The organism is Reichenbachiella sp., assembly GCF_039969095.1.
In the GTDB taxonomy this organism is placed as follows: domain Bacteria; phylum Bacteroidota; class Bacteroidia; order Cytophagales; family Cyclobacteriaceae; genus Reichenbachiella.
The window spans coordinates 1-57,671 of sequence record NZ_JBDVOL010000017.1 but is presented as its reverse complement, the minus strand read 5'-3'; the positions used below and the strand labels follow the sequence as shown (position 1 = coordinate 57,671).

At 37.6% G+C, this 57,671-nt stretch carries 55 protein-coding genes (1 of these 55 running past the window's edge); 40 read left to right on the top strand and 15 right to left on the bottom strand.

The annotated features are described in order from the left end of the window. Together ABJH98_RS18405 and ABJH98_RS18400 are read left to right on the top strand one after the other, a co-directional pair. On the top strand, positions 1-214 hold the final stretch of the coding sequence (locus ABJH98_RS18405) for a hypothetical protein (protein ID WP_348309245.1). Its footprint begins 374 nt before the window's first position; the window shows 214 of its 588 coding nt (coding positions 375-588); its start codon lies off the left edge, out of view; the stop codon is at positions 212-214. Positions 215-296: 82 nt separating this feature from the next. Beyond that, positions 297-1,154 (top strand): bestrophin family protein, encoded by an 858-nt coding sequence (locus tag ABJH98_RS18400; RefSeq protein ID WP_348309244.1) that lies wholly within the window; start codon positions 297-299, stop codon positions 1,152-1,154. A 6-nt stretch (positions 1,155-1,160) separates the two neighbouring features. Here ABJH98_RS18400 and ABJH98_RS18395 read toward each other — a convergent pair whose 3' ends face one another. Next, positions 1,161-2,144 carry a glycosyltransferase gene (locus tag ABJH98_RS18395; protein WP_348309243.1) on the bottom strand — a complete coding sequence of 328 codons (984 nt, stop codon included), beginning with the start codon at positions 2,142-2,144 and terminating at the stop codon, positions 1,161-1,163. Positions 2,145-2,214: 70 nt separating this feature from the next. After that, positions 2,215-2,898: a hypothetical protein gene (locus tag ABJH98_RS18390; RefSeq protein WP_348309242.1), complete on the bottom strand. Its 684-nt coding sequence runs from the start codon at positions 2,896-2,898 to the stop codon at positions 2,215-2,217. Between the two features lie 126 nt (positions 2,899-3,024). On the opposite strand from ABJH98_RS18390, the gene ABJH98_RS18385 reads away from it, so the two are divergent. Together ABJH98_RS18385 and ABJH98_RS18380 are read left to right on the top strand one after the other, a co-directional pair. Beyond that, positions 3,025-3,576, top strand: coding sequence for a hypothetical protein (locus tag ABJH98_RS18385; RefSeq protein ID WP_348309241.1), 552 nt, complete (start codon positions 3,025-3,027; stop codon positions 3,574-3,576). A 106-nt stretch (positions 3,577-3,682) separates the two neighbouring features. Beyond that, entirely contained in the window at positions 3,683-4,102 is a 420-nt protein-coding gene (locus ABJH98_RS18380) for a hypothetical protein (protein WP_348309240.1), read from the top strand. A gap of 2 nt (positions 4,103-4,104) precedes the next feature. On the opposite strand, the gene ABJH98_RS18375 is transcribed toward ABJH98_RS18380, so the two are convergent. After that, positions 4,105-4,470, bottom strand: a complete 366-nt coding sequence (locus ABJH98_RS18375) for a VOC family protein (RefSeq protein ID WP_348309239.1) — start codon at positions 4,468-4,470, stop codon at positions 4,105-4,107. A 147-nt stretch (positions 4,471-4,617) separates the two neighbouring features. Here ABJH98_RS18375 and ABJH98_RS18370 point away from each other — a divergent pair, with 147 nt between their 5' ends. Continuing rightward, positions 4,618-5,352 carry a DUF6503 family protein gene (locus ABJH98_RS18370; protein WP_348309238.1) on the top strand — a complete coding sequence of 245 codons (735 nt, stop codon included), beginning with the start codon at positions 4,618-4,620 and terminating at the stop codon, positions 5,350-5,352. A gap of 71 nt (positions 5,353-5,423) precedes the next feature. Here ABJH98_RS18370 and lipA read toward each other — a convergent pair whose 3' ends face one another. Both lipA and ABJH98_RS18360 read right to left on the bottom strand, forming a co-directional pair. Beyond that, the gene (gene lipA, locus ABJH98_RS18365) at positions 5,424-6,311 is read right to left on the bottom strand and encodes a lipoyl synthase (RefSeq protein WP_348309237.1); all 888 of its coding nucleotides are present in this window, start codon (positions 6,309-6,311) and stop codon (positions 5,424-5,426) included. Positions 6,312-6,410: 99 nt separating this feature from the next. Further along, the gene (locus tag ABJH98_RS18360) at positions 6,411-7,151 is read right to left on the bottom strand and encodes a hypothetical protein (RefSeq protein ID WP_348309236.1); all 741 of its coding nucleotides are present in this window, start codon (positions 7,149-7,151) and stop codon (positions 6,411-6,413) included. 131 nt (positions 7,152-7,282) lie between these two features. Here ABJH98_RS18360 and ABJH98_RS18355 point away from each other — a divergent pair, with 131 nt between their 5' ends. Beyond that, on the top strand, positions 7,283-7,690 hold the full coding sequence (locus ABJH98_RS18355; RefSeq protein WP_348309235.1) for an OsmC family protein: 408 nt from the start codon (positions 7,283-7,285) through the stop codon (positions 7,688-7,690). Between the two features lie 53 nt (positions 7,691-7,743). Further along, a complete protein-coding gene (gene cysS, locus ABJH98_RS18350) occupies positions 7,744-9,234 on the top strand; it encodes a cysteine--tRNA ligase (protein ID WP_348309234.1) in 1,491 nt (496 codons plus the stop codon). Positions 9,235-9,240: 6 nt separating this feature from the next. Here cysS and ABJH98_RS18345 read toward each other — a convergent pair whose 3' ends face one another. Continuing rightward, positions 9,241-11,172 carry a cation:proton antiporter gene (locus ABJH98_RS18345; RefSeq protein ID WP_348309233.1) on the bottom strand — a complete coding sequence of 644 codons (1,932 nt, stop codon included), beginning with the start codon at positions 11,170-11,172 and terminating at the stop codon, positions 9,241-9,243. Positions 11,173-11,267: 95 nt separating this feature from the next. On the opposite strand from ABJH98_RS18345, the gene ABJH98_RS18340 reads away from it, so the two are divergent. The 5 genes from ABJH98_RS18340 to ABJH98_RS18320 all read left to right on the top strand — a co-directional run bounded on the left by ABJH98_RS18340 (position 11,268) and on the right by ABJH98_RS18320 (position 17,501). Beyond that, on the top strand, positions 11,268-12,176 hold the full coding sequence (locus tag ABJH98_RS18340) for a TIGR01777 family oxidoreductase (protein WP_348309232.1): 909 nt from the start codon (positions 11,268-11,270) through the stop codon (positions 12,174-12,176). 81 nt (positions 12,177-12,257) lie between these two features. Continuing rightward, positions 12,258-12,998, top strand: a complete 741-nt coding sequence (locus ABJH98_RS18335; protein ID WP_348309231.1) for a TIGR00730 family Rossman fold protein — start codon at positions 12,258-12,260, stop codon at positions 12,996-12,998. A 123-nt stretch (positions 12,999-13,121) separates the two neighbouring features. After that, positions 13,122-15,995, top strand: coding sequence for an excinuclease ABC subunit UvrA (gene uvrA, locus ABJH98_RS18330; protein ID WP_348309230.1), 2,874 nt, complete (start codon positions 13,122-13,124; stop codon positions 15,993-15,995). 37 nt (positions 15,996-16,032) lie between these two features. Beyond that, positions 16,033-16,782: a hypothetical protein gene (locus ABJH98_RS18325; protein WP_348309229.1), complete on the top strand. Its 750-nt coding sequence runs from the start codon at positions 16,033-16,035 to the stop codon at positions 16,780-16,782. An 8-nt stretch (positions 16,783-16,790) separates the two neighbouring features. Then, entirely contained in the window at positions 16,791-17,501 is a 711-nt protein-coding gene (locus ABJH98_RS18320; RefSeq protein ID WP_348309228.1) for a rhomboid family intramembrane serine protease, read from the top strand. Here ABJH98_RS18320 and ABJH98_RS18315 read toward each other — a convergent pair. Then, positions 17,498-19,165, bottom strand: a complete 1,668-nt coding sequence (locus ABJH98_RS18315) for a 1-acyl-sn-glycerol-3-phosphate acyltransferase (protein ID WP_348309227.1) — start codon at positions 19,163-19,165, stop codon at positions 17,498-17,500. The genes ABJH98_RS18320 and ABJH98_RS18315 overlap by 4 nt on opposite strands. A gap of 276 nt (positions 19,166-19,441) precedes the next feature. Between ABJH98_RS18315 and ABJH98_RS18310 the strand changes: the two genes are divergently transcribed. The 3 genes from ABJH98_RS18310 to ABJH98_RS18300 all read left to right on the top strand — a co-directional run bounded on the left by ABJH98_RS18310 (position 19,442) and on the right by ABJH98_RS18300 (position 22,641). Beyond that, positions 19,442-20,779 (top strand): NAD(P)/FAD-dependent oxidoreductase, encoded by a 1,338-nt coding sequence (locus ABJH98_RS18310; protein WP_348309226.1) that lies wholly within the window; start codon positions 19,442-19,444, stop codon positions 20,777-20,779. A 98-nt stretch (positions 20,780-20,877) separates the two neighbouring features. Continuing rightward, positions 20,878-21,915, top strand: coding sequence for a histidine kinase (locus tag ABJH98_RS18305; RefSeq protein ID WP_348309225.1), 1,038 nt, complete (start codon positions 20,878-20,880; stop codon positions 21,913-21,915). Between the two features lie 3 nt (positions 21,916-21,918). Further along, a complete protein-coding gene (locus ABJH98_RS18300) occupies positions 21,919-22,641 on the top strand; it encodes a LytTR family transcriptional regulator DNA-binding domain-containing protein (protein WP_348309224.1) in 723 nt (240 codons plus the stop codon). Here the strand turns inward: ABJH98_RS18300 and ABJH98_RS18295 are convergent. After that, positions 22,638-23,006, bottom strand: a complete 369-nt coding sequence (locus ABJH98_RS18295) for a hypothetical protein (RefSeq protein WP_348309223.1) — start codon at positions 23,004-23,006, stop codon at positions 22,638-22,640. The genes ABJH98_RS18300 and ABJH98_RS18295 overlap by 4 nt on opposite strands. Before the next feature lie 107 nt (positions 23,007-23,113). Further along, the gene (gene hemW, locus ABJH98_RS18290; RefSeq protein WP_348309222.1) at positions 23,114-24,238 is read right to left on the bottom strand and encodes a radical SAM family heme chaperone HemW; all 1,125 of its coding nucleotides are present in this window, start codon (positions 24,236-24,238) and stop codon (positions 23,114-23,116) included. Between the two features lie 26 nt (positions 24,239-24,264). On the opposite strand from hemW, the gene ABJH98_RS18285 reads away from it, so the two are divergent. From ABJH98_RS18285 to gldN, 9 genes are all read left to right on the top strand, one after another. Then, positions 24,265-25,956, top strand: coding sequence for a ShlB/FhaC/HecB family hemolysin secretion/activation protein (locus ABJH98_RS18285; protein ID WP_348309221.1), 1,692 nt, complete (start codon positions 24,265-24,267; stop codon positions 25,954-25,956). Positions 25,957-26,003: 47 nt separating this feature from the next. Further along, positions 26,004-27,029, top strand: coding sequence for an MraY family glycosyltransferase (locus ABJH98_RS18280; RefSeq protein ID WP_348309220.1), 1,026 nt, complete (start codon positions 26,004-26,006; stop codon positions 27,027-27,029). Next, the gene (locus ABJH98_RS18275; RefSeq protein WP_348309219.1) at positions 27,022-28,143 is read left to right on the top strand and encodes a DUF4271 domain-containing protein; all 1,122 of its coding nucleotides are present in this window, start codon (positions 27,022-27,024) and stop codon (positions 28,141-28,143) included. Before ABJH98_RS18280 ends, ABJH98_RS18275 begins: the two co-directional genes overlap by 8 nt. 32 nt (positions 28,144-28,175) lie before the next feature. Next, the gene (locus ABJH98_RS18270; RefSeq protein WP_348309218.1) at positions 28,176-28,961 is read left to right on the top strand and encodes a uroporphyrinogen-III synthase; all 786 of its coding nucleotides are present in this window, start codon (positions 28,176-28,178) and stop codon (positions 28,959-28,961) included. A gap of 100 nt (positions 28,962-29,061) precedes the next feature. Next, on the top strand, positions 29,062-30,030 hold the full coding sequence (locus ABJH98_RS18265; protein ID WP_348309217.1) for a type IX secretion system membrane protein PorP/SprF: 969 nt from the start codon (positions 29,062-29,064) through the stop codon (positions 30,028-30,030). A gap of 186 nt (positions 30,031-30,216) precedes the next feature. Then, complete coding sequence (locus ABJH98_RS18260; RefSeq protein WP_348309216.1) at positions 30,217-31,272, top strand: SUMF1/EgtB/PvdO family nonheme iron enzyme; 1,056 nt, start codon at positions 30,217-30,219, stop codon at positions 31,270-31,272. 40 nt (positions 31,273-31,312) lie between these two features. Continuing rightward, complete coding sequence (gldL, locus tag ABJH98_RS18255; protein ID WP_348309215.1) at positions 31,313-32,146, top strand: gliding motility protein GldL; 834 nt, start codon at positions 31,313-31,315, stop codon at positions 32,144-32,146. A gap of 36 nt (positions 32,147-32,182) precedes the next feature. After that, complete coding sequence (gldM, locus tag ABJH98_RS18250) at positions 32,183-33,766, top strand: gliding motility protein GldM (RefSeq protein WP_348309214.1); 1,584 nt, start codon at positions 32,183-32,185, stop codon at positions 33,764-33,766. Positions 33,767-33,777: 11 nt separating this feature from the next. Then, positions 33,778-34,644 carry a gliding motility protein GldN gene (gene gldN, locus ABJH98_RS18245; protein WP_348309213.1) on the top strand — a complete coding sequence of 289 codons (867 nt, stop codon included), beginning with the start codon at positions 33,778-33,780 and terminating at the stop codon, positions 34,642-34,644. 34 nt (positions 34,645-34,678) lie between these two features. Here the strand turns inward: gldN and uvrC are convergent, their stop codons facing one another. The 3 genes from uvrC to ABJH98_RS18230 are packed head-to-tail and all read right to left on the bottom strand — an operon-like array spanning position 34,679 to position 41,265. After that, complete coding sequence (gene uvrC / locus ABJH98_RS18240; RefSeq protein ID WP_348309212.1) at positions 34,679-36,478, bottom strand: excinuclease ABC subunit UvrC; 1,800 nt, start codon at positions 36,476-36,478, stop codon at positions 34,679-34,681. A gap of 12 nt (positions 36,479-36,490) precedes the next feature. Next, the gene (locus tag ABJH98_RS18235) at positions 36,491-38,758 is read right to left on the bottom strand and encodes a transglycosylase domain-containing protein (RefSeq protein ID WP_348309211.1); all 2,268 of its coding nucleotides are present in this window, start codon (positions 38,756-38,758) and stop codon (positions 36,491-36,493) included. After that, positions 38,755-41,265 carry a methyltransferase gene (locus ABJH98_RS18230; protein ID WP_348309210.1) on the bottom strand — a complete coding sequence of 837 codons (2,511 nt, stop codon included), beginning with the start codon at positions 41,263-41,265 and terminating at the stop codon, positions 38,755-38,757. The genes ABJH98_RS18235 and ABJH98_RS18230 overlap by 4 nt, the downstream gene beginning before the upstream one ends. Positions 41,266-41,448: 183 nt before the next feature. Here ABJH98_RS18230 and ABJH98_RS18225 point away from each other — a divergent pair, with 183 nt between their 5' ends. The 16 genes from ABJH98_RS18225 to ABJH98_RS18150 all read left to right on the top strand — a co-directional run bounded on the left by ABJH98_RS18225 (position 41,449) and on the right by ABJH98_RS18150 (position 53,356). Next, the gene (locus ABJH98_RS18225) at positions 41,449-42,315 is read left to right on the top strand and encodes a M23 family metallopeptidase (protein ID WP_348309209.1); all 867 of its coding nucleotides are present in this window, start codon (positions 41,449-41,451) and stop codon (positions 42,313-42,315) included. Between the two features lie 15 nt (positions 42,316-42,330). Further along, positions 42,331-42,753 carry a polymer-forming cytoskeletal protein gene (locus ABJH98_RS18220; protein ID WP_348309208.1) on the top strand — a complete coding sequence of 141 codons (423 nt, stop codon included), beginning with the start codon at positions 42,331-42,333 and terminating at the stop codon, positions 42,751-42,753. 202 nt (positions 42,754-42,955) lie between these two features. Continuing rightward, positions 42,956-43,345 (top strand): hypothetical protein, encoded by a 390-nt coding sequence (locus ABJH98_RS18215; protein ID WP_348309207.1) that lies wholly within the window; start codon positions 42,956-42,958, stop codon positions 43,343-43,345. 14 nt (positions 43,346-43,359) lie between these two features. Beyond that, positions 43,360-44,445, top strand: coding sequence for a F0F1 ATP synthase subunit A (gene atpB, locus ABJH98_RS18210; RefSeq protein ID WP_348309206.1), 1,086 nt, complete (start codon positions 43,360-43,362; stop codon positions 44,443-44,445). A 36-nt stretch (positions 44,446-44,481) separates the two neighbouring features. After that, positions 44,482-44,688: an ATP synthase F0 subunit C gene (gene atpE, locus ABJH98_RS18205; protein ID WP_084373165.1), complete on the top strand. Its 207-nt coding sequence runs from the start codon at positions 44,482-44,484 to the stop codon at positions 44,686-44,688. A 68-nt stretch (positions 44,689-44,756) separates the two neighbouring features. Beyond that, positions 44,757-45,251, top strand: a complete 495-nt coding sequence (gene atpF / locus ABJH98_RS18200) for a F0F1 ATP synthase subunit B (RefSeq protein ID WP_348309205.1) — start codon at positions 44,757-44,759, stop codon at positions 45,249-45,251. A gap of 1 nt (position 45,252) precedes the next feature. After that, a complete protein-coding gene (gene atpH, locus ABJH98_RS18195; RefSeq protein ID WP_348309204.1) occupies positions 45,253-45,810 on the top strand; it encodes an ATP synthase F1 subunit delta in 558 nt (185 codons plus the stop codon). Positions 45,811-45,866: 56 nt separating this feature from the next. Continuing rightward, positions 45,867-47,447 carry a F0F1 ATP synthase subunit alpha gene (atpA, locus tag ABJH98_RS18190; protein WP_348309203.1) on the top strand — a complete coding sequence of 527 codons (1,581 nt, stop codon included), beginning with the start codon at positions 45,867-45,869 and terminating at the stop codon, positions 47,445-47,447. Positions 47,448-47,456: 9 nt separating this feature from the next. Then, the gene (gene atpG, locus ABJH98_RS18185; protein WP_348309202.1) at positions 47,457-48,356 is read left to right on the top strand and encodes an ATP synthase F1 subunit gamma; all 900 of its coding nucleotides are present in this window, start codon (positions 47,457-47,459) and stop codon (positions 48,354-48,356) included. 67 nt (positions 48,357-48,423) lie between these two features. After that, positions 48,424-49,254, top strand: a complete 831-nt coding sequence (locus tag ABJH98_RS18180) for a hypothetical protein (protein WP_348309201.1) — start codon at positions 48,424-48,426, stop codon at positions 49,252-49,254. Then, positions 49,251-49,901, top strand: coding sequence for a methyltransferase domain-containing protein (locus ABJH98_RS18175; RefSeq protein ID WP_348309200.1), 651 nt, complete (start codon positions 49,251-49,253; stop codon positions 49,899-49,901). The genes ABJH98_RS18180 and ABJH98_RS18175 overlap by 4 nt, the downstream gene beginning before the upstream one ends. Before the next feature lie 2 nt (positions 49,902-49,903). Then, on the top strand, positions 49,904-50,500 hold the full coding sequence (locus ABJH98_RS18170; RefSeq protein ID WP_348309199.1) for an RNA polymerase sigma factor: 597 nt from the start codon (positions 49,904-49,906) through the stop codon (positions 50,498-50,500). After that, entirely contained in the window at positions 50,487-50,999 is a 513-nt protein-coding gene (locus tag ABJH98_RS18165) for a hypothetical protein (protein WP_348309198.1), read from the top strand. The genes ABJH98_RS18170 and ABJH98_RS18165 overlap by 14 nt, the downstream gene beginning before the upstream one ends. After that, positions 50,996-52,147 carry a hypothetical protein gene (locus ABJH98_RS18160; protein ID WP_348309197.1) on the top strand — a complete coding sequence of 384 codons (1,152 nt, stop codon included), beginning with the start codon at positions 50,996-50,998 and terminating at the stop codon, positions 52,145-52,147. Before ABJH98_RS18165 ends, ABJH98_RS18160 begins: the two co-directional genes overlap by 4 nt. A gap of 17 nt (positions 52,148-52,164) precedes the next feature. Continuing rightward, a complete protein-coding gene (locus ABJH98_RS18155) occupies positions 52,165-52,692 on the top strand; it encodes a hypothetical protein (protein ID WP_348309196.1) in 528 nt (175 codons plus the stop codon). Between the two features lie 10 nt (positions 52,693-52,702). After that, on the top strand, positions 52,703-53,356 hold the full coding sequence (locus ABJH98_RS18150; protein WP_348309195.1) for a hypothetical protein: 654 nt from the start codon (positions 52,703-52,705) through the stop codon (positions 53,354-53,356). A 3-nt stretch (positions 53,357-53,359) separates the two neighbouring features. Here ABJH98_RS18150 and ABJH98_RS18145 read toward each other — a convergent pair whose 3' ends face one another. The 3 genes from ABJH98_RS18145 to recJ are packed head-to-tail and all read right to left on the bottom strand — an operon-like array spanning position 53,360 to position 57,364. Then, on the bottom strand, positions 53,360-54,844 hold the full coding sequence (locus ABJH98_RS18145) for a GH3 auxin-responsive promoter family protein (protein ID WP_348309194.1): 1,485 nt from the start codon (positions 54,842-54,844) through the stop codon (positions 53,360-53,362). 37 nt (positions 54,845-54,881) lie between these two features. Then, complete coding sequence (gene lptB, locus ABJH98_RS18140; protein WP_348309193.1) at positions 54,882-55,613, bottom strand: LPS export ABC transporter ATP-binding protein; 732 nt, start codon at positions 55,611-55,613, stop codon at positions 54,882-54,884. Positions 55,614-55,672: 59 nt separating this feature from the next. After that, the gene (gene recJ / locus ABJH98_RS18135; RefSeq protein WP_348309192.1) at positions 55,673-57,364 is read right to left on the bottom strand and encodes a single-stranded-DNA-specific exonuclease RecJ; all 1,692 of its coding nucleotides are present in this window, start codon (positions 57,362-57,364) and stop codon (positions 55,673-55,675) included. Between the last annotated feature and the right edge of the window lie 307 nt (positions 57,365-57,671).

The window sequence follows — 57,671 nt, the reverse complement described above, 5'->3', positions numbered from 1 at the left end:
GATTCTAAAAACAAGCACAGCAGAAGATTTGGAGAGTTACAAGATCGTATTCATTAGCTCAAGGGGACAGTCAGAATATCCATTCTGGAACCAGCTCAATGGTCCACTTGCCGATGCCATTTGGCATGTGGGTCAAGTAGTTTCATTCAGACGAGCTTCGGGCAATCCTTTTAATTCTAATGTAAGTGTGCTCAGGGGTAGATTGAAGGACTAGTGTTACTCAGTAAAAATACGGATTTTGCCTTGATACGACCCAGTGGCTGAGGTAATTAGGCTTTTTTTCCTAGTTTTGACGCATGGTAGAATATAACCCCAAGAGTTGGCTGAACTTACTTTTTCACAGCTATAGTAGATACGTTTTCAAAAGGCTGTTGCCGGCGCTAATGTATGTCACTGTTTACACCTCATTCATTACCTATGTTTTCTATGAGTTGGATATTGATTTTATAAGTACTACATCGGTTCACAGTATCCTTGGTATTGTACTAGGTTTCTTCTTAGTCTTCAGAACTAATGGAGCTTATGACAGATGGTGGGAAGGACGAAAAGTTTGGGGAGAGTTGGTAAACAATACCAGAAATTTGGCCATAAAATTCTCTATTATGGTGCCAAAAAACCATGCTGAGCGACAATATATTACAGAATGTATTGCGGCTTATCCAAAGGCGTTGGCAGAACACTTGAGAGAGGGCGTCCCTGCAGAAATGGGCAAGCAAATGATCGAGAAGTTGAAGATGGAAAGTCTCGACCATATACCTAACGCCATAGCCAAAAGGTTGATTGGAATTACAAACCTGCTGAAAAAAGATAAAACAATAGATCAGGAGCAATATAGAGTATTGGATGAGCAGCTTGTCGCATTGACAGACATAATGGGTAAGTGTGAGCGAATTAGAAACACCCCAATTCCATATTCTTATAGCATGTTCATGAAGAAGTTTATCTTCACATTCATTGCCACATTGCCATTCGCATTTGTGACGGTTTACCACTATTGGACGATCCTAATCGTCGTTTTGATTCTTTATATATTGATGAGTATCGAGTTGTTGGCCGAAGAGATCGAAGATCCATTCGGGTCAGATATCAATGACTTGCCAACAGATATTCTTGCAGGAAAAATCGAGAAGAACGTCAAAGAAATCATGGATTAAGTTCCATCAGGCAAAAAACCAGTAGTCAATGACTGGTTTTTTGCCCCATTTTTTTAAATGAGCTTTGATTTCAATTTGTCCATCTGGGGAAGCCACCACTATCATAATCTGTGGTTGCTCTAGAGTTTGAATATCTTCAAAATGGGCAAGCTTTATTCCATACACATCCTTTCCGATCTTGTTGGTATTGTCACAGACCCAGTGAAATTGATCTTCGTGTTGAAGAAGTAATTTAGCCATGTCCTTACCATTTCTTCCAGCACCCCATAAGACCAGAGGTCTACTTTGATCTCGATCTAACTTGTAGAAGTTCTTGATTTTCAGGTCAAAATATCTATTGTCTTTGTATTCTTCCCAAGTACGAGAAATACGGTTGGATCGATCACGCCAGTGATGTAAGACTTTGTCCATTCCTGCGATCTTCAAACCATGCTTATAGAATCTAAAAGTGAGGTCATAGTCCTCTGGATAAATTTCAGAATCAAAAGCACCCACAGTATCAAAATCTTCCTTATGCGCCAACCAACTGTGAGAAGGAATTACACACTCTTTGTAAATTTCCTCGTAATGGGCACTTCTTTTAGCCACGTCATTGAGCCATCGTTCGTAGCGTAGAAAACCATCACCAACTTCACCTTCATCCACAAAATGCTTAGTGCCTCCAGCTATTACAGTCCCTTTCCCGTGTTTTTGCCATTCATTTACGAGAACTTCCAGTTTATCAGCAGGCATCTTATCATCCGAGTCCATACGGTTGATGAGCGTTCCTTTCACGTGTTTATAGCCTTCTTGTAAGGTAGGTATTAGTTTAGGTCGAGTACTGTGAAACACTCTAATTCTATCGTCTTTTTTGGCATAAGATTCTAAAATTTCAGGCGTTCGATCACTAGAATGATCATTGACCGCAATGAGTTCCCAATGGGTATAAGTCTGAGCTAAAATCGAATCCAAACAAGCGGGCAAATAAGGTTCCGTGTCCTTAGTGGCCATAATGATTGATACGAGCGGTCGAGTATTTTCATTCATTCGACAAACCTCATGAATTCAATTAGAAAGAACATTATTTATGGTCGAAATTTCGAGGAACAACATGTCCATTTTCTGTTTTCAATTCATAGTTTTTGCCCATTTCTGTATAGTCCAATTCAAAATCATTAAGAACACCAGAGATGTTTGTGGGTAGCCAGTGCCTACCCTCTTTTACTACTATGATTGCTCCATTGTGATCCCCTACCCAACAAAAATTTTCATTCCATGTTTGGTGATTGATCGGTTGAATACCATATTGAGTCATCAGTTCATGACTGGATGCTAAAGGTTGACTGACAGGATGTCCTATTTCATTCACACAAATAATGTTTTCAATTTCAAAGGTTTTTTTAGCTGGGTAATGCAGAAGAGGCCGTTCAATAAATTCTGCAATATTCCCATCGGGGTCAAAAAAATAAATGGATCTTCCAGTATCAAAATGAATGATCTTCTCTTCACGAAAAGGAAGAAGATTTATGTCCCTGGATTCTACATACTGAATGGCTGACTCTAAACTACCAGTTGGTATCAAAAATGCAAAGTGATAAAGGGTGGGAGCACTTATTTGTTTGCTGAAAATTAATTCTGTAGCTCCTGCACCAAGAATTATTTGAGATGAATTATTGATTGAAACAGAAAAGCCTAGGGTCTTTTCATAAAAAACCAGTTGTTTTTCGAAATTTTTTAGTCCGATTTTAAGTTTGTTGAATAGCATGGGAACTCTGTTTGTGGACGTATTGAATCTAATCAGCTTATTGTAAGAGTAGTTTCATCTAATAATTTAATGTGATTTCTGGATAATTCTTATATTTGAGATTCATCAATTTCAAACCATTTCTCCATGCAAGTTCGCGGATCAGTAATCAAAAGTATAGACAGTTTTGTTTCGGATGTTCATTCAGCAAAGTATGAAGAGTGGAAAAACAACTTGTCTTCTGCCTCAAGTCTCCTTTTATCTTCGGTTTCCACATCCAGTTGGTATCCAGTCGAACCAGGTGTAATCGCACCTACTCAAGTGTTGTGCGATATGTTTTATACAGATAAGAAAAAAGGAGCGTGGGAGTCAGGTCGTTACAGCGCAAAAGTGGGTTTGACTGGAATATATAAGGTTTTTGTCCTAATTAGTTCCCCTACTTTTTTATTAAAACGTGCGACTCGTGTGATAGCGACTTTTTATGACCCAACAGATCTTACCGTTGCAGATACCACGGACAATTCGATGGTGATTCAGTTTACTGAGCTTCCGATTAAAAACGAATTAATTGAGTATCGAATAGCAGGATGGATGGAAATGGCTCTCGAAATCTGTGGCTGCAAAAATCTCAAGGTTGATATTACAAAGTCGATGGCACAAGGCAGTAGTATATTTGAGACAACTATTAATTGGGATTAATATTAAGAATCAATAATACAGAAGGACAAAAAATTGTCATTCAAACATCTACCATAATTTGGTTAAATCAGGCTAACTTGACTTGCAAATCAAAGAACCAATCACCATGGACAAATTAATATTGAAATTTACCGCAGCAATACTCATGCTCACTTTAGTCTTATTTTCATCATGTAAGGATGACGACGATGTTGAAATAAATCAGGCCAATCTTACAGGAGGTACTTGGGTCTATGATCATGCAGATGCAGGCGATGATTTTGCAAATGCATTTATTGATGCTTTTCTTGAGGGGTCTGAATATGAATTTAAATCAGACAAGACTTATGCTAGTATTCAATTAGGTTTTGAAAATGAAGGTAGTTGGTCATTCAGTGATGATAAAATTACCCTTGATGCTGGAGAAGATTATGAAGAAATATGGACGCTCATAGAATTATCTTCAAAAACGCTACACTACGAATCCACAACGATAGATGATGAATCGGGAGATGAGAGTACGGTAGCGTATGTTTACAAACGATAAACCTATAGTTTGAAATCAGGATTGTAAATCAGACCAATAATATTTCCCCAAGGGTCTTTTACTGTAGCTACTTCAAGTGCACCGCCTACATTGGTAGGCGGCTCATGTGGTGTGGCGCCTAAGTCCAAAAAATGTTGGTATCTGCCTGCGATATCATCCACACCCCAGTAGTTGATAACATTTTCTGTTTTATCCGTAGTTGGGTTTGGTTCGGGCTGTAAGCCTAGTTCATAGCCAGCCACGTTGAATCCTACATAACCTTCCTCTTCGAAATAAGGGGCTATTTCAAATGCTTTTGCATACCAGGCTGTAGCCTTTTTTATATCTCCTACTTTATATATTGCGGTTCGTAATCCTAAAATTGCCATGATTATACTTCTTTAAATTGCATCTCAAATGTAAACTTATTTTTCCCTTTTTGAGAAACCATTTTGAGTAATATTAAGTCTTTGAATTGCAATTTGTCTAAACCCAAATGTGGCTGCGTCGTTTGTCACCTTATAGATGATACACTTATGAAAAATATATTTTTTTTAGCTATTTCAGTATTCTTTTTAACGGCTTGTAGCCCAAATAAGGATCCTCAAAAGATTATCGACAACTCTATACAAGCACACGCTGGGAATTTATTTGAAGGAAGAACTATAACCTTTGACTTTAGAGATAAGCATTATTTGATCCAGCGAAAGTCTGAAGGTTATACTTACATTCGTTCTTTCGATGATGACAGCCTTGGACAAGTCAAAGATGTACTGACAAATAGTACAGAGCTCGAACGTTTTGTTAATGATACGCTAATTGATATTAGCCAGGAGTGGAAATATAAATATGCCAATTCCGTTAACTCCGTCTTGTATTTTTTTCAATTACCCTACGGTCTGAACGATGCCGCCGTAAAGAAGAAATATTTAGGTCAGAAGGTGATAAATGGGCAGTTGTATGAAAAGGTACAAGTTACTTTCAAACAAGAAAATGGAGGTAAGGACTTTGAAGACGTTTTTGTATACTGGATAAATTCAAAAACGAAAATGCTCGATTTTCTGGGGTACTCTTATCTAACAGATGGAGGAGGAATCAGGTTTCGCCAAGCCATTAACAGAAGAACAATTAATGGCATGACTTTTCAAGATTATATCAATTTCAAACCCAAAAGTGATAAAACGCAAGTCGAATTCCTAGATCAGGCTTTTATAGAGGCCTCTCTGGTCGAACTATCACTTATTGAAAATGAAAACATTATGGTGAAGTAGGTGATGAATTAATTGGTCAATGAATCAATTACTTATGGTGCATTTGATTCATTAACTCCTTAAATCATAATTTAGATAGGCACGTTCACATGTCTCTCAGCATGATACGAAGATCTAACGAGAGGTCCAGACTCTACATATTTTAATCCGCGTCTTAAGCCTTCTTCTTTGAATTTTTCGAATTGATCTGGGTGAATAAATTCGGCTACTTCGATGTGCATTTTAGTCGGCTGCAAGTATTGGCCTAAAGTCAATATATCTAAGCCATTCTCAACCAAATCATCCATGGCTTTATGTACTTGATCTACAGTCTCACCTAACCCAAGCATAATGCCTGACTTGGTTCGCTGACCATATTCTTTGGTCAACTTGATTTGTTCTAAACTTCTGGCATATTTGGCTTGCGGCCTTACTCTTCTATATAGACTTTCTACGGTCTCCATATTGTGAGACACTACTTCTTGCCCGCCATCAATCATTCGATACAGTGCTTCCCATTTTCCTTTTACATCAGGAATCAAAATTTCAATGGTTGTTTCTGGTGAGGCTTTTTTGGTCTCTATTACAGTTTGATACCATATTTCGGCACCACGATCTTTGAGTTCGTCACGGTTTACTGACGTAATGACTGCATGTTTCACACCCATAGTTTTGATGGCATCAGCAACACGTTTTGGCTCTTCAGTATCGTATTCTGGAGGCCTTCCTGTGGCAACAGCGCAAAAAGTACAACTACGCGTACAAACGTTTCCAAGAATCATGAATGTAGCAGTCCCAGCTCCCCAACATTCCCCCATGTTTGGGCAATTGCCACTTTCACAGATCGTATGCAGCTTATTCTCATCTACGATCTTTCTCACATTTGCATAGCTTTGGCCTACTGGCAGTTTCACTCTCAACCAATCTGGTTTCGTGCGCTTTCTGGCTTGCTTTCCGTCGATTACTGGTAATTCTATCATCAAACTTGAAATTTGTACAAAGAAACAAACAAGTAGATTAACTGTAGATGTTTATGAAAGGTTTTTTCTATGAGGATATAGTTGATTACTTATCCAGAATTATTTTCTATGCCCATAAAACAGCGTGATGAACGCAGATAAGAAGACTGCATTATTATCTTCTTGAGGCATGAGTTCTACGGCACCCGCATAAGCTTCAACCAGAGTTCCTATTTCAAATCCTGTCACATTGCTTTTGAAAGCCCCCATTTCAAATGTCATGGAAGCTTTTAAGTTGAGCCCTGGTTTAATGGTTGATTGGCCAAGCCCTTGAAACAAATGCCCAGTGCCAGTGATGGATTGGTAAGAATACAAAGTTGGAGTTTTACCTGGCCCAACAGTTTTGGGGTCATATCCAAATGGTACAGCAGTACGGCTATCTCCTACTTTTACATAATATGGAGCTACGATGCCAATCGTAGGCCCGGCTGCTATCGACGCATTGATTTGGACGCCTTGTTGTGGTGCTTTTTTGAATAGGATAAAATCTCGGCCGTATTGAGCACGAATGGCATACAAATAGTTAGATTTTCCATAAATGAATGGATTTCCTGCTGCGGAATTTCTTCGATGCTCTTTTGGGTGTTTCACATTCATCAATTCAAACCCAATAGTTCGAAACTGTGTTTCACTAAGTGCACTTGAAAATTTCATAACAAACCCACCGATCAAACCGCCATTTGTATTTTTATTAATACCCCAAATAAATTCTTTGGTATAGTCATAATGACCAGACGATTGGGCTACTGCGCTAGCAGTAAAAAAAGCCATGAACGATATAAGTATGAGTTTCCTCCGCATATTCTCAATAAATCTAACAACTAAGTACACTTATTACATTATTCAGACAAAATAAAATTCTGATAACTTTTGATTTGAGCCGTAGGTACTTAAGCTTTGCAAAGTAACGTTATTTCAAAATTTAAAGTTTAATGGGCACCTTAAAAAACCAATATTTAGGGAATCTTCGTACGGAAGGGACACATTCACCTTCAGGCAATAAGATCATTACTGACGCACCAGTAGATAATATGGGGAAAGGAGAAGCTTTTTCGCCAACCGATCTGATGTCATTTTCGTTAAGTGCATGTATGATGACCATAATGGGTCAGGTTGCCGATAGAGAAAATATCGCGATGGAAGGCCTAACCACTGATATTACCAAAGTGATGTCTGCCAGCCCAAGAAAAGTGTCTGAAATACATGTCAATTTTATTTGGCCTGAAATTGATTTGACTGACAAGCAAAAGAAAATGCTGATCAATGCAGCCAAAACCTGTCCCGTTGCTCTAAGTATTCATCCGGATATAAAATTAGAAGTAACTTTTAACTTGAATTAATTTACTTTTTTGGATTTAGCTCGTATAAACCTTTTTTCATAAACCCATCGTCAATGCTCAAAGACCTTCGAATCAATAATTCTCTAACTGGGAAAAAGGAATTATTTGAACCTATCCATGCCCCTCATGTAGGAATGTACGTCTGTGGGCCTACGGTGTATAGCGATGTGCATCTTGGTAATGTTCGAACATTTTTAAGTTTTGATGTCATTTTTAGATATCTGATGCACTTAGGATATAAGGTCAGATATGTTCGAAATATTACAGATGTTGGGCATTTGGTTAACGATGGAGATGAAGGAGAAGATAAAATTGGTAAAAAGGCAAAACTAGAAAATCTTGAGCCTATGGAAGTGGTGCAACGCTATACGCAAGACTTCCACCAGGTGATGGCCATGTTCAACACCTTGCCTCCGAGTATTGAGCCTTCTGCGACTGGTCATATTTTGGAACAGATCGAAATGATATCGCTGTTGATAGAAAAAGGGCTGGCTTATGAGGTAGAAGGATCTGTTTATTTTGATGTAAATGCCTATCAAAAAGACCATGACTATGGAAAACTTTCAGGTCGAAAAATAGAAGAATTATTGTCCAATACACGAGATCTGGATGGGCAAGACGAAAAAAGAAATTCAGTTGACTTCGCTCTTTGGAAAAACGCATCACCAGAGCATATCATGAGATGGAATTCACCTTGGGGTGCAGGTTTTCCTGGCTGGCATCTGGAATGCACCGTGATGGGTAAAAAATATTTAGGAAAGACCTTCGATATCCATGGTGGAGGAATGGATCTAAAATTCCCACATCACGAATGTGAATTGGCTCAATCTGTAGGTGCGCATGGCACTGACCCTGTGAAATATTGGATTCATACCAATATGCTAACTGTGAATGGTCAGAAGATGAGCAAGTCTTTAGGCAATTCTTTTTTACCAAGAGAACTATTTACTGGGGATCATCCGTTGCTGGACAAGGCGTATAGCCCTATGACCACAAAATTTTTTATGCTACAGTCGCATTACGCGAGCACGCTGGATTTCTCCAACGAAGCTCTGGGTGCAGCGCAGAAAGGCTATCGCAAATTGATGAATGGTTTGAAGACACTACGAGGTATGTCTTCGGAGGGTATTTCAGTAAGCGAACCCAACGAAAAAGCCATTCAGCAAATCAATAGTCTGTGCGACAATTGTTATCGCGCGATGAATGATGACTTCAACACCGCCTTGACCATTGGACATTTATTTAACCTATTGAAGAAGATTAATTCTATTCATACGGGAGTGCTTTCCATCGGCGAAATAGGGATTGATACATTCAACCGAATGAAGTCCACTTTCGAAACTTTTGTTTTGGATGTTTTAGGGCTTAAAGAAGAAAGTAATGTGGACTTCGATGGATTGATTGATGTATTAATCAAAGTCTACAAAGAAGCCAAAGAAGCCAAGGACTATGACAAAGTAGACGAAATTCGAAATGGCTTGAAAGCACAGGGTGTGGTTCTCAAGGATATGAAGACTGGCATCGACTGGGCGTATGAGGAGTAAAGTTGATTAATAATCAAATCTCCTCGTCAAATCATCCAAACTCTTCTTGGATCCCACAAAAGTCACCAAATCCTTTAGGCGTAATCTTGTATAACCGTGTGAGATAATCATCTGTCCGCCACGTTTGATCGACAAAATAATGACGTCTGCAGGCAGGCGTAAATCCCTCAACGGCACACCATGCAAATCCGGATTCATCACTTCCAAGTCTCTGGAATCCTGCCCAGGTTCCATGCCCAATAAAAGAGAAGTGGCCTGTGGAGATCTTACATAATGATCCATCAAACTAACCATGGCCATAGAAGGGTCAACAATTCGAACACCCAAATTCAAAAACTGATCATAGTAGCTTCTATCTGTGAGTCGAACAATAATATCTGGTGTACCAAAATGATGATAGGCCAACTCACATACTTCTAGATTTTCTTTATCGGCCAGCATACATATAATAGCTTCTGTTTTTGCTGCACCCATTTCTTTAATCTGTGGAAGGTTGATCTTATCCATGTAGTGGATTTTGATCCCCTCGGGCTCATCGATACTGCCTTTTTTCAAAAGCGTTGCTATTTGTACTTGCCAATTATTGGTCATTAATTGCTTGGCTAGTGCAACGGACTGACTTTCGAATCCAAATATGATAGCATCTCTAATCCCGTCGGTCTGGAATTTGGCTTTAGTTTTATCTTCACCGACCTTTCTAAGCGCATATTTAAACAGAGGAGGCCCTACAATCTGATTAAGAACAATTATACCAATCATTATAGTAGCGAATTCTGAACCCCACGCTGGAAACTGATTAGAAACTAACGCAGTCAAACCAAGTGCAACACCAGCTTGAGTGACATAAGGCATCCACCCTACATTCACAAAGCGCATAGGATCTTTAGCAATGAAACCTCCAGCATATGAGCCGCCAATAATGGTAATTAGTCGAATGGCGAAAAAGAACAGGGCTATAGGCCAAATACTGAAAAGAATATGAATATTGAGAGAGGCACCTGTCAGCGTGAAAAATGCTGCATAAATCATAGGCCCTGTTTTGTCTAGAATGGACAAAAATTCTGGCTTATATCTGGAATAATTCGTGATATACAAACTCGCAATGATACAGGTGATCAAAGGCTCTAATCTGATGTGGTGATCAGGAATGATATCAAGATCTGCTAGTACGTGATTAAGGAAATAAACCCCCCAACCTAGCAAAATGATAATTACCGCTTTTGAATCTGATTTAATTCTCCAAGCCAATAGTAAGTTGAGCACACGCCCGAGCAAATAACCAATACCAGCAGAAATGAGCATTTCTAAAACAGGTAGTAAAACACTTATATACTTAAATTCATTGCCTGATACGAGTGAAATACTCAACGTAAAACACATAGCGAATAGGATGATCACCAGAAAATCTTTGAGAACGGTCACCCCCATCACTGTTTGCGTAAATGGCCCTTTGGCTCTTAGCTCATTGATGACTGCTATCGCCGACGCTGGTGATCTAGCCACAAACACTGTCCCTGCCAAAAGTGAAACTGCCAGACGAGTATTGAAATTCATGTCTTCCATGAATGAGATATGATCTGCCAAAAAGAAAACGGTAAGGCTACCTATCCCAAAAGAGAAAAATAGCTGTCCTAAAGTATTCCACTTGATGCTATTGATTTTGGAAATGAGTTCACGAAAGTACAATTCCGCCCCAGCTGCAAAGGCTATAAATGCCAAAGCTAATTCATTAATGAAGTTTAGTTCTGAGATAGATTCCGAAGGAATAAGATTTAATACAAAAGGGCCACAGAGAATCCCAGTAATCAAAAAACCTGTGATTATAGGTAAGTTGGCCTTCTGAAAAAATGAGGCTATTCTATTGGCCGCAAGGGAAACTACTCCAAATCCAGCGATCAGAATAATCGTAAGTTTAATACTTTCAAAATTGAGATCCATCTACAAGCGCATAATTTGGATTAAATTCTAAAATAGTCAATATCTTTAAAAAGGGTTCAAATTATGGACAGCTTTTAAGAACTAAAATTTTTAATATGAACATTCTAATCACTGGAGGTACAGGTTTATTGGGACAGCGACTTGTAGACTTTTTATCAAATCTGGGAATGTCTCCGAGATTATTAAGTAGACAAATGGACTTGAATGCCGTAGTTCCTAAGTTTGAATGGGATATTAAGAAAATGAGTATCGATTCTGAGGCCTTAGAAAATGTTGAAGTAGTCATTCATTTAGCTGGAGCCAATGTAGCTGAAGGAAGGTGGACAGACCAGAGAAAAAAGGAAATTATAGCGAGTAGAATAGCATCTACGAAGCTTCTATATGATACAATTGAAAAATTGGCCGAAAAGCCAAAAAGCTTAATTTGCGCCTCAGCTACTGGTTTTTATGGAATTCAAGATTTTAATCATGAATCCATTGAGGAGGATAACCCCGGGACTGATTTTTTAGCTCAGGTTTGTGAGCAATGGGAGTCCGAGGCAAATCAGTTTACCAAATTGGGAATGAGAGTAGTAAAAGTGAGAACAGGAGTTGTTTTAGATGAATCGGGCGGGGCACTTCAAAAAATGGCAACGCCTATTAAAATATTTGCAGGAGCCGCACTTGGGACAGGAAAACAAATTGTGCCTTGGATTCATTGGAAAGATTGGTGCGGTGCAGTGGGACATTTAGTTCAAAATAAAGACCTGTCTGGAGCTTTCAATTTAGTCGCTCCTCAACCCGTAACTAATGCTGAATTGACTCGTTTGATAGCGAAAGTCATTCGCAGACCTTTGTTTTTACCTAATGTTCCTTCATTTGTGCTCAAAATTTTGCTCGGCGAAATGTCATCTATTGTCCTGAATGGAAACAAGGTGTCAAGTGAAAAACTTCAAACATCTGGGTATCAATTTGAGTATGAATCGGTAGAGCAATCACTTTCTGAATTGTTAGGTCGACATTGAGGCTTTACTCAATTATCTCTAACTTTGCCGGCTTGGCATTTTTGAGTGCCAAGAAAATAACAACCTACAAACAACAACAATATGGATAACAGCAACATGGGAGACGGAAGTAAGAAAAAAGCACACGTTGAAAAAATTAAAAAAGCATTTAAGGACAAAAACTGGAACGAAATAAAAAGTGCGGATTCTTGGGTGATCTTCAAAGTGATGTCCGAGTTCGTAGAAGGCTTTGAGAAACTCGCCAAAATAGGCCCTTGTGTTTCTATCTTCGGATCTGCTAGGACGCAGCCTGAGCACAAATACTATAAAATGGCAGAAGAGATATCAGCCAAATTAGTCCGGCATGGTTACGGTGTAATTACTGGAGGTGGACCGGGTATCATGGAAGCTGGTAATAAAGGGGCTCATAGCGAAAAAGGAAAATCTGTTGGTTTGAACATTGATTTGCCATTCGAGCAAAACAACAATATCTACATAGATCAGGACAAGCTCATCAACTTCGATTATTTCTTCGTTAGAAAAGTCATGTTTGTTAGATATTCTCAGGGATTTATAGTGATGCCTGGGGGTTTTGGTACGCTCGACGAAATGTTTGAAGCACTTACGTTGATACAAACTCATAAAATTGAGAAATTCCCAATTGTCATGGTTGGCAAAGATTATTGGGGTGGATTGGTCGATTGGCTCAAAAATGTATTGCTGAAGGAGAAAAATATAAGTGAGGCAGATCTTGATCTTTTCCATGTCGTGGAAACTGAGGAAGAGGCTGTTGATGTAATTGACGACTTCTATAATCAATTCAAATTATCGCCGAACTTTTAATCAAGGCATGTTAAAAAAGCATCAGTACTATCAGCTCAAAAGACTGAATCCCTGGATTAGAACTTACGACATGCGAGTAAAATCAGGCCAAAAATTTGAAATTAAAATACCTGCAAGAGAATAATGGCGAAAGCAGTAGAAACAGAAGAATTAGAACCTAGTGTTTTAGATTCTTTAGAAGGAGAACATACGGATTATATAGAAGTTTATGGTGCCCGTGAGCACAATCTGAAAGACATTGATGTAAAGTTCAAGCGGAATCAGTTGGTAGTGATCACTGGCATTAGTGGAAGCGGTAAATCTTCATTAGCCTTTGATACCATTTATGCTGAGGGTCAACGTCGCTATATGGAAAGTTTTTCGGCCTATGCACGAAGTTTCATGGGCGATATGGAACGTCCGGATGTTGACAAAATCAATGGTCTTTCTCCTGTCATTTCGATCGAGCAAAAGACCACCAGTAGAAATCCGAGATCAACAGTAGGAACAGTTACAGAAGTGTATGATTTTATGCGATTGCTGTTTGCAAGAGCAGGTATAGCCTTTTCCTATGTGACTGGTGAGAAAATGGAGAAACAGACCGAAGAGCAGATTTTCTTTCATGTGTTGTCTTTTTTTGATAATCAAAAAATATCAATTCTGGCTCCAGTAGTCAAGGGTCGGAAAGGCCATTATCGTGAGCTCTTTGTTCAAATCGCCAAAATGGGATATACCAAAGTCCGTATTGATGGGGAGTTGCAAGATTTGGTACCTAAGATGCAAGTGGATCGATATAAAACTCACGATATCGAAATAGTGATTGATCGAGTGCAGATTCGTGAAAAAGATAAAATCAGAATCAATGCTTCTTTAAAAACGGCTATCCAGCAAGGCAAAGGAGTGATGATGATATTGGATGAACAGGGCGAAATGCACCACTTCTCCAAACATCTGATGGATGCTAAATCAGGTCTGGCTTATGATGACCCCGCTCCAAATAATTTTTCATTCAACTCTCCCTATGGAGCCTGCCAGACTTGTAATGGGTTGGGTGTTATTGAAAAAATTGAGAAAGAAAACATCATTCCTGATGATACATTGAGCATCAGTCGTGGAGCAATATTGCCTTTAGGAGAATTCAGGGACATCTGGATTTTTAAGAAAATAGAAGCCATTCTAAAAAAACACAAATACAGTTTAACAACACCAGTTAAGGATATCAAGCCAGCGGTTTTGGATGTATTGCTGTATGGAGATGACGAACCCGTAGCTGTCAGCTCTAAAAAATATCCAGGAACGGACTGGAATACTCAGTTTGAGGGCATTGCCAATTTCTTAGAAAAGCAAAAGGATAGTGGAACAGAAAAAATCCAGAAATGGATCAAAGACTTTACCACTACTTCTACTTGTCCGGATTGCGAAGGTGCCCGATTGAGAAAGGAATCTTTACATTTTAAAATTGCGGATAAAAATATCTCTCAATTGGCAAAACTGAATATCTATGATTTGACCGAATGGTTCAAAGATTTGGAAAGCCGATTGACAGATAGACAAAACATTATTGCCACGGAGATTCTAAAAGAAATTCGGAAGCGATTGGGGTTTCTGTTGGATGTAGGACTTAATTATTTGGAACTAGACCGACCTCTTAGAACATTATCTGGTGGAGAAGCGCAGCGAATAAGGTTAGCCACGCAGATTGGTACTCAACTCGTAGGTGTATTATATATCCTCGACGAACCGAGTATCGGATTACATCAGCGCGACAATGTAAAGCTGATCAAAGCATTAAAAGACTTGAGAGACCTGGGTAATACAGTTATCGTGGTAGAACATGATAAGGATATGATGCTCGATTCTGACTATATCATAGATATTGGCCCGGGAGCTGGCCGACATGGTGGACAGATAGTGGCAGAAGGTGCACCAACTGAATTTATTAAAAACCCAACAACAACTTCTGGTTATCTGAATGGCAAACTGAGTATAGAAGTGCCTACCAAAAGAAGAGATGGGAATGGCGAAAATATTGTGTTGAAAGGTGCTACGGGTCACAATCTCAAGAATGTGAATTTGACGTTGCCGTTGGGTAAAATGATTTGTGTGACTGGAGTCTCTGGAAGTGGAAAATCTTCGTTGATACATGAGACTTTTGTGCCGATTCTTAACAAGAAATTTTATAGATCTAGAAAAGATCCTTTGCCATACAAAAGTATTGAAGGAGTAGATCATGTAGATAAAATCATAGAAGTAGATCAATCTCCCATAGGACGTACACCAAGGTCCAATCCAGCCACCTACACAGGAGTTTTCACTGATATTAGAGCTCTTTTCTCGCAATTGCCTGAGGCAAAAATTAGGGGCTATAAGCCTGGAAGATTTTCTTTTAATGTCAAAGGTGGAAGGTGTGAGACATGTGAAGGAGCAGGAATGAAACTGGTGGAAATGGATTTCTTGCCAGATGTATACGTGCCATGCGAAACTTGTAAAGACAAACGATATAATCGTGAGACACTAGAAGTCAGATTCAAAGGAAAGTCGATTGCAGATGTGTTGGACATGACGGTAGAGCAGGCGGTTGAATTTTTCGAACATCAGCCTAAAATTGTTCGAAAGATCAAAACATTGAATGATGTGGGCTTAGGATACATTACGCTTGGACAACACGCGACTACGCTATCTGGCGGAGAAGCACAACGGGTTAAATTGGCTACAGAGCTCTCCAAAAAAGACACTGGAAAAACATTTTACGTCTTGGATGAACCTACCACAGGATTACACTTCCAGGATATACAGCATTTGCTGAATGTGTTGAATATTCTAGTAGAGAAAGGCAACACGGTGATGATTATAGAACATAATCTTGATGTCATTAAAATTTCGGATCATATCATTGACCTAGGGCCAGAAGGTGGAAATGGAGGAGGACAAATCATCGCCGAAGGGACTCCAGAGAAAGTCGTTGCTAAGAATGTGGGGTATACAGCTAAGTTTCTTGCAGAGGAATTATCATCTTGAAATATTTAACTTATTTTGGCGGCTTTGAAAAGTAGAGATGGAAAATAGCAAACAAGCACCAAAAAAAAAGCATACCAACGAACAGCTCATACCCTATCAGTGGTTTTGGACAAACGTATATGGAGAGCGAATGGGCTTTGTGGAATGGGTGAAGTCGAGAAAATTCACGATACTTTACTTGCTTGTTATTTGGTCTATGTTTTTGATTTTAGGCAGAGCGACTACTAAAATGTGGAGGTGTGACCAAACATGGCAATTTGCATTAGCGTGTGACAATGCTATTTGGATGATCAAAATGGTAACCGCACCTATAGATTATATATTGAGTTGGTTCACTGCGCCCTTTTTTCACAATGGTTTAGATCATATTTTATTTGTGACCATTTTTGGTTTTTTAATGCCTGTACAGTCGTTTGAAATGCAACATGGTACAAAATCTACAGTAGCCATTTTTTTAATCTCCTATGCAGTTGTAGGGATTTTTTTTGGAACACTTTTTAATTTAGGAATCTACTATTGGCCAGATGAAGTGTTTTTTCAATATGGATTTGAACGCAGTTGGATGGGAGGATCAGTTGGATTCTATGCAATTATAGGAGCACTAGCTTGCTACAGTAAAAAACCATGGGTTTTACTTGGTATTATCGTTTGCTTCGAGCTTATAAATCTAACTGTGGTTGGAATTTCCATTCATATCTCTATGATACACACGGTCTCTTGTTTGAGCGGACTATTATCAGCTTATTTTCTTCGAAAAACTAAGCTTAGGCATAATTTCAAATATTGAAAGAATTGATGAAAAAGCGAACAAGGACAAGAGATCAGCTCATTCCATTTCAATGGTTTTGGACGGATGAATTTGGCGAAAAAATGGGCTTCAGGGAATGGTTTAAATCACGGAAGTTCACTATTTCTTATTTGATAACTATCTGGACTATTGTGTCTGTTCTTGATTTTGCTTCAACGCTAGATTGTACTAGTACTTGGCAATTAGCTTTTGCCTGTGATCATGCGATCTGGATGGGTAAGATGATTACAGACCCATTAAATTATGTACTTAGTTGGTTTACCGCACCCTTTTTTCACAATAGCATAGATCATATTCTTTTCGTGACTGTTATTGGAATGATGATGCCTGTTCAGTCTTTTGAGGTTCAATATGGCTCAAAAGCAACGGCTATTGTATTCATAGTGTCTTACATCTGGATAGGTGTTTTTTGTGGTATATTCTTTAATCTGGGAGTTGAAATATGGCCAGAAATGGATTTTATGTCCTTTACCTTCAAAAGAAATTGGATGGGGGGGTCAGTTGGGTTTTATGGCCTAATTGGGGCACTTGTCTATTGTAGCCGAAAGCCTTGGATACTATTTTCAATAACTTTTTGTTTCGAACTACTTAATTTATTTGTCATAAAAATTGATCCTCAAATTACTTTTGCCCATGCCAATGGCCTTTTTATAGGTTACTGTTGTGTTTGGTTAATGAAAAAACAAAAACTTATTTAGTCTTTATAGTTATTAAAACAGCTATTTAGCTTGTTGTGATAGTAATACAATAAGGAACTATTGCTAACTTTTATTTTACCTATGCCCTCTAGTTTTAATGGTGGATGATAGTGATAGAACCCTAAATTCTGGATTCCAGTTTTTATAATATCAATGTTCGTATTCGAATCAACCAAACTTTCATCGAGTAAAATTTCACCTATTTTCACTATCTCGTTTAATTGAAAGTCAATCTCATTCTGTAATTGAGTAACGGAGATGGTCGCTTTCTCTTCAGATAGGTTTAATATTTCAGAAAGACTTTCCATTGGGTTTTGCTTTTCAAGTAATTTAAATGCTGCAAAAGCCACCAAATGACTAGCCAATATGATAGTGTTTTGGAAGAAAGATTGTATGATTTTTTGAGTCAATAAAATTGCTGATTCTTGTTTGTACTTATTGAATTGTTTTTCATCAGCTAGCAATAATTTATCAACGTCAATTTGAATTCCGTTGTTATCTAAACTATCCCCTTTGGTATTTACTTCATTACCAAATACATCTATAGCATTTCCAATATTGATTATAATGCTAGATTTTTTTGTGAAAAAATCATTAATGAGTTTATAGGTTTTTTTTGTATTTGAAAACCGAGTAGGTTTTTTGATTTCAATTTTTTTGGATTTAAGAAAGTCGTCAATGAGTTCTGGAGCATCCAATACAAAATTGTAATTCAATGCGACGGGAATGACAAATATTTTATCGTTGACAATGCTATTTGTTGAGAGAAATTTTTTGCGTTGTGCCTCAATTGTAGCCTTAATTAGACCCAATTTTAATTCCTGTTCGACCTCACCACTTCTTGACCTTGTTCCTCCTGGGAAGAACAAACTGTGACAGTCTTTTTGTAAAGCAAGGCTTGAAAAAGATTTGAGACATTCAAGGTAGATGCGATTTTTTTTTCTTCGGTCTACTTTGTAAATGCCAACTGTATCTTTGAAATAAGTGAATATTTTATTGTTGAATAAGTTTAGGCCTGCACCATACAAAAAAGGAGGAAGCCCTATACGATGTAAGGCCCAGACAAAAAGTGATGAATCTAAATGACTGAGGTGTGTTGGAACTAAAACAATGGTACCAATTTTGGTTAGCTGCCTAAGTTGTTCAACTGAACCCTTTATTTGAATTTTCCGATTGATTGAAAATTTATTTTGAAGAAGGCTCAATAAGCGATAAATCCCAAAGGAATTTAATAGCACTGAAAGGACTGACGTCATAATGATTCGTGCTACGTGGTATCTAAATAGAATAAAATTTGTTGATATTTCGTTGACATATTTTTCGATTATTTTTCTTAATAGTGCTTCATTGATGGCATTCTTTTCGAATTCATTTTTTTCTACTGAAGGCTTTAAAGTATTTTGGATTTCCTCCCAAAAAGAAACTTCAAAATCGGGATCAATGGCCCATTTATTAGTTTTTGCTCGATGATATTCTTTATCTACAGAAGATTTTAATATGTGAGCAATGTTACTTGGGTCAGGGTTGACTGTTAAATTTGAATAAGCTTCATTTACTACCAGACTAATTAAATGGGATTTGCTTCTAGTTATTTTAACTAAGGGCCAATTTTTAATGTCCCTTATTACAGATTTGTATCGAATGTTTACGTAGTTTCGGTTCATGTTAAGCTTATTGATGGCTCATCATTTAAAGCAGATCGCAAACATAGTTAAAACATAAACTTTTAGTGTGTGATAAAATGGAGTTTGATTTTAAGTCTTGTTTTAACTAGGTTTTCTATGATCAATGCTAATTCCTAACCAATTTATTGTTAGTCATAGTAACTACGAATTAATACCTAAACTTCTGTGATTTATACCCTGCTAATTAGTTTTAAAATACTCAACTTCGCTGTTTTAATATCGTAAAAAAATACCGTACACAAACCGTAAAAAATTATGGTAGGCGAAAATGAGGAGATCAAAATTCCTCAGTCAGAATTACCCAGAGTTGTAGTAGTAGGTGGGGGCTTTGGAGGCCTCAGATTCCTCAAGAAACTAGACTCCTCAAAATTTCAGGTTGTACTACTCGACCGATATAATTATCACACTTTCCAGCCACTGCTCTATCAGGTAGCCACTGCCGGATTGGAGCCAGATTCCATTGCTGGACCACTAAGAAAGAGCTTTCAGAATAGAAAGAATTTCTATTTTAGAATGGCGACTGTTAACCGCATAGATGAAAAAAATCAACTGGTGGAAACCAACATTGGCCATTTGAAATATGACCGATTGGTTCTGGCTTGTGGTTCACTGACTAATTTCTTTGGAAACGATGAATTCGAGCACAAGAGTTTTCCACTCAAGCAGGTACCACATGCCCTAAACCTTAGAAGTCAGATCCTTCAAAATTTTGAAAAAGCTGTCCTGATGACTGATGAAAATGAGATGCAGCGACTCATGAACTATGTCATTGTAGGTGGAGGGCCTACAGGCGTAGAAGTAGCTGGCGCATTAGGAGAGCTAAAGCAGCATGTGCTGCCCAAAGATTTTCCTGAATTGAATTTGAATAAAATGCAGATCTATTTGGTAGAAGGCCAAGAAAGATTGCTGGGTGCCATGTCAGAATATTCTGGGAAAAGAGCCTTTGATTATCTAAAGAAATTTGATGTCAATATCTATGTAGGTAAGATCGTAAAAGCCTTTGATGGCGAGACTGTAACGCTCAATGATGGGATGCAAATACCTACTGAGACCCTGGTGTGGGCAGCGGGTGTAAAAGGCAATGCCATCTCAGGTTTGACTCTTGACATAACACCAGATAAAAGATTCAAAGTGGATGAATACAGTCGGGTAGTTGGCTTTGAAAACATATATGCCATAGGAGATGTAGCAAGCATGGCTAACGATAAATTTCCAAAAGGACACCCTATGCTCGCCCCAGTGGCGATCCAGCAGGGCCAGTTGCTGGCCAGAAACCTCAACGGATTGAAAAAGGACCAACCATGGAAGTCATTTTCTTATACAGACAAAGGGACCATGGCTACCGTGGGACGAAATAAGGCCGTCACAGAACTCTTTGGCAAATTTAAGTTCGGTGGGTTTATGGCATGGCTCACCTGGATGTTTGTGCATTTGATCCTGATCGTAGAATTCAGAAACAAAATCGTCATTTTCGGTAATTGGCTGTGGAATTACTTCACCTATGACAGAGGAACAAGATTAATTATCCGCCCATTTGTAAAAGCAAAGGTCAAAAAAAAGGAGAAAGAGGATAAAAAGGCTTTGGTGGCTTGATTTTAAGAGTGAATGAGTTACTTCCCAATCGCCCTCTCATTTCACCACTAATAAAATCTTAGTGGTGCAATCCATGGGTTTCTATAAATTTGGCGAGTATGCAAATGACTAAGCAACGTGCCTACTGGCTGTGCCAAATTATAGGGTGGTCCTCATGGGGATTGCTCAATTTCGCTGCCCTTTTGATGCAAAGCAATAAGGTTGCTTTTACTGATGTGTTTGGAGCTGTGTTTCAGCTGGCTTTTTATATTGGTTCTTCTCATTTTCTAAGGCACTTAATCAAAAAGAAGCAATGGTTTACATTCTCTTCCATTAGACTTATTCCTAGAATTTTAGTCTCGAACTTTTTACTAGGGTTGCTCAACTATTTTTCCTTGATTTTGGTGTCCTTTCTCATGGGGACACTGGTAGTTTCAGTCGAGCTTAGATCTGCTCATATTTTACTAGGAATCTTGGGTCCAGCGGCGATGTATTTTCTTTGGTCTTTGGTTTACTTCACTTATCATTATTTTGAGGAATACAATCGTTCCTTGCAATATCAGGCAGTAATCAGAGACACAGAGTTGAATAATCTCAGAGCTCAGCTCAACCCTCATTTCATTTTTAATGCTTTGAATAGCATCAGGGCATTGGTGGATGAAAATCCCAAAAAATCGAAATCGGCCATTACGCAATTGTCAAACATCCTTAGAACATCGCTGCAGGTAGATAAACAAAAGTTGGTTTTGCTTCAGGATGAGATAGCTACAGTGGAAGATTATTTGAGTTTAGAATCGATTCGATACGAGGAGCGATTGAAAGTAGAGTGGGAAGTAAGTAAGCGCACGCATAAAATTAAAATTCCGCCCATGATGATTCAAACTCTGGTTGAAAATGGCATTAAGCATGGCATTTCGAAGTTGAAATCGGGTGGAACCATAAGTGTGATGGCTAGAATAGAAGGAGATTTTCTGGTTGTTCAAATTAGAAATTCAGGCGTATATTTAGATAACAAACCAATGGCTAAAAGGGGGTACGGGCTGAATAACACCAAAAAGAGGATTCAACTGATTTACGGAGATATGGCTCGATTTAGTATTAAAAATGAAAGTGAAAATACGGTATTAACAGAATTGGTTTTACCCAAAGGATATTAGATTATGAAGGCGATAATAATTGATGATGAAAGGCTAGCTAGAAAAGAGCTCACTAATTTATTGGCTGAGTTTCAAGAGATTGAAATCGTAGATGAAGCTGTCAATGCGGATGATGCGGTTGAAAAAATACAGCAACATGATCCCGATTTGATTTTTTTGGATATTCAAATGCCAGATAAAACGGGGTTTGAATTATTAGAGATGCTCGAAAAAACGCCATTAGTCGTTTTCACAACCGCTTATGATCAATTTGCCATCAAAGCATTTGAATTTAACGCATTGGATTATTTGCTGAAGCCGATAGATACCAAAAGGCTTGCAGATGTTGTAAAAAAAGTTTTGGATCAAAAAGCCAAACCATCTCCTGTTGTTGAAGAATCATCTGATAAATTGAAATCCTCAGATCAGGTATTCGTAAAGGATGGAGAAAAATGCTGGTTTGTGAAATTGGAGAAAATCAGATTATTTGAGTCAGATGGCAATTATATCAAAGTCTATTTTGACGGTTTCCGTCCGATGATTCATAAGTCTCTCAATGCCTTAGACGAAAAACTAGATGATAAGTCTTTCTTTAGAGCCAGTAGAAAGCATATTATAAATCTGGGTTGGGTAGAATCTATTGAGCCTTGGTTCAACGGAGGGCTTATGGTCCAATTGAAAGACGGAGAAAAAGTGGAAGTAAGTAGAAGACAGGCGTCTAAATTCAAAGAGCGAATGAGTCTCTAGCCCTCTCTCACGCGATCCATGAGTTCGCTTTGAATGTCCCAATCTTTGGCCAGATTTATCATCGCAGTGGCCTCCATTTCGGTCATATAACCTTTTTTGTGGTTATCCTGCCAAACAGCGATGAGGTGATCCAATTTTTTTTCTTTGGGTAAGACACCTATCACTTTGTTTAAAAACTCACGTGCACGTTCAAAGGCCGATAAAAAATCTTCGGCAATAAAAGCATTCGCCCAATCCAATTCCCTATGTGCATCAAATTGATTGGCACTTTCTTCAAGCAAAGCCTTTTCATCCTCATCTAAACCGTGATAATGGAAAATCAACGATTTCAGTAACATCAATGCGCGTTTTTCTTGTCTTGTCATGCGATAAGCCTGCTCTGTTTTTTAAACTGTACCTTTTTTGAAATTCAAAAAATTCCATCAACAATCCATGAAAAAACACAATTGTCAATTATAAATGATGAATATAATCAGATTATCAGTTTTTCAGTAATGAAATCAGCAAGTAATTTCCCTTTTGGAGTCAGTCTAAGAAAATCTCCAACAATTACTAGCATTTCTAAATTAGTAAATTGGGCAATTTCATTTTTTCGAAGAGCTAATAAATCGTAATTAAGTTTTTCTTTTAACTCGACATAATTGAGTCCATCAATCAATCGAATCTTTGTAAGAATGGCCTCGTTTATGTGGTCTTCTGCAGATAATTTTTCAACAGAAGCGGGTAATATATTGGACTGAAGTTGCTTGATATACTTGATGTTGTGAGCAACATTGAATTGCCGCTCTTTGCCATTATACGAATGAGCAGCTGGGCCAAGCCCAAGATATTTTTTTCCATGCCAATAGGACGAATTGTGTTTTGATTCGTATCCGGGAAGGCAAAAATTGGAAATTTCATATTGTGTATATCCATCTTGAGCTAATGTAGCCATTATCACTTCCAAATGCGCTGCAGCAATCTCTTCGTTTAGCGGAGTTAGTTTATTTTGCTTTTCCCACTTCCCAAAGACAGTATCTTCTTCGATGGTTAGTCCATAGATGGAGATGTGTTGCGTTTTATACTTTAACGTTTGATGAAGATCGATTTTTAAATCTTCCACGGATTGATCGGGTGCTCCAAAAATGAGATCAATGGATATGTTTTGAAAACCTAAACTTTGAGCTTCTTGAATCGCTGAAGAAGCCATTTCAGCGTTATGCGCTCGATTGAAATATCTGAGAATGTCGTCATTGAAAGACTGAATGCCAATGCTAAGTCTATTGATTCCTGCAGATTTTAATTCTCTTAATTTGGACACAGAAAGATCGTCGGGGTTGGCTTCCAGCGTAATCTCGGGGCTTGAATCAGTGGAGTAATTTTTATGAATGAGATTGAGTATAGAGGTGAGTTCTTTATGACTGAGCAAGGAAGGAGTTCCACCTCCAAAATAGATAGTTTCGATGATTTCACCTTCTAGATAGTTTCTTTGCAATTCAATTTCCTTTAGGATTGCGTCGATTAAATCTGATTTGGTGTTTAGATTGGTGGAAAAATGGAAATCACAATAATGGCAGGCTTGTTTGCAAAAAGGAATATGGATGTAGATCCCGGCCAAAGCGTATAAATAATAGTGAGCCGCTAATGTATAGACAATTTCGAAAACATATCATCTCTTTTTGCTGTGCGCTAGGACTGATAGGAAATTTGTTGGCTCAGACTTCAGATTCTGTCTCGCAGATCATTTATTTTGAAGGAATCGACAATAAGTATATTCCAAAACAGTCGGCATTTGATTCTTCGGAATTAGAAATAGTGAAAAAATCTCTTATCGCTGAAATGCGACAAGATGGTTATTGGTTGGCGAGTTATGATTCTACTCAATTGGTCTCCGATACACTAAAGGTATTTGTATATCAGGGGAGGTCATTTGAAGATGTTGAAATTACGATTATTGATGATAATAATTCTTTAAACAAGCTCTCCAGGTTTCCGAAAATTAAAACTGGCAAGATTACTTCACCAAGCCAAATCGAACTCGAAATAGACCAGCTTTTGGAATATCTGGAACGAAACGGATATCCATTTGCAACACTTTCAGTTGTATCTTCAGCTTTTTTAGATGATAAACTGAGCCTCCAGCTCAATTTAGATATAGGCACAAAAATCACTTATGATAGTTTGACTGTCAATCCAAAGGGACTGATCAAGCCGGCATTTTTAAGTAAGTACCTTGGGCTAGACTTCGGCAAAAATTATGATGAAAGAGATATTGCTCAGGTTGAAGACAGAATCCAGTATTTGCCTTTTTTATCGTTAGAAAAAGTGAGCACTTCATTCAAGATTAAAAAAGCCAGTGTTGAATTGGATTTAAAACATCGGAAGGTCAATTATTTTGATGGTATACTTGGACTTGTGCCCGGTCAAGATGGAGAAGGAGTAGAAGTAACAGGTGAGCTGGATTTGAGTATTAATAATTTATTCCAATCAGGAAAAAAAGTTGAAATCAATTGGAAAAAACTAGAACCAGGATCCCAACAACTGCATGCTTCTTATTTACACCCGATACTATTAGGTTCACCGCTTGATTTTTATTTTGAATTAGATCAAATCCGGCAAGATACCATTTACTCTAATCGCTCCTTGCAAGTAGCCTTTGATTATCGAACATCAAAAAATTTGAGTATGCGCGTGAGTTATGAAAGTTTGTTGGGAAACGAGCTAGACGACTTTTCTGGAACTAGCGGTGATTTTAATATTGACTATTATGGGCTCTCTTTTGACTGGCATCACCTAGATCAGCTTTTCAATCCCAAAAATGGAATTAGAACAAAGTTTATAGTCAACGTTGGAAAAAAATCAGTTACAAATGTAGACACACCCATTCCCGAATCCACACAATATAGATTACGCGCTACCATCGATTGGTACAAAAAGTTCTCTACTCGATCCGTACTTTATGTTTCTTCACAGAATGGCTTAATATTCAATGATTACTTGTATTTAAATGACCTCTTTCGGCTGGGTGGTTTGAAAACCATAAGAGGCTTCAATGAATTAGAGTTTTTCGCTTCCAAGTATGCCTTGATCAATTTGGAATGGAGATATTATATTGAAGCGAGTTCGTACTTAGTTGCATTCTATGATCAGTCAATCATGTCTTATGAGATATTAGGCGGATCTCATTCCGATCGCCCTTCTGGGCTTGGAGCTGGCATGCAATTCAATACTGATCGAGGTAATTTTAAAATTTTATATGGATTGGGTAAAAGGGATGGGGAGTCATTTTCGTTCGCTACTTCGAAAATCCATTTTGGATATACTGCCATTTTTTGAAAAGGTATTGACTTTTGACTTACTTTGAGCCAAATATTCGCTAACTCATGATCGAATCCATTCTGATATTTTTCTGGGCACTCTTAATTTCCATGTTTTCTATCCCTACTATTATTAGTGTAGCACATAGCAAGCGCATATTGGATGAACCTGATTTTAGAAAATTTCACGACATCAACACCCCTAGATTAGGAGGGCTTGCCATTTTTGCTGGCTTTATGACGGGAGTAGCTATTTTCGGACAGATGTCGCCAGGCATCCAACAGCTATTGGCGGGTAGCTTGATCATCTTCTTTGTTGGTGTCAAGGATGACATTAATGGTGTTTCGGTATTCAAAAAGTTTTTTGTTCAGGTACTTGCAGCTGGCATCGTACTTTTTTATGCCGATGTACGAATATCAAGTTTTCAGGGCTTCATGGGTGTATATGATTTGGATGTGGGGATGAGTTATGCGTTTAGTTTTTTAGTTATTCTTTGTATCACCAACGCAGTTAATCTTATCGATGGAGTAGATGGATTGGCTGGATCGATTGTGGTAATTATTTGTATGACTTTTGGAACATTTTTCTATCTCTATGGGGAAGCTAGTTATGCGTATGTGTGTTTTGCCCTCACTGGAGCTATGGTGGGTTTTTTAAGATATAACTTACTAAATGCCAGAGTTTTCATGGGTGATACTGGAGCTTTAGTGAGCGGGTTTATTATTTCTGTATTAGCCATTCATTTTATCGAAATGGATAGAGCAGCCTCAGCACCTGCATTAGCAATAAGTATCCTGTTTATCCCAATTTTTGATACAATTAGAGTATTTATAATACGAGTATATCGAGGGGTGTCTCCGTTTATGCCTGATAGAAATCATGTCCATCACTATCTCAGCGATCTTGGTCTTTCTCATTTACAGGTTGTGATTGTATTATCGATTGTCAATTTAGCCGTCATTGCATTTGCATTTTTCTTTACTTATTTAGGAAATTCAGCATTGCTTATCATCATTGGGCTGTTTGCTGTATTGAGCAGTTTGCTGCTCGAAATTCTTCTTAAAAAAATGGGCACTCGGGTAAATGCTTAGGTGGATAACTCTTTTCATATGCTTATTTAGCTATTTCATATATCATGATTCTCATGCTTCAGATACTGAACTGAAAAATTTACGTTGGGAGTGGGAAGTGTATGATGACGATGCTGGTCATTTTGTGCCATATTTTAAGCAACAAAAAACCCAAACAGTAAGATTCAACGTTGATCTAAGTAAGTACCGAGATTCATATCTTAAACTCGATTTACCTCCAAATTACTTTGTTTGGATTGATGGAAAATTGGTCTTTTCGAATTTAACAGAAGGCACACGATTTTGGAAGCTGGACAGCTTAAATAAAATATACAAAAAAGGTCAAGTACAAATGACCTTATATGGCTCTGAAGTTATAAGCCAGGCAGTCGGTACTTCAGTAGTAAACATTCAAAGTGAAGATTTAACAGAGGATGTCAATAAATTTTTTTTGCAGAGAAATGATCATGGTCAATTGGATAATTTTATTATCATTTCTATCGCTACACTTTCCTTAATTGCACTTTTTCGAGCATTTAATTTTCGTTTGTTTCGAGAGTATTTTTCTGTGGGAAAGTCTCTTCAGCTCCGACAAAACTTTGATTTGATTACTGCGCATGCACCACTATCTTGGCCGAATATGGCTTTTATGCTGTTTTATGCTGTTTTGGTGGGGAATACAGCAATGAATGTGGACCTTTTTCTTACAAGACCCATTTTTGATGCTTCATTTGATCTATCGGCGACCAGTAATCTTTCTCTTGGCTTCCATGTTTTTGCAATTTGTTTGGTGTTGATGATAGGCAAATTGATTCTGATAACCATTGGCACAGAGCTTTTCAAAATAAACAAAGTCAGAGCTGTTCACTTCTTTACTTATTTTAGACAATCGCTAATTATGGCCATGATAATGTTTTCTCTAAGTGTAATCAATGGAATTCTTGGAGGGATGTTAGTCGATGAATACTGGAATTTAATTCAGCTAATATTGGTATTGGCTTGGTCTGGACGCTTAGTTCTAATATTTTTTGTTTTAAATAAGATTTATACCTTTAGAAAACTTCATTTATTTTCTTACCTTTGCAGTTCAGAAATGATCCCACTGTTGCTATTATTTAAGATTTTCTTAAAATAGTTACAAAATGGTTTTCAAATAGGTTTATTGGAATGAGTGAAGAATTATTGATTGAAGACAAAGCTAGGCTAAAGAAAGTAACAAGTATTTTGGTTTCTCAGCCAAAGCCTACAGGTGACAAGTCACCTTATTTTGATCTCGCAGAAAAGTATAATATCAAAATTGATTTTAGACCTTTTATACAAATCGACCCCGTCGACATTAAGGAGTTTAGAGCTCAAAAAATAGATATATTAAAACATTCTGCAGTTATTTTTACTAGCCGAAATGCTGTTGATCACTTCTTTAGATTGGCCGCAGAAAGCAAAGTTGAGATTCCTTCAGATATGAAGTATTTCTGTATTTCAGAGCAAACGGCTAACTATCTCCAGAAGTATATAGTAATTCGAAAAAGAAAAATTTTCACTGGCTCAAGGACTGCTACAGAATTACTCGAAGTGTTGAAAAAACACAAAAACGAGAAATATATTTTCCCTTGCTCAAATATTAGAAAAAATGATATCCCTGACTTTTTGAATGAAAACGGCTTCGATTGCACAGAAGCAATTATCTACAAAACAGTCGCTAGTGATCTTTCTGACTTGGCTGATGTTAATTATGACGTTATTGCATTTTTCAGCCCTTCTGGAATTAATTCATTGATGGTTAATTTTCCTGACTTTGAGCAAAAGAAAACGAGAATAGCTGCATTTGGCCCGACTACTGCTCAGGCTGTACGGGACGCAGACTTAATTCTTGATATTCAGGCACCACTACCAAATGCTCCATCCATGACAGGAGCTCTAGAGTATTATATTAAGAAGGCCAATAATATTTAAGACCTGCCATCTAAAATAGTGGTGTTCTAGGTAAGGGTATTTTCAATTTTTGCTTATTATTACATAACACGTTGTATACGTGATGTGATTACGAACCCTTATGAGGAGAATTATTATTATAGTTGTTCTACTGACTGCGATTAGTATTAAATCTAATGCGCAACAGGATCCTCATTTTACACAATACATGTTCAACAAATCCTATTGGAGCCCAGCTCTGACGGCTTTGGACGAAAAAGGGAGCATAAGCATAATTAGTCGATCTCAATGGCTAGGTTATGAACCTACTTACGAGCAAGAAGGAGGTGCACCTTCCACTCAGTTCTTAAATTTTTCCACGCCATTATCAATAAAAAAGATTCCATTGGGTGTAGGCGTAAATGTGGTATATGATAAGTTGGGTGTGTTAAACAATGTGCAGGCACAAGTGTCAATCGCTTACCATAAAAAATTAAACAGAGGTACGTTGAGTTTTGGGATAAGACCGGAATTTTTGAATAGTACCCTCGATTTTTCAAAACTTCGATTTGTAGACCCTTCTGACCCAAAGAATGTGCAAGCCAAGGAATCTCAATCTGTCATGGATTTGGCGTTCGGCATGAGCTATTCTACGGAAAACTACAAATTGGCAGGAGGCGTCAGTCATTTACTGGGGCCCGAAATGAATTATGGATTGGAGGGCTCAAGTACTGAGGACAATAAAACCAGTATGATCTTTAATCTTTATGGAGAATATAATTATCGACTGACTTACAATGTAGATTTAACGCCTTCCATATTAGTAACATCTGATCTAAATACCTATTCTATTGATGTAAGTGCAATTGCTACATACAATAAAAAATTGTGGGCTGGATTGAGTTACAGAAACAATGAAGCATTGGCGTTATTGATGGGTTATTCTTTTTTAGACAACAATCAATTAAAGGCGGGTTACTCCTTTGATTACATTATAAAGGATCAGTCGGCCAAGCAACCCACTTCCCACGAAATATTTATACGTTACGATCTGCCATCCATCTCTACTGGAGCCAAGAAGATTATAAGAACTCCTAGATTTCGCTATTAAATAAACATTTAGTTTGCCGATAATGGTTGTAAAGCAGGTGCTTTTCTTATTTTAGCAATGTGTAATTATTTTTGTTCAAGATTTAATGTATCTTGAATTGTAAAGATTATATTTATGGTTTAAACCGTGCAATATATTTTGTGTATACTTGTTATGTTAAAGTATGAATGTTATAAAAATTGTGTTATGAATAAATTTAGTGTAAGCCGAATTTTTTCGTTTCTTTTTCTATTTATTATTCTTGTTGGGACTCAGAGTTGTAGCCTTCTAAATATTTTTGGTGGAAAGGGTCAGGCTATTGACAGCAACGGAGAATTAATAGGCGCACAGGGACGTGAAGGTTGGGAAATGACTCGGCCATTTGGTATGGTAGCAATTCCTCCGGGAACCTTCCATATGGGACAGGCAGATGAAGATGTAGCTGCTACTCAAATCAACTACAATAAGCAGGTAACGATCGGACCATTTTATATGGACGATACTGAAATCACCAATAACGAATACCGTCAATTTGTTGAAGACATAACTGAAGGATCAGAAACTGATCTTCCAGAAGGTTTTGTTGTTGAAGATTTGGTTCCAGACTCGACCGTATGGGTAAGAGACTTTACGCATCACATGGGTGATCCTATGATGGTGTATTATTGGTCTCATCCAGCTTTTGATAACTACCCCGTAGTTGGAGTAGATTGGGAAGCTGCCAAGTACTTTTGTAAGTGGAGAACAGATCATTTGAATAATTTCAGAGCAGATCGTGGTCTTTTCCCAATGCCAAATTTCAGATTGCCATCTGAAGCGGAATGGGAATATGCTGCAAGAGGAGGAAGAGATATGAACAAATACCCATGGGGTAGTCCTTATATCAGAAATAAAAAAGGTTGTCTATTGGCAAACTTTAAACCTGGTAGAGGTAACTATTTTGATGATGGATTTGCATACACTTCTCCAGTAGGAACTTTCTTTGCCAATGATTACGGACTTTATGAAATGTCTGGAAATGTTGCCGAGTGGGTAGAAGATGCATTTAATCCATCTGCGATGCCATTGGTTTGGGATTTGAACCCTACCTATTTTGATGAAGAAGAACCTAAGAAGGTCATTAGAGGAGGCTCGTGGAAAGACATCGCCTATTATCTAGAGACTGGAACTAAAACTTATGAATTTAAAGATTCAACCAGAGCATCTATTGGATTTAGATGTGCTATGACCCATTTGGGACGATCTGGAGGAAATGAATTTTAATTATTAAAACTGTATTAAATAACCTAAAATATTAAATAATATGAGTGCGAAAAAAGGTGGATTTAAAGAGCTTTTGTTTTCAACAATAATGCCAAAAGTATATGGTATTGGAGCTGCTGTAGTAATTGTTGGTGCCATGTTTAAAATTCTTCACTTGCCTGGTGCTAGTGAAATGCTAACCATAGGGTTGAGTACTGAGGCCGTAATATTTTTCTTAAGTGCGTTTGAACCAAAGCACGCAGAAACAGATTGGTCTAAAGTTTATCCAGAACTTGCAGACGATTATGATGGACCTAAAGCACAGCCACGTGCTGCTGTCCCTGCAGCTACTGGAGGAGCTTCTCAACAAATGGATAAAATGTTAGCCGAAGCAAAGGTTGGTCCAGATTTGATAAAGAGTTTAGGAGATGGCATGCGCAACATGGCTGATTCAGCTTCTAAAATGTCCAACTTAGGAGATGCTTCTGTAGCAACAAGTGAGTATGCTAATAATGTGAAAAACGCTTCTAAGTCACTCATAGAAATGAATAAATCATATGCCTCTACTGCTGCATCAATGGCAGATATGGCAAATGCCTCAAAAGATGCTTCTGAGTATCACTCACAAGTGAAAAATGTTACCAAGAATTTAGGCGCACTCAATGCAGTATATGAAATGGAACTTCAAGACGCTAACAGTCATGTGAAAGCGATGAACAAGTTCTATTCAAATGTGACTTCTGCCATGGAAGGTATGGCTGAAGCAGCTAAGGATACTGAAAAATTCAGATCAGGAATGACAAGTTTGAATACCAATATTACTTCTTTGAATGGAATTTATGGAAGTATGTTGGCAGCTATGAGAGGTGGGGGAGATACTTCATCAGCTAAATAAGTTAAATAATTTTTTTAACCTTAAAAAGCGAATATTATGGCTGGAGGTAAACAATCCGCAAGAGACAAGATGATAGGCATGATGTACTTGGTACTGACGGCTCTATTGGCTCTGCAAGTAAGTAATAGTGTTTTAGAAAAATTTATTTTCATCAATCAGGCTTTTGAAGTTACCAATGATGAAAAAATTGGAAACAACGCTAAAAAACTAGAGAGTATTCAAACCACTGTGGCAGATGCTGGTAATAGAGAGGCTGATGTAGCAGTATTAACAAAGGCGCAGGAAGTAAGAGCAGCAACTTCAAAAATTCTTAAAGAGATTGAGGTCTACAAAGAAGAGTTAGTTGAACGAACTGGTGGAATAGTTGATGGTGTATATCTTGGACAAAAGGATATTGACGCTGCTCCTGCTTTGTTTGTAAACGAAGGTGAGGGAGAAGTTCTCAAAGAAAAATTGAATACTTACTCGGAATTTTTAAGAACGACTACAGGTGATGAAGATATTGGTAATCTAGCTAAAGATGCTAGTGAAATTGATGTTTTCAAAAATGATCCAAATCAAAACCAAAAGGGGTTTGCAGAATTGAACTTTGGACATAATACGCCAATGGTAGGTGCACTGGCATCGCTTAGTCAGTTTCAATCTGATGTGATTACAGAAGAAACTAAAGCTTTAGAGGATTTAGCAGCGAAAGTAGGAGCACAAGATTTGAAATTTGATCAAATTGTTCCCATGGTAAAACCACATTCTAAGGTTGTGGCAGCTGGTACAAGATATGAAGCTGATCTGTTTATCGCAGCGTCTTCTTCTTCTGTATCTCCTACTATGACTGTAGATGGTGAAGAAATTGAAGTAGTTGGAGGAATGGGTAAAGTGTCATTTACAGCTACTCCTGGTAACTACGATAAATCTGGTAACGCTAGCAAGTCTTTTATTGGAGCAATTAGTGTAAAAATGCCAGGTGGACGAGATACAACTTTTGTAGATACGATCGAGTACATAGTTTCAAAACCTGTTATGCAGATTCAGTCTGCCTCTGTTCAAGCTTTATACTTGAACTGTGGAAACGAATTGGATGTGCAAGTGCCTGCAATGGGGACTTCTTATAATCCTTCCTTTTCTACAAAAGGTGGTTCAAATATAACTGGAGCAAATAAAGGCGAGGTAGTTATTATCCCAAGTTCTGCAAAAGTTACATTGAGTGTATCGAGTAGTGGAAATTTAATTGGCACTCAAGATTTCAAAGTTAAAAGAATACCTAAACCAGAGATTGTGGTCTATGGCAAAGGTGGCCCAGTTAACTTGAAGAGAGGTGTGAAAGGAGCACCAAGATCTTTAAAATTGGCGGCTGAACCAGATGAGTCATTTGCGCAATTTTTACCAAAAGACGCTAAGTTCAGAGTAGCTGAATCAGAAGTGAATTTAGTAAGAGCTGGCAGATCAGTTGGTAGTGTGAGACCAAAGGGTCCAGATCTCAATTTATCATCAATTGCCTCTCAGGCTAGAGAGGGTGATGCTTTGGTAATTGAGGTGAAAAAGGTTCAAAGAAGAAATTTCAAAGGTGATATTGAAAACTTCCCTAATTTTGGACCAAGAATCATTACGATAAGAATAAACTAAACAAATAGGTTATGAAGAAATTTTGTTATGTAATTGGCCTTTTTGTATGTTTTGCTCTATTCAATGTAGAGTTGAGTAACGCACAGGAAAAAGTAGACGGGTATAATAAGGACTCTGTTTACCCTGTGAATGAGGCATACAAAATGTTCAAAAAGACAGTTTGGAGAAGAATAGATTTGGAGGAAAAACAAAATGCTCCTTTCTTTTCTAGAAACGGTGAGTTATCTACAATAATTATTGACGCTGTAAAAGCAGGATTGTTATTCCCTTATACAAATGACTCAGTGAATACAAGAATGTCAAAAGAGACATTTTTGGAAAACTTGAAATTTGAAGAGGAAGGTGGTGGCCTTACTCAAGAGGAAATAGACATGGGCTTTGGAGCGAGTTCTGATGATGATTTTTTCGGAGGTGGAGGTGATGAAGGAGAAGAACCTGAAGAGGAAATCATTGACAATAATGAATTTGCTACGCGTGACTTCTCAATTGCTGAAATGAAAGAAGAAGTATATTTTGATAGAATGAGATCAAGAATATTTTATGATATTCAGTCTATCACTTTATTTCTACCAGCTGATAAAAATCCTGCTTTGTTTGAGAAACCATTGGCTTCTTTCAAGTATAAGGATTTAGTAGCGTTATGGAGAAGTATGCCAGACGAAGCGATTTGGTATAATGCTCAGAACATGTCAGAACATAGAAATATGGCTGATGCATTCAACTTGAGATTGTTCGGGTCGAATTTGACCAAAATTGCCAATCCAAGGGATGATAGGATCGTAGATATCTATACAAAGTCAAGAAGAGATGCAATTTTAGCATCTAAACAATTAGAATATGATATGGTTGAGTTTGAGAATGAACTTTGGGAATTCTAAAAATCAACCACGCACTGATAATATTTAAAAGGGATCATTTTGATCCCTTTTTTTGTATGTAATTGAATACAATGTTGGCTTTCGATTTTCCTATTTCAGCCGCTAGCTCATGTACGTTGCACTGGCTGATTTTATTGTAAGATTTGAATTTGGTCAATAGTTTTTGTTTTGTTTTTTCGCCAATACCATCAATAAGGTCTAATTCAGATTGGACTTGTTCCTTACTTCGCAGTGAGCGATGAAAAGTGATAGCAAATCTGTGTGCTTCATCACGCAGTTGTTGGATGAGTTTCAGTGATTCAGATTTCTTACTAATATGTAAAGGGATGCTGTCTTCGGGGTAGTAAATTTCCTCTAGCCTCTTTGCAATTCCAATAATTGGTATTTCTGTATAGATTCCTAATTCTTTAAGTGCATCGCAAGCCGCATGCAATTGACCTTTTCCCCCGTCTATCACAATCAAATTGGGAAATGGCGATTCTTCTTCCTGAAGTCTTCTATATCTTCTTAAAACTATTTCTCGCATGGAACCAAAATCATCTGGACCTATCACTGTTTTTATCTTAAAGTGACGATAGTCTTTTTTAGAAGGCCTTCCATTTTTAAAACAAACCATAGAGGCCACAGGGTTAGTCCCCTGAATGTTTGAGTTATCAAAACATTCAATGTGATTGGGAATAACTTTTAGTTTAAGGTCGTCCATCAGCTGCTGTGTTACACGGCTTTCTTTTTGTTTTGACTTTTCTGCTTGTGAAATGGCTTCCTTTTTATGGTATAATGCATTCTTGAGAGATAGCTCAACCAGTTTCTTCTTATCACCGATTTGTGGCATTATAATTTCTACTGATTCCTGCCAACATTCAAATAGCTTATTGCTTAAGACTGTATTGGATGTGCTATTGAATCGTTCACGCAATTCAATGGTTAGGAGCTCAAGAATTTGTTCATCAGTTTCATCCAAGCGCTTGGAGACCGTGAGAGAATCTGAGATGTTAATAATTCCATTGTCAACTCGCATATAATTCACAAAGGCTTTCTTATCTGTAGAGGTAATTGTAATGACATCAATCCCTTTCAATTTTTTGTTGACAATTACCGTTTTTGATTGAAATTTATCCAAGAAGTCAATTTTACTTTTGAATTCTTGAGCTGTTTCAAATGCCAGACTTTCAGCTGCTGTTTTCATTGAAGACAAAAAATGGTCTTTTACAATTTTGAGATGACCTTTGATGATATGTCGCGCTTGATCAATTTCCTTGAGATATTCACTTTCTTGCTGCAACCCTTCGCAGGGTCCCAAACAATTACCAATATGATACTCTAGACAGACTTTGAATTTTTTATTTTCAATGTTTTTTTCTGATAACAAGTAATTACAAGTTCTAACTTTATACAAACTTTGTATCAATTCTAATACGTTGTTAAGGGCTTTTACACTTGTGTAGGGGCCATAATATTCCCCTTCATTTAGCTCGTCCCTTCGTGTAGAGAAGATTTTAGGGAAACGCTCATTTGAAATGCATATAAAAGGAAAACTTTTATCGTCCTTCAATAGGATATTGTACTTGGGTTGATTTTCCTTGATGAGATTATTTTCGAGTAGGAGTGCGTCGTACTCAGAGTCTACAATTACGTACTCTACATGATCTATTTCCTTGACTAGTTTTCGAGTTTTTAAGCTGTTGCCTTTTTGTTTGTTAAAATAGCTTGATACTCTTTTTTTAAGGTTTTTGGCTTTACCTACATAAATCAATACTTCCTTATTGAAGTATTTGTAAACACCTGGAGCGTTTGGTACTGTTTTTAAATCAATAGGGTATTTTTTTTCACCCAAAATGCAGAAAAATTAAATGTCTAACTCATCAAAACCCAAGTCAAGGCTGAGTGAATCTGTTGAGTCTGTTCTTCCTTCATAGTGATCGCAGTCTAATTCTACGCCAAGGGGCGTACTAGGTTTTTTGAAATAACCTTTTTCTACCCCAGTTCTTGGATCTTCATAAACCTTAAGCATGAAATTCTCCCAGATGGGTCGAGCAGTTTTACCTCCCTGCCCAAGTGCCCAATGTTTGAAATGAATGCTTCGGTCATCACCTCCAACCCAGGCACCTGCCACTAAGTCATGAGTCACGCCCATGTACCAGCCGTCAGACGCATTTTGCGTAGTTCCAGTTTTTGCGCCTATTTCATTGTTTTGTTTGAGTCTATAATCTAAAGCATGTGCAGAACCACCCCTCTCTTCCATGGCTCCTTTGAGCATATGGATCATGAGATAAGCTGTTTTCTCACTTAGGGCTTCCCTCCTTTTGGGAATAAAATCCTGGATGACCACTCCGTTTTTATCCTCAATTCTTGTGATAAAAAATGGTTGCGTCCAAACACCTTGATTGGCAAATGTAGAGTAAGCCCCTACTAGCTCATATAATGATACTTCACCAATACCCAAACAAAGTGCAGGTACTGCAGGAAGGTCACTTTCAATACCACAAGTGTGCGCCATATCTACAGCTGCTCTTGGGGTAATTTTTTGCATAATACGAGCGGTTACAGAATTAACAGATGCAGCCATTGCCCTACGAATAGTCATTGTTTCTCCAGTAAACTTACCATTGGCATTTTGCGGTGTCCAAGTGGGTTTTTCTGGATCGTCCAGCATCCATGTAACTGGTGCATCTACAGCTGTATAACATGGGGAATAACCTAAGTCAATTGCAGCAGTATAAACAAATGGCTTAAATGTAGACCCAGGCTGTCTTTTACTCTGCTTGACGTGGTCATACTTGAAATATTTGTGATCAATACCACCTACCCAAGCTTTGATGTGACCAGTCTGTGGATCCATAGCCATGAAACCAGCCTGTAGAAAGTGTTTGTAATACTTCAGAGAATCGATCAAGCTGAATGTGGTATCGATCTCGCCTCCCCAACTAAAGACTGACATGTCTCTGGGGTAGTTGAGCCAGTAGTCTAACGAATCAGAGTTTTCACCGTACTTTTCTGCAAGAGCCCTATAATTTGGAGTTCGTTTGATTGCTTTGTCTACAAAGTCCAAGATTTCATTACCCTCTTCATCTATCCATGGTGCGTCCCCTTGAAGGTGGTTAATGAAAACACTTTGTAAAGTATCCATTTCTTCAGCCATTGCTTGTTCGGCGTAAAGTTGCATCCTACTATCAATGGTGGTGTATATTTTCAGTCCATCTGCAAATAAATCGTAATCATTTGTTTTAGCCCAGCTCATTAAGAAGTTTCGCATAACGGTTCTGAAGTAGGTAGCCAAGCCCTCATTTTGATCCTGCACTTTGTATTGTAAACCAAAGTCAGAGATTTTCAGAGAATCGTAGGCCGCTTGGTCTATTTTTCCATATTTCAATAGGTTGTATAGTATCTCTGTTCTTTTCTCTATGGCAAATTCAGGATTCCGAATAGGGTTATATCGAGTGGGTTTGTTGATCAGTCCGACAAGAATGGCTGACTCTTTATGATTTAGTTCGCTTGGCAGTTTATTGAAATAAGTCTGAGCGGCTACTTTGATTCCATACGTATTGTTGCCGTATTCAATTGTATTGAGATACATGGCCAGTATCTCTTCTTTGGTATATGAGGCTTCCAATTGTACAGAGACAATCCATTCTTTCATTTTAATAATGAAAATACCCAAACCTGGCACATCACTGAGTTTTCCACCAAGATCTCTGGTCTTAAAAAGGTTTTTCGCCACCTGCTGTGTAAGCGTGCTGCCACCTCCTGCATTTTTATTTCCCATGAGGATGGTTTGAAAAAGTACTCGGCCAAGTCCTCTTAAATCAATGCCTGAGTGTTTAGTAAAACGAATGTCTTCGGTTACGAGTAATGCATCAATGAGTTCTTGCGAAAGGTCATTGTATGCGACTTCTGTTCTGTTGTGACGGAAATATTTTCCAAGTGAAATGCCATCCGCTGAAAATAGTTCTGATGAAAGATCTGGGTCGGGCTTTTCAAGAGATTTTGTACTCGGAAGTCCGCCAAACAAACCAAAGGCATCAATTTTGATAGAATAAAACATGAGAAAAATTGCCAGAACGCCAGTGGCAAGCAAAACCCAAACTAATGTGATTAGTCTTTTGTATTTTTTCATTGCTGGTAGTTTTTCCTGTAGAACACTAGATAAGTATCTAGCTCTTTGGTTTGGTAGAGAATATTAAAATTGTCTTTTGTAATTACGAAATTATAAAATTTGCCAGTCTTATTAATTTTTTCTGCAGGCTTTTCAGCTTCGACTTTTTCATTGAATGCTATTGCAGATTGTTTGTCAGCAAATTCTGAAATTAAAATCATTGAGCGTTTTTCGTCAAGGATTAAATTTCCAATTTTCAAAGGACTGTCCTCTGGTATTTGTGTTTTGAAATATTGTGGTAAAGCATCTGATAGCTCTTGGTCAGTCTGATAAGCAAAAATGAAAAAGTGTGGTTTTTCAAATTTTGGGATAAACTTAGCTTTTGTGCTATTGACTAGATTGATTTGATATTGCTCAGAAGCCGTAACTAATGAATCGGCGTATGGCAACAATTCGCTTTCTGAATAAGTTTCAATGAAATTGTTAAGTTCATATTGATACTTATATATTGTTTCTGATTTTCCCTGAACTAGGATTTTGAGCAATGCCATATTATCTACAAAGTCATTATCTGGGAATTCACGCAATCCATCATTGATCAAGTTCATTGCTTGCTGATAATCTCCCATTTTATAACTAGCATAGGCTTGTGCATATACCAGTTTTAACTTTTCACTAGCAGCTTGTGACTCTGCTCTGTAATTTGGATTGATTATTATTTTAGCATAAATGCTCTCAGGCGCTTCATTCAGCAATAGATTTTTGTAGTAATCAGACTTTGGAATGTTTTCTAATTCCTTAAAAATGATATACAATAAATACATGACTTCATGTCTGTATTCTGATGATGGAAAGCGATTGAATAGACTTTCGTAGGTTTCAGCGGAGTTATCTTTTTCATCCAGGTCGAAGTTGTAGATTTTACCGAGTTGATAGGTGGCTTCTTTTATTTCATCCAGCAGTGTTTGTTTATCTTCATCACTTTGTGGCAAAGTCGCTACTAGTTCCTCTTTATTAATTTTAAATTCCCCTTCTCCTTCATCATCCTTGTTTCCAGATGTTTTCTTTCCGTCAGCATCGATACCTACTTCTTCATCTGTTACGGCTATGGAAGTTGCGCTGTTAGATCTTCTCCAATTGTCTTCTAATACTCGATCCCCCCATATTCTTCTAAAATCCGACTTACCTCGAGAAACAGCACTGGTATTGTAAAAATACCAAGTGGTACCTTCATAATTATTTGCTCCGATGCCACCTGTATTTTGAGAGAAAGCACTGGAGTTGTTGGCTGCTAATCGTTCAGCATTTCGTTTTCTTTTCTTCTCCTCTTCTCGCCGTTTCATTTCGGCAGCTTCCTCTTGGGCAATATATGAATCAAGAAACCGATCCAAAGAATCTGCCGACAGTTTAGTTAGATTCAGAAGACTATCATTATTATGAATTATAGTGTATTGCTTCACGAAATTTTCTAGTATTTTCTGACGAGCCTCTATTTCAGCATATTCCAATTCATCCTTTGGAAGTACGCTAAGCGTACTGTCGTAGTACAGCTTAGCCAATTTGTATTCAGCTAGACTGTCGTAGTAAATTTTACCAAGACTTAAATAACTATGCGCCTTCTGTCTGTTATTATTTATGCTGGATCGAACGGAAGAATTGTAGTAAGTAATCCCCTGATCCAGATTGCCATGACGAACTTCGAATTTGGCCATTTCATAATAAATCTTATCCTTGAATTCTTCGTTTTTTCTATCCCGTAGTAATTTTTTAAAATATTTTCTAACCTTTTTGGCATCATTAGTTTTGGCTAACTGAGTGACCTGAGCCATATTTAATTTGGTATAGAATGAAAGTTCGTATGAAGGGTTGTTTTTTAATGTTTGCCTGTAGTAATTGTATGCTTCACCGTCAAACCCTAAAGATTGATATACCTGACCTATAATGAAATTAATTCTTGCTCTTTCTTTAAAGTTAGTAATGAGTGCCTCTGCCTGAACAAGGTTTTGCACCATGTTATTGTAGTCTGCACTTTTTTGATACAGATAACCACGGGTGAGGTATAAATTTTTGAGATTTTTCTTGTTTAGTTTTTCCTTCTTTAAATAATCCGATACCGCAATTGCGTTGTTACTTTCTTTATACTCTATAAAAGTTCTCATTAAAGCGACCAGTGCCTCATGCTTAGCATTATCATCTTTTCCTTTTGTATTTACGTATTTGAACGTTTCTACAGCATTTGGAAAATCAAGACTATAAAATCTGGCCTTTCCAACTAATACATAAGAGTCGTCCTCCCATTTGGAACCTTTATGCCTTTGAATGGCCAATGAGGCTTTTTCAATACAGTCTTCAATTTGGTCAGAAAAAGAATTTGCGGAAGCTGAATCAAACTGCGGAAAAATCGGAAGAATCAGGTTGTAATTCCATTCGTATTGATCTTCAATGGTCTGTTCAATGGCTTTGATATGCTCTAATGCAATAAAGTAGGCATTGTAATGGGCGGTCATGTTGTGATAAGAGTTACTCATCACGTTATTTTTTTCCGGAGCACAGGAACACAAAATAACGGCAAGGCCGAGCAATAACTTTATACTTCGATGGATCAAATTCAATGTTTTCGAATAAACGCCAATTCAATTGCAATTAATACAATATTGGCTTACTAAATATCTATTAATATATATTTTTACCGCAAATCAGAAGCAAATTCCTTGGAACAAAAAAGAACTTTATCAAATCGACTAACAACCAAATATTTACTCATCATAAGAAATGAGGAGAATTTTGCGGAAAAATCCACCTATAGTTTTACTTATTCAAAGATTATTTTGGTTTTGGTGCTATCCTTTTTTGCTTTTTTTGGATTGAGCTTTTACTTATCTACTTCATTACTCGAGGCATGGTTTGATCCCAGATTTGCTGAATTAAAAGCGACCAAAGAAGTCATGGAGTTAGCTACAAGAGTTGATTCCCTTAAAAATGAAGTAGATATAAAGGATGAATTTATAGCTAATATTAAAACTATTATGTCCGGTGAGGATGCCCAATATACCGATGTGGACAATTCTGGCACCATAGAAAGCAGTGAAATAACAGAGATAGTTGAGTCTCAAGTCATCAATCCGATTGATTCCCAATTTAGGGAGGAATTTGAAAAAGGGGGATTAGAGTTTCAATTGACTGACAATCGATTGTCTGATGAATTGCAAGATTTCTTTCTATTTAAACCAGTCGACGGGATTGTATCAGAACACTTCGATCCGCAAATCGATCATTTGGCAATTGATATAGTTGCCAAGCAAGATGAACCAGTGAAATCAGTAGCCGATGGCACAGTTATTTTTGCGTCCTGGACTCAGGATAGTGGCTATGTCATGGCTATTCAACACAGAGGCAATTTGATCTCTATGTACAAGCATAATTCGGATTTGTTGAAAAACGTAGGTAATTTTGTGACCGCAGGAGAAGTTGTGTCTATCATTGGCAACACTGGTGAGCTCACTTCAGGCCCGCATTTGCATTTTGAACTGTGGTACAATGGCAATCCCATTAACCCAGAGGAATTGATTAGATTTTAATAAACACCTGTACTTATGTTTAATAATAAGCAAGAAATTAAAGAAGTGGAAGAACTTAGCAATTCAAGTAATATCATTGGTAAAGGAACCACATTAAATGGTGACATCGAAACTTACGGAAATATCCGAGTGGAAGGAAAGATAGTTGGCAACATGAAAACTAAATCCAAAGCTGCTTGTGGACATTCCTCACACATTGAAGGCAACTTAGTAGCTCAGAATGCTGAAATAGCAGGTCATGTGACTGGAAAAGTGGAAGTGTCAGAATTATTGATACTCAAGCCATCAGCCATCATTAATGGAGACATCATTACTAATAAGTTGATTGTGGAATCTGGCGCTACCTTCAACGGTGGATGTAAAATGGGAGTAACTATTAAAGAAATTCAAATTGGAGATACCCCAGAAGGAAAATCAAAACTCCTCAAAGCCGAATAAAGAGGAAGATCAGCCCCTTTCCTATTTAAAATTTTCAGGGATGGCTTTTGAAATGCTTGGCTTTATCATTGTTGGGTATTGGCTTGGCAATAAATTAGATGAGTATTTTCAATACGAATCAATCCTAACATTAATTGGGATAATGCTTGGTATAGCAGGAGCATTGATCAATTTATTTCGAAAACTCCCAAAAAATTAATCCATGAAGGAATTGTCTAAAATCTCTGTTTTCACAGGGATTTTAATTCTAATAAGCTATTGTCTTTTAGAGGTGTTCGAATTTTCATTTGTTCACCCAGCGATCTATCAAATCTTAGGGTTTTTGTGGTTTCTGTACACCAGCATACACATTACCTATTTGTTGGTAGCGAAAAATCCGAATATTGAGCAGGCAATTCTTCCATTAGTGGGACTTGGTTTGAGATTTTTGGTGTCACTTTTTACGGTGATGTTTTACCTGATCAAGTACCCTGAAAATTCAGCGTTGTTCGTTATCAATTTTATGGTTGTCTATTTAATCTACGTAGTGTTTGAAATCACAGCCTTATTGTCTAACTTGCGACGAAATTCAAGTCAAGATCAAAATACATGATTAACGGTCGAATTATGACAACATTTAAGCATCTGAAAATCAGCATTTTATTAATGGTTTTCGGTCTGTTTGTATCACAGGCAAGTTTTGCAGGAGAAACGAAAGAGGGCGAGAAATTTGACCCAAGTACAATGATCAATCATCATATCATGGATGCACATGATTGGCATCTTTTTGATCTCAAAGATGATAATGGTGAAGTACATGCAGTCAGTATTCCATTGCCAGTTATATTGTGGGACAACGGGCTTCAAGTTTTCATGTCATCTGAATTTCATCATGGTCAGGATGCAGTAGAAAGTAATGGCAACTATTATTTCAATGCGCATGAGCATATCTATAAAACAGATGCCGAAGGGACTCTAGAATATGATGAGGCAGGTGGAATCACCAATGCTCATCCATTAGACCTTTCTATAACTAAGAATGTAGCCATGTTACTTATCAATGCCTCAGTTATGATATTGATATTTTTAGCAGTGGCTAGAGGGTATAAGAAAAATGCCAAGCGTGCACCTAGAGGTGTGCAGTCATTTTTTGAGCCGATCATTATTTATGTAAGAGATGAAATTGTCAAGCCAAACATAGGTCCTAAATACGAAAAGTATTTGCCTTATCTGTTGACTTTATTTTTCTTCATTTGGTTTGGTAATCTACTAGGGCTTTTGCCCGCGGCAGCAAACTTGACAGGGAATATTGCTGTTACGTTGACTTTGTCTGTGTTGACGTTGATCATCACTTTAGCGTCAGGAAGAAAAACTTACTGGTTGCATATTTTAGATCCATTAGGTAATAGTATGCCATGGATAGCCAAATTGCCATTGTATTTAATTCTTTGGCCAATTGAAATCATTGGTATTTTAACAAAGCCTTTCTCGTTGATGGTTCGTTTGTTTGCGAACATCACTGCAGGGCACATTATTATATTGAGTATCATAAGTTTGACTTTCATTACGCAGAGTTTGGCCGTAGGAGTAGCCTCCACCGCGTTCGCTACAGTGATGAACATGTTGGAGCTATTTGTAGCGCTTTTACAGGCTTATGTATTTACCTTACTGACCTCGATGTATTTCGGGCAAGCAGTAGAAGAACATCATTAAGAAAATTATTTTTTTTAACCATATAAATTAACTGTAATGGGAGCAATAGGAGCAGGATTAGCAGTACTAGGAGCAGGTCTTGGTATCGGAATGATCGGTAAAGGAGCAACTGAAAGTATCGCTAGACAACCTGAAGCAGCTGGTAAAGTTCAAACAGCAATGATTATCGCAGCAGCCTTGATTGAAGGTGTTGCCTTGTTTGCTGCAGTAATTGGCTTTATGTCTGTAAACGCAGGAAATTAATTTTTCTGACTTGGCTCTGTTTGCATTAGGCATCAGGGCCAGGTCTTATTTCAATTAAAAAAAATATAATGGAATTAGTTACCCCCGGAATTGGACTTATCATTTGGCAGACCGTCATATTTTTAGCGGTATTTGGAATATTGGCTGCTTTCGTTTGGAGACCAATCACAGATGCGTTGAGAACAAGAGAGTCATTTATTCAAGACTCTTTAGACGCGGCAGAAAATGCCAAAAAGAAAATTGAAGAGCTTAAGCAAGACAACGAGTATTTGCTTGAAGAAGCTCGAATTGAAAGAGATAATATGATCAAGGATGCAACTCAAATTGCTAGCCAAATTAAGGAAGATGCAAAAGAAGATACATCTAAGATCACAGCAAAAATGATAGAAGATGCAAAGGCAGTGATCAACACTGAGAAAAATGCAGCTTTGGCGGATGTGAAAAACTTGGTAGCTGAATTGTCATTGGATATTGCTGAGAAAGTCTTGAAAAACAGCTTGGCCGACAAAAAGGCTCAAGAGACTTTAGTAAAAGATTTGGTAAAAGACATAAAAGTAAACTGATATGTCAGAGTTTAGGATAGCATCAAGATATGCAAAATCTCTTCTTGAACTAGCTGAAGAAAAAAAGAGTCTAGAAAAGGTAGTAGCCGACATGGAGCTTTTTACGGAAGTGTGTAAAAACAATCATGACCTGGTATTGATGTTGAAAAACCCGATCATAGGCCACTACAAAAAGCTAGCTATCCTCAAGGAGATTTTCAAAGGCAAAGTCAATGATTTGACCATGTCGATTTTCGATATTCTAGCAAAGAAAAATAGAGAAATGTATTTGCCAGAGGTGGCAGCAGCTTTTAAATCACAGTATTATACTTTTAAAGGCATCGTTGAAAGTACTATTACTACGGTACATCCGATTTCAGATGCAATTAGAAAAGATATTAGTGACATCGTGAAAAAGATCACAAATAGCGATGTGGTACTTACCGAAAAGACAAATCCAGAATTAGTCGGTGGATTTATTTTAAAAATAGGTGATAAACAAATAGATGATAGTGTGAGTGGCAAGTTGAAAGAGTTAAGACTTCAGTTTGTTGATAAAGGCTACCATAGTAAAATATAATCACCACATGGTGATATTTCAATAAGATATTAAAAGATCTAAAATTAACTACAGTAATGGCAGATGTAAGACCAGATGAAGTTTCATCGATATTGAGAGAACAACTCTCGAACTTCAGAACAGAAACTGAATTAGAAGAAATAGGTACAGTACTACAAGTAGGTGATGGTGTAGCCAGAATCTACGGTTTGACTGAAGCACAGTCAGGTGAACTTTTGGAGTTTGAAAATGGCTTGAAAGCCATGGTTTTGAACTTGGAAGAAGACAACGTAGGAGCTGTATTACTAGGTGAATCTTCTGGTGTAAAAGAAGGTGATACCGTAAAAAGAACTAAACAAATTGCTTCTATCAAAGCCGGTGATGGTTTGTGTGGTAGAGTGATTGATACTTTGGGAAATCCTATCGATGGAAAAGGTCCTGTAGCTGGAGATCTTTACGAAATGCCATTAGAGCGTAAAGCTCCTGGTGTTATCTTTAGACAGCCAGTTGATGAACCGCTTCAAACGGGTATTACTTCTATCGATTCTATGATTCCAATTGGAAGAGGCCAAAGAGAGTTGATCATTGGTGACCGTCAGACAGGTAAGACTGCTGTGGCGATCGATACCATCATCAACCAAAAGGAATTTTATGACAAAGGAGAGCCTGTATTTTGTATCTACGTTGCCGTAGGTCAAAAAGCATCAACTGTGGCTGGTATCTATGCTGCTTTGGATAAAGCTGGTGCAATGGATTACACTGTAATTGTTTCTGCTTCGGCTTCTGATCCTGCTCCAATGCAGTTCTTTGCTCCATTTACTGGTGCAGCTGTTGGTGAGTTCTTCAGAGATACTGGTCGTCCAGCATTAGTGATATATGATGATTTGTCTAAGCAAGCTGTAGCATATCGTGAAGTTTCTTTGCTATTGAGAAGACCACCAGGACGTGAGGCATATCCTGGTGATGTATTCTATCTTCACTCAAGATTATTAGAAAGAGCTGCGAAGGTCAACGACAATGATGACATCGCAAAAGACATGAATGACTTACCTGAGTCATTGAAAGGTAAAGTAAAAGGTGGTGGATCCTTGACAGCACTTCCAATTATTGAAACACAAGCGGGTGACGTTTCTGCTTATATTCCGACTAACGTAATTTCGATTACTGATGGTCAAATCTTCTTGGAAACTAACTTATTTAACTCTGGTATCAGACCAGCAATTAACGTGGGAATCTCTGTATCAAGAGTAGGAGGTTCTGCTCAGATTAAGTCAATGAAGAAAGTAGCTGGTACTTTGAAACTGGATCAAGCACAATTTAGAGAGCTTGAAGCTTTCGCTAAATTTGGGTCTGATTTGGATAACGCTACTCGTTTGGTAATTTCAAGAGGGCAGAAAAATCAGGAAATCTTAAAGCAGGGACAATACTCTCCAATTCCAGTAAGTGAGCAAGTAGCAATTATCTACGCATCTACTAAAGGATTTATGGATAAAGTACCTGTAGATAAAGCTAGAGCGTATCAGACTGAGTTCATTACTGTAATGAGAACTCAAAACGAAGATATCTTAACCGCACTTGGTGCAGGTAAATTCGATGAGGCTACGACAACGAAATTGGGCGAAGTAGCGAAAGAAGTAGCTACAAGATTTGAAAACTAATAAGCTGCAATGGCTAATTTAAAAGAAGTAAAAAACAGAATATCTTCTGTCACCTCGACTCAGCAGATCACCAGTGCCATGAAAATGGTAGCTGCTGCTAAACTGAAAAGAGCACAGGACAAGATCACACAAATGCGACCTTATTCGCAAAAGCTGACTGGCTTATTGCAGAATGTGTCTGCTGGAATGGACGATAATTCTGATAATATTTATGGTCAGGAGCGAGAAGTAAATAACGTACTTCTTGTAGTGATCTCTTCTGATAGAGGACTTTGCGGAGCGTTCAACAACAATGTTTTCAAAGCAACAGTCAACTTGATAAAAGAGAAGTATTCTTATGAGGAGAAACACGATGGTGTGCATATTTTGCCATTAGGTAAAAAATCCTTTGAATTTTTCTCTAAACGTAACTATCAAGTAATCGACAACTATTATGGGATATTTGGTGACTTAACTTTCGAACAGTCGAAAGTAGCAGCCGAGTATGTTATGAAGTCATTCGTAGAAGGTGCTTACGATAAGGTTGAGCTGGTTTACAACGAATTCAAGAATGTAGCGACTCAGATCTTGCAAGTTGAGCAATTCTTGCCAGTAGCTGCTGTCGAAGAATCTGAAGAAGAATCAACTTCTAGTTTCACCACTCAGGAATATATCTACCAGCCCTCAAAGGATTATATGCTTGAAGAGTTGGTGCCTAAATCATTGAAAGTTCAGTTCTATAAAGCAGCACTAGAGTCAAATGCTTCTGAGCATGGTGCTCGAATGACTGCTATGGATCAAGCTACTGATAATGCTGGAGAAATGTTGAAAGCCTTGAAATTGGCTTATAACAGAACGCGTCAGGCAGCTATTACTAAGGAAATCCTTGAAATCGTAGGTGGTGCTGAGGCATTGGCCAGTGATGGATAAGATTATAAATACATAGATGAAAGGCTGAGCTTATTTAAGTTCAGCCTTTTTTGTTTTAGATTGTATAGTGACCTTATTTAAATCAATATTATCAGTTATAAGATGGCTATCACTCGATGTGGTGGCAGGTGGGGTCATTTTTACATTGGCAGTAGGGAGAGTAGCGGGTGTCGATATGAATTGGAGCATTCCAGCTGCACTTGGGTCTTGTATTTGGTTGATTTATACGCTGGATCATCTGATTGATGGCAACAGTCTGGATCGAGAACCCAGTATGGAACGGCATGCTTTTCACAAAAAATATCGCAAACTAATTTTCATTGTGTTCGTACTCGTGGCCTGTTTTGGGTTGCGACTTTTGTTTTTCCTTCCTTATGAAACATTGATTTATGGTTGCGTATTGCTAGGACTCGTAGGACTCTATTTTTTGTCCATTTGGCTGTTTAAAATTTATTTTGCCAAGGAAATATTCATTGCGGTACTCTACGCTTGTGGAATATTTTTGGGAAGTTTTTCATTAGGGATTAACCTTGACTCTTCTATTTTTTTGCTATTCGCGCAAACAGTGTTGATGGCCTCAATCAACCTTTTGTTATTTTCTTACTATGAAGTAGGACATGACACCCAAGATGGTCATCAATCCTGGGCTACACATTTTGGAGTGATTAGAACGATGAGCCATATTAGATTTTTGCTTTTAACACAAGGTATTGTCATTACATGTTCCCACTTTTTTATATTTTCAAATGATCAGTTTGCATTACAATTGATTTTTATTGGTATGTCAATCTTGCTTGCGTCGATCTACTTTTTTCCTACTTGGTTCAAACAACACGAGAGATTTCGTTGGATAGGTGATTTAGTTTTTTTACTTCCTGGTGTCATCTTTTTGTTTTGAAAAGTTATAATCGTATAGCTTGGTTGTATGATACATTGGCCAGGTGGGTTTTCCTAGGCAATATCCTTAAGTCTCAAGCACATTTTCTTCCGTTGATAAAAGCAAATGATCGAATATTGATCATTGGTGGTGGTAGTGGACTGATTCTTAAAGCAATGGCTCAATTAGAAATACCTATAGCAATCGATTTTATCGAACCATCAAGTAGAATGATCGAAAAGGCAAAAAAACATGCTTTGAAAGCCATTAATTTGAAGGTGCGTTTTCATCAAATTGGATTTGAGTCTTTTAAGTCAAAAGAAAATTTCAATACAATTTGCTGTTTCTTCTTTTTGGATCTTTTCAAAGAGCAATCATTGAAGAGTCATTTGAACCACATCAATAATTTAATGAATGAAAAGAGTTATTTACTGGTCTCTGATTTTCAGAATATTCGTGGAAAATGGTGGCAAATAGAGCTAGCAAAATTGATGCATGTTTTTTTTAAGTTGACGACAGGTTTAGAAAGTAATAATTTAAAAGACATTAATAATGCAATAGAGAAGTCTGGATTTATGAATATTTCTCAAGCCGATTTTTTTTCAAAGTTTATTTTTAGTGCTGTCTACCAAAAAGAAGTCTCTAAAATGGAAACCATTCTTAAATAGACATGTCTATAAAGTATTCAGAAGCAGAAGTGAAAAATATTCAGTACGACATACATACTAAACTCATTGTGCAATGCAAGGCAGGTGACCGCGTGGCTCAGAATGAATTGTACAAACTTTATGCTGGTGCAATGTACAACATCTGCCGACGAATGATGAATGATGAGGATGAAGCTCGTGATTTATTGCAGGATGCTTTTGTTGAGGCGTTTATGAAAATACATAATCTCAAAGAACTAAGCACTTTTAGTGCCTGGATCAAAAGAATAACAGTTAACAAATGTATAAATGCCATCAAAAAGAAACGGATTTTTGCGATATCTATTGATGAGAACGTGGATCCTTCAATTGAAGATGAGACAATAGATCACGAAATCATTGGGCACGAAGCACAAGCAATAATGAAGGCTTTGGAACAAATATCAGACGGATGTAGGACTGTATTTAATCTTTATTTGTTTGAAGGATATGATCATAAGGAGATCAGTCAGATATTGGCTATTTCTGAATCTGCATCAAAATCTCAATACAGCAAAGCGAAACAGAAGATTCGTGATTTGTTGAAAACTAAAAAATTCCGCAGCTATGGAAACGAATGATTTAAAAAACTTTATTGATGTAAATCGTGATGCTTTCGAAGTATACGATTATCCAAAAGAGGATTGGTATACAATCTCGGATCAATTGGATCAAGCCAAGAAGGAATCAAAAAGCGTAGTAATTCCACTCAAATATGTTTGGAGATCTGCTGCTGTTTTTTTGCTGGTCTTTGGGTCAGTGACGTATATGAGTTGGGTCAATTGGAAAAACCAGTCACAAGAAGTAATGATGAGCACCGAATTGCAGGAGGCAGAATATTATTATGGAGAATTGATTGCAACCAGGGTTGCAGAAATATCAAAACTAGATCGTGGTGCTGAGCAGGAAGTATTTCGAAACATGGAAGCTTTGGATCTGGCATTCAATGAATTGAAAACTGATTTGAAAGATAACGCTGACAATGAAGAAGTGATTCATGCCATGATTGATAATTACAAAATCAAGCTGGAAATATTAGAGCAAATCATTGAGCAACTTGAGGAGAGAAAAGAACTATGACAGAGCAAAGCACATATCGTGTTTGGGGTAAGGCCATTCTGATTTTGATTGGAGTAATGTTGACAGCATATGTAACTCACGCTCAGTCGAGAACTTTGGTAAAAAACATATCTCAGTCTTTTAAAGTTGATGCAAAATCTACTGTAGAACTGACCAATAAGTATGGTCAGGTAATTTTGGAAACCTGGGATAAGGACTCCGTACAAGTCGAAGTGAAAATAACGGCCTATGGTAAAAATGATGAAACACTATCTAAGAATATGGAGCGTGTGGATGTGGATTTTACCAATTTTGGAGATGTGCTAACCATTGAAACCGTATTAGATCGCAATTCAAGTGTCTTCAAAGAAGTTATTAATAGCCTAGGTGACTATTCCAAAACACTTATCAGCAAGAATAAAATCAGTATCGATTATCAATTGACTATTCCAAAGCATGCTGCTTTGAAATTGGATAACAAGTATGGAGATGTTTATGTGGAAAGCCTTGCTCAGGAATCAACGATTACTGTAGCTCATGGTGATTTTAAAGCAGATGAATTGACAGGAACAACCAAATTGAATTTGAGCTTCTGCAAAGCCAGAATTAAAAAATTGGACAAAGCGTTTTTGGAATTGAAAGGTGCGGAATTGGTTCTTAGAAAAGGAGGAGATCTGGTGCTTACAAGTAGCTCATCCACATTTGATGTAAAAGAAGTGCAAAGTTTGAAAGTGGACTCTCGCAATGATAAAATTCATTTGGAAAAAGCTACTGCTGTAAGAGGATATTCCAGTTTTTCCAACATATTGATAGATAGTATGTTGGATCGAATAGACATGGAACTCAATTACGGAGATCTATTGATTCATAGCATCAATAGTAATTTCAATCTTGTAAACTTGAAAGGCAAAACAGCAGACATTAATCTAAGTCTGGATATGGGCTCCTATTTTGCTGCTACGCTCACGGGGCGAGAGGATCGGATGTATTTAACTTCTAATTTCATGGGTATGAATAAAACCAGAAGTAGTGAAAACGACAAAATAATAATTCTTACTGGTTCAGTTGGGATGATAAAATCAAAACAAAGCCAGGTAAATATTGAAGGTGAATCTGGTGAAATAACCATATACCTAGAAGAGACTGGAGGTATTACCAATAAAAACTAATCAAGGTCTAAAACTCAATGAAGCAAAAAATATTATTTAAAACAGTGTGCCTAATCATGCTGTCTGTCTTTTTTTTAAAACAAACTCAAGCTCAACAATATGATCGTTCTGCAGGAGTCAGACTTGGTGGTAGTTCTGGTTTGACATTTAAGAAATTCATAGTGGATGAACAGGCCATTGAAGCTATTGTAAGCAATAGAAAAAATGGTATTCAACTTACTGTCATGTATTTATTGCATCAACCTATGCGCGTATCATTCAATGATAATTTTTATTTCTATTATGGTGTTGGCGGGCATGTTGGCTCTGAAAAACATGGAGGAATAGATAAGACACTCACTAATACAGACCCTGCATCATTTGAATATGACAACAAAAATTACCTAACCATGGGAATTGATGGTATGATTGGAATCGAATACCGGATGCTTAGTGTTCCGATTACGCTCAGTTTAGATTTGAAACCTTACCTAAACTACGTAGGATTTAGAAAGATCAAAGGTGACTTCTGGGACGCCTCAATTGCAATCAAGTACGTTTTCTAAATCATCCATCATGTATAAATTGAAATATATCGTAATTATATTAAGCTGGTCAATGGTGTCATTGGCTCACGCACAGCAATATGTTGATAAATCCAAAAATGATGAAATTAAATCATTGATTGGCAAAGAAAAGGACATCACAGGGTTTGGTAATTTAGATTTCTGTGTTGGAGATGTAGTAGATCAACAAGCGCTCATTATAGGTGCTTATGGTGGGATTTTGATCAATAAAAATGTGATGTTAGGTGTTGGGGGTTATGGACTCGCAACCGAGTCTCAGTTTGAAGGTTTTGATCCAGAAAATGAAGAGATTAGAGAATTGAATTTGTATGGAGGCTATGCAGGAATGCTCATTGGTTTTAAAGTATTTTCTAAGGAAATTATCCATTTGAGTGTACCTATGATTGTAGGAGCTGGACAGTTGGATGTATCAGACCATAATTATTTTGAACTACCCAGTGGCGATAATGACTTTACTTTAGAAAGTACATCCTTTTTTGTGTTCGAACCTTCCGCATTGTTAGAATTAAACATATCCCATCATTTTAGATTAGGATTTGGAGTTGGTTATAGACTCATCAGAGGATCAACATTAGAAAATCTTAACGACGAAGATTTGTCTGGTTATTCTGGAGTAGTATCGATTCAGGTCGGGAAATTTTAAAGCTTAGCTAAGCATGGTTAGAATGTCGTCCAAGTATTGGCGATCATTTGCCAGCCTCGGTACTTTATTTTGACCACCTAACTTGCCTCTTCTTTTCATCCATTCATAAAATGTGCCTGGCTCGGCAGAATGAAGTTTTGGCATTTTTAGTGCGATATCTTTGTGCCGTTTGGCATCATAGTCTGAATTTACCTCTCTCAGTTTTTCATCTAGTATGGTAGTGAATCTCTCCAAACTATCTGGGCATTTCTGAAATTCGATTATCCATTCGTGACCGCCACTCGTTTTATCTGTGAAGTGAATGGGTGCTGCAGTGAAGTTTTCAATGACTGCTCCTGTCATCTCGCAAGCGTGAGTGATAGCAGTCTCCGCATTTTCAACCACTAGTTCTTCACCAAAAGCATTAATAAAATGCTTAGTTCTACCTGCTATTTTAATGCGATATGGATCTAGTGATGTAAACTTGATAGTATCCCCTATGCTGTATCTCCATAAGCCAGCATTAGTAGATATGACCATGGCATAAATCTCACCCAGTTTTACCTCATTCAATCCCAATGTCTTTGGATGCTCTTTGTGAATTTCATCATATGGAATAAATTCATAAAAAATCCCATAGTCTAGCATCAATAGTAATTCATCCGAATCTGATCGATCCTGAATGCCAAAAAAACCTTCAGAAGCAGTATAAGTTTCTACGTAATTCATTTGATCCGAAGGAATCAATTCATTGAACAATGAACGATAGGGGCCAAATGCAACCGCACCGTGAAAGAATACCTCCAAGTTTGGCCATACATTCAGTATGTTGTCTGTGCCTTTTATTTCTTTAATTCTCTTTATCAAAGGAATAGTCCAGGTGGGCACTCCAGAGATGTTAGTTACATTTTCATTGGCAGTGGACTCCGCCATTTTTTCGATTTTCTCTTCCCATTTGTCCATGAGAGCTACATCCAAGGACGGTGTGCGAATAAACTGCGCCCAAATTGGCAAATTCTGCATGATTACCGCAGAAACATCCCCGTAATGAGATTCGTGGTTCGGGTCAAATTCATTGAGTTGGTGACTACCACCAATCGCCAGTCCTTTTCCAGTAAACATTTGTGTTTCAGGATTGTTATTGACGTAGATAGATATCAAATCTTTTCCACCTTTGAAATGGCAGTCTTCCAGAGCCTCTGGAGAAACAGGAATAAATTTGCTTCGAGCATTGGTCGTCCCAGAGGATTTAGCAAACCATTTGATATCAGAAGGCCAGAGTAGCTTTTGCTCTCCTTTCATTCGTCTTTCAATATATGGATAGAGTGCTTCATAAGCTTGCACGGGTACTATTTCCTTGTATTGCTCATAGGTTTTGATATTCTTGAAATCGTACTTTTTGCCGAACTCAGTATCCTTGGCAGAATGAAGCAATCGAGTCAGGATTTCTTTCTGAACTTCGTGAGGGTACTTCATGAAAAGCTCCATTTGATGGATTCGCTTTCTCATGACCCAAGTGAGGATGGAATTAAAAAGAGGCACGTAGTTAGATTTTTCTTTTCAGTTCAAAATGTCTTCCCAAGTATACACGACGTACCTGTTCGTCTGCAGCAAGTTCTTCGGCTGTCCCTGATTTTAGTAGTTGGCCTTCAAACATTAAATAAGCTCGATCTGTTATGGACAAAGTTTCTTGGACATTGTGATCCGTAATCAATATACCAATGTTCTTATTTTTTAATTGCGCAACTACCGTTTGTATTTCTTCCACAGCAATAGGGTCTACCCCAGCAAATGGTTCGTCTAACAAAACGAAGTTTGGGTCAATGGCCAATGCTCTTGCTATTTCTGTTCTCCTTCGCTCTCCTCCAGATAGAGCAATTCCAAAATTGTTGCGGACATGAGTTAAACTAAACTCTTCCATCAGCGCTTCTGCCTTTTCCTTTTGCTCCTTTTTGGTGAAATTCTTCATTTCGAGCACTGCAAGAATATTTTCTTCTACAGTTAGTTTTCTAAATACTGAAGCTTCTTGTGCTAGGTAACCAATCCCAAGCTTGGATCTCTTATACATGGGTAGATCAGTGATATCCTGATCGTCTAAATAGATATGACCACTATTAGGCTTGATCAAACCAACAGTCATGTAAAAACTTGTAGTTTTTCCTGCTCCATTCGGTCCAAGAAGACCTACGATCTCACCTTGATTCACCTTTACGGAAATGCCTTTTACAACTGTTCTACTTTTGTATTTCTTGACTAAGTTCTCTGCCCTAAGCTGCATATTTGGTACTTACTTTAGCGTTCAGCAATTTTAATGATAATAATTCAATTTAATCAGACTCAAACTCTTATATCCTTAAGCATAAGCTGTAAAGTCGTCTGTCCTTTATAGTGGTTTTCTTCAATAGTATAAACTATATCAAATGGGGCATCCAACTGATTGTGAAAATGGCCAAGCCCAAATCCTATAACATCAAAATTGTTTGTGGTGCCTGCTTGTGAAATAAATAATTTAAGATGTTTTTCTTTCAATACTCGTGCCTCTTTTTTCAAAAACACATTTCTACTGCAAAAAACGGGCTGCATATTTTGTGGTCCAAAGGGTCCCAATTGCTTTAGGATACCAAACATTTTGAAATCAATGTCTTCGAGATCTATTTCTAGATCTATATCGATGATAGGCGTTTTTTGTTTTTCTTCAATCAGTTCGGTTACTGAAACTTCGAATGCCGACTTGAAATTCTCTAATTGATCCAGCTCCATAGTAAGTCCCGCGGCGTATTTATGTCCTCCAAATTGAATTAAATGCTCACTACATTGTTCAAGTGCAGTATAGATATCAAATCCATTGACCGACCTTGCAGAGCCTGTGATTTTGCCATTCGACTCAGTCATAATAATAGTAGGCTTATAATAATGTTCGATGCATCTCGATGCGACTATCCCTATTACTCCCTTATGCCAATCCTTCTTAAATAAAACCGTGCTATTTTTTTCTTTAAGCCCATCTGCTTGAATCATTTCCAGAGCAGTAGTTGTAATGCTTTCGTCATAATTTCTTCTTTCTTTATTTTCCAGATTGAGTTTTTCAGCAAATACATATGCGTCTTCTTTGGTTTCCTGTGTTAATAAGTCAAGCGCCGTTTTAGCATGACCAATTCTTCCAGCAGCATTAATTCTGGGACCAATACCAAAAACTACATCTGAGATACTCATGGGTATTTGCATGCCAGCTTTTTCAATCAAAGCTGCAAAACCGGGTATTGGAGAGTTATTCAATTTTTTTAATCCGAACCAGGCGAGCAGCCTATTCTCTCCCGTGATAGGCACTATATCTGAAGCGATACTAACAGCTACTAAATCTAATAAGTCAAGTAGCTTGTGATTTTCAATTCCATTTTGAATAGAAAAGGCTTCTAATAGTTTATACCCAATACCACATCCTGATAATTCATCATAGGGATAAGTACAATCAGATTGCTTGGGATCTAAAATCGCTATTGCTGGCGGCAACTTTACTCCTGGTAAATGATGATCGCATACAATGACATCTATGCCATTGTCTTTTGCCAATTGAATATTTTCGACTGCTCGAATTCCGCAATCCAATGTAATGAATAAATTAATATCGTGATCCACTGCCCATTGTACACCCTTACGGGAAACGCCATACCCTTCTGTATACCGATCTGGTATATATGTGAATATGTTAGGAGAAAACTCTTTAAGAAAATTATAAGCGAGAGCCACGCTAGTAGTACCGTCTACATCATAGTCGCCATAAATTAATATTTTCTCTTCATCAAAAATGGCTTGGGTCAACCGCTCTACAGCTTTGTCCATATCCTTCATAAGAAAAGGATCGTGCAATCCAGCAAGTTCCGGTCTGAAAAATGAACGCGCATCTTCGAGGTTATTGATTCCTCTTTGAATCAATAATGAGCAGAGAATTTCCGGAAGATGAAGTTGAGATTGAAGATTTTTAATTTGTTCTTCATCTGGTCGAGTTTTAAGGATCCATTCTTTATTCATACAACAAAGCTATTTAAGTAATCCTCATCAACTGCTTGGAATAAAGTTATAAAATAATTCAGAAGCTCAAAGTATCCTATCATGCTTTAAACAGTGGTTTTATTTTTGATTGAAAGAAACTTTAAAAAACTTTTAATAAGCACTTGGATTTGATTTCAAAGTGTTCTTATCTTTGCGTCCCGTTAAGGGGAAAGGGTATTGAAAGAGGTACTTTTTAGATTGACATGATGAGAGGTAGGATTAGGTTTTTGGCGTTGGATATTAGTGTTAAAAAATGTCGAAAGGCGAGCCTAAAAAACTTTTAAAA

Coding starts and splice junctions, on each gene's coding strand:
- atpG (WP_348309202.1), top strand. CDS start 47,457: ATGGCTAATTTAAAAGAAGTAAAAAACAGAATATCTTCTGTCACCTCG.
- gldL (WP_348309215.1), top strand. CDS start 31,313: ATGAGTGCGAAAAAAGGTGGATTTAAAGAGCTTTTGTTTTCAACAATA.
- ABJH98_RS18340 (WP_348309232.1), top strand. CDS start 11,268: ATGAACATTCTAATCACTGGAGGTACAGGTTTATTGGGACAGCGACTT.
- ABJH98_RS18145 (WP_348309194.1), bottom strand. CDS start 54,844: ATGAGAAAGCGAATCCATCAAATGGAGCTTTTCATGAAGTACCCTCAC.
- ABJH98_RS18305 (WP_348309225.1), top strand. CDS start 20,878: ATGCAAATGACTAAGCAACGTGCCTACTGGCTGTGCCAAATTATAGGG.
- ABJH98_RS18360 (WP_348309236.1), bottom strand. CDS start 7,151: ATGCGGAGGAAACTCATACTTATATCGTTCATGGCTTTTTTTACTGCT.
- ABJH98_RS18280 (WP_348309220.1), top strand. CDS start 26,004: ATGATCGAATCCATTCTGATATTTTTCTGGGCACTCTTAATTTCCATG.
- ABJH98_RS18315 (WP_348309227.1), bottom strand. CDS start 19,165: ATGAACCGAAACTACGTAAACATTCGATACAAATCTGTAATAAGGGAC.
- ABJH98_RS18385 (WP_348309241.1), top strand. CDS start 3,025: ATGCAAGTTCGCGGATCAGTAATCAAAAGTATAGACAGTTTTGTTTCG.
- ABJH98_RS18285 (WP_348309221.1), top strand. CDS start 24,265: ATGTATAGACAATTTCGAAAACATATCATCTCTTTTTGCTGTGCGCTA.
- ABJH98_RS18160 (WP_348309197.1), top strand. CDS start 50,996: ATGACAGAGCAAAGCACATATCGTGTTTGGGGTAAGGCCATTCTGATT.
- ABJH98_RS18355 (WP_348309235.1), top strand. CDS start 7,283: ATGGGCACCTTAAAAAACCAATATTTAGGGAATCTTCGTACGGAAGGG.
- ABJH98_RS18230 (WP_348309210.1), bottom strand. CDS start 41,265: ATGAGTAACTCTTATCACAACATGACCGCCCATTACAATGCCTACTTT.
- ABJH98_RS18325 (WP_348309229.1), top strand. CDS start 16,033: ATGGAAAATAGCAAACAAGCACCAAAAAAAAAGCATACCAACGAACAG.
- lptB (WP_348309193.1), bottom strand. CDS start 55,613: ATGCAGCTTAGGGCAGAGAACTTAGTCAAGAAATACAAAAGTAGAACA.
- ABJH98_RS18150 (WP_348309195.1), top strand. CDS start 52,703: ATGTATAAATTGAAATATATCGTAATTATATTAAGCTGGTCAATGGTG.
- ABJH98_RS18260 (WP_348309216.1), top strand. CDS start 30,217: ATGAATAAATTTAGTGTAAGCCGAATTTTTTCGTTTCTTTTTCTATTT.
- ABJH98_RS18220 (WP_348309208.1), top strand. CDS start 42,331: ATGTTTAATAATAAGCAAGAAATTAAAGAAGTGGAAGAACTTAGCAAT.
- ABJH98_RS18235 (WP_348309211.1), bottom strand. CDS start 38,758: ATGAAAAAATACAAAAGACTAATCACATTAGTTTGGGTTTTGCTTGCC.
- ABJH98_RS18390 (WP_348309242.1), bottom strand. CDS start 2,898: ATGCTATTCAACAAACTTAAAATCGGACTAAAAAATTTCGAAAAACAA.
- ABJH98_RS18380 (WP_348309240.1), top strand. CDS start 3,683: ATGGACAAATTAATATTGAAATTTACCGCAGCAATACTCATGCTCACT.
- ABJH98_RS18275 (WP_348309219.1), top strand. CDS start 27,022: ATGCTTAGGTGGATAACTCTTTTCATATGCTTATTTAGCTATTTCATA.
- lipA (WP_348309237.1), bottom strand. CDS start 6,311: ATGATAGAATTACCAGTAATCGACGGAAAGCAAGCCAGAAAGCGCACG.
- ABJH98_RS18300 (WP_348309224.1), top strand. CDS start 21,919: ATGAAGGCGATAATAATTGATGATGAAAGGCTAGCTAGAAAAGAGCTC.
- ABJH98_RS18295 (WP_348309223.1), bottom strand. CDS start 23,006: ATGACAAGACAAGAAAAACGCGCATTGATGTTACTGAAATCGTTGATT.
- ABJH98_RS18370 (WP_348309238.1), top strand. CDS start 4,618: ATGAAAAATATATTTTTTTTAGCTATTTCAGTATTCTTTTTAACGGCT.
- gldN (WP_348309213.1), top strand. CDS start 33,778: ATGAAGAAATTTTGTTATGTAATTGGCCTTTTTGTATGTTTTGCTCTA.
- ABJH98_RS18375 (WP_348309239.1), bottom strand. CDS start 4,470: ATGGCAATTTTAGGATTACGAACCGCAATATATAAAGTAGGAGATATA.
- atpH (WP_348309204.1), top strand. CDS start 45,253: ATGTCAGAGTTTAGGATAGCATCAAGATATGCAAAATCTCTTCTTGAA.
- ABJH98_RS18310 (WP_348309226.1), top strand. CDS start 19,442: ATGGTAGGCGAAAATGAGGAGATCAAAATTCCTCAGTCAGAATTACCC.
- ABJH98_RS18400 (WP_348309244.1), top strand. CDS start 297: ATGGTAGAATATAACCCCAAGAGTTGGCTGAACTTACTTTTTCACAGC.
- cysS (WP_348309234.1), top strand. CDS start 7,744: ATGCTCAAAGACCTTCGAATCAATAATTCTCTAACTGGGAAAAAGGAA.
- atpE (WP_084373165.1), top strand. CDS start 44,482: ATGGGAGCAATAGGAGCAGGATTAGCAGTACTAGGAGCAGGTCTTGGT.
- atpB (WP_348309206.1), top strand. CDS start 43,360: ATGACAACATTTAAGCATCTGAAAATCAGCATTTTATTAATGGTTTTC.
- ABJH98_RS18215 (WP_348309207.1), top strand. CDS start 42,956: ATGAAGGAATTGTCTAAAATCTCTGTTTTCACAGGGATTTTAATTCTA.
- uvrA (WP_348309230.1), top strand. CDS start 13,122: ATGGCGAAAGCAGTAGAAACAGAAGAATTAGAACCTAGTGTTTTAGAT.
- atpA (WP_348309203.1), top strand. CDS start 45,867: ATGGCAGATGTAAGACCAGATGAAGTTTCATCGATATTGAGAGAACAA.
- ABJH98_RS18165 (WP_348309198.1), top strand. CDS start 50,487: ATGGAAACGAATGATTTAAAAAACTTTATTGATGTAAATCGTGATGCT.
- ABJH98_RS18335 (WP_348309231.1), top strand. CDS start 12,258: ATGGATAACAGCAACATGGGAGACGGAAGTAAGAAAAAAGCACACGTT.
- ABJH98_RS18395 (WP_348309243.1), bottom strand. CDS start 2,144: ATGGCCACTAAGGACACGGAACCTTATTTGCCCGCTTGTTTGGATTCG.
- ABJH98_RS18170 (WP_348309199.1), top strand. CDS start 49,904: ATGTCTATAAAGTATTCAGAAGCAGAAGTGAAAAATATTCAGTACGAC.
- gldM (WP_348309214.1), top strand. CDS start 32,183: ATGGCTGGAGGTAAACAATCCGCAAGAGACAAGATGATAGGCATGATG.
- atpF (WP_348309205.1), top strand. CDS start 44,757: ATGGAATTAGTTACCCCCGGAATTGGACTTATCATTTGGCAGACCGTC.
- ABJH98_RS18155 (WP_348309196.1), top strand. CDS start 52,165: ATGAAGCAAAAAATATTATTTAAAACAGTGTGCCTAATCATGCTGTCT.
- ABJH98_RS18270 (WP_348309218.1), top strand. CDS start 28,176: ATGAGTGAAGAATTATTGATTGAAGACAAAGCTAGGCTAAAGAAAGTA.
- ABJH98_RS18345 (WP_348309233.1), bottom strand. CDS start 11,172: ATGGATCTCAATTTTGAAAGTATTAAACTTACGATTATTCTGATCGCT.
- ABJH98_RS18265 (WP_348309217.1), top strand. CDS start 29,062: ATGAGGAGAATTATTATTATAGTTGTTCTACTGACTGCGATTAGTATT.
- recJ (WP_348309192.1), bottom strand. CDS start 57,364: ATGAATAAAGAATGGATCCTTAAAACTCGACCAGATGAAGAACAAATT.
- ABJH98_RS18320 (WP_348309228.1), top strand. CDS start 16,791: ATGAAAAAGCGAACAAGGACAAGAGATCAGCTCATTCCATTTCAATGG.